At 60.4% G+C, this 55,054-nt stretch carries 57 protein-coding genes and 1 pseudogene (1 of these 58 cut by a window edge); 26 read left to right on the top strand and 32 right to left on the bottom strand.

Going from position 1 to position 55,054, the window contains the following annotated elements; translation table 11 throughout:
* Window positions 1-57 precede the first annotated feature (57 nt).
* From HAT86_RS17095 to HAT86_RS05235, 12 genes are all read right to left on the bottom strand, one after another.
* Window positions 58-189 (bottom strand): AbaSI family restriction endonuclease, encoded by a 132-nt coding sequence (locus tag HAT86_RS17095; RefSeq protein WP_408015001.1) that lies wholly within the window; start codon window positions 187-189, stop codon window positions 58-60.
* 81 nt (window positions 190-270) lie between these two features.
* Window positions 271-441 (bottom strand): hypothetical protein, encoded by a 171-nt coding sequence (locus HAT86_RS05185; RefSeq protein ID WP_167194122.1) that lies wholly within the window; start codon window positions 439-441, stop codon window positions 271-273.
* Between the two features lie 142 nt (window positions 442-583).
* Window positions 584-1,630 (bottom strand): CNNM domain-containing protein, encoded by a 1,047-nt coding sequence (locus HAT86_RS05190; RefSeq protein WP_167194124.1) that lies wholly within the window; start codon window positions 1,628-1,630, stop codon window positions 584-586.
* A gap of 170 nt (window positions 1,631-1,800) precedes the next feature.
* Entirely contained in the window at window positions 1,801-2,313 is a 513-nt protein-coding gene (gene rimM, locus HAT86_RS05195) for a ribosome maturation factor RimM (protein WP_167194126.1), read from the bottom strand.
* Window positions 2,310-2,453, bottom strand: a complete 144-nt coding sequence (locus HAT86_RS05200; protein ID WP_167194127.1) for a hypothetical protein — start codon at window positions 2,451-2,453, stop codon at window positions 2,310-2,312. The genes rimM and HAT86_RS05200 overlap by 4 nt, the downstream gene beginning before the upstream one ends.
* A 4-nt stretch (window positions 2,454-2,457) precedes the next feature.
* On the bottom strand, window positions 2,458-3,087 hold the full coding sequence (bluB, locus tag HAT86_RS05205; protein WP_167194129.1) for a 5,6-dimethylbenzimidazole synthase: 630 nt from the start codon (window positions 3,085-3,087) through the stop codon (window positions 2,458-2,460).
* A gap of 20 nt (window positions 3,088-3,107) precedes the next feature.
* Window positions 3,108-3,488, bottom strand: coding sequence for a 30S ribosomal protein S16 (gene rpsP / locus HAT86_RS05210; RefSeq protein ID WP_167194131.1), 381 nt, complete (start codon window positions 3,486-3,488; stop codon window positions 3,108-3,110).
* Window positions 3,489-3,536: 48 nt separating this feature from the next.
* Window positions 3,537-3,836: a chorismate mutase gene (locus HAT86_RS05215; RefSeq protein WP_167194133.1), complete on the bottom strand. Its 300-nt coding sequence runs from the start codon at window positions 3,834-3,836 to the stop codon at window positions 3,537-3,539.
* A complete protein-coding gene (locus tag HAT86_RS05220; RefSeq protein ID WP_167194135.1) occupies window positions 3,829-4,434 on the bottom strand; it encodes a GNAT family N-acetyltransferase in 606 nt (201 codons plus the stop codon). The genes HAT86_RS05215 and HAT86_RS05220 overlap by 8 nt, the downstream gene beginning before the upstream one ends.
* Entirely contained in the window at window positions 4,434-4,997 is a 564-nt protein-coding gene (locus tag HAT86_RS05225) for a GNAT family N-acetyltransferase (RefSeq protein WP_167194138.1), read from the bottom strand. Before HAT86_RS05225 ends, HAT86_RS05220 begins: the two co-directional genes overlap by 1 nt.
* A gap of 7 nt (window positions 4,998-5,004) precedes the next feature.
* Window positions 5,005-6,498 carry a signal recognition particle protein gene (gene ffh, locus HAT86_RS05230; protein WP_167194140.1) on the bottom strand — a complete coding sequence of 498 codons (1,494 nt, stop codon included), beginning with the start codon at window positions 6,496-6,498 and terminating at the stop codon, window positions 5,005-5,007.
* A 371-nt stretch (window positions 6,499-6,869) separates the two neighbouring features.
* Window positions 6,870-7,460: an FMN-dependent NADH-azoreductase gene (locus HAT86_RS05235; protein ID WP_167194142.1), complete on the bottom strand. Its 591-nt coding sequence runs from the start codon at window positions 7,458-7,460 to the stop codon at window positions 6,870-6,872.
* Between the two features lie 115 nt (window positions 7,461-7,575).
* Here HAT86_RS05235 and HAT86_RS05240 point away from each other — a divergent pair.
* Window positions 7,576-8,462, top strand: a pseudogene (locus tag HAT86_RS05240) (LysR family transcriptional regulator).
* Window positions 8,463-8,488: 26 nt separating this feature from the next.
* On the opposite strand, the gene HAT86_RS05245 reads toward HAT86_RS05240, so the two are convergent.
* Window positions 8,489-8,842 carry an ArsR/SmtB family transcription factor gene (locus HAT86_RS05245; RefSeq protein WP_167194144.1) on the bottom strand — a complete coding sequence of 118 codons (354 nt, stop codon included), beginning with the start codon at window positions 8,840-8,842 and terminating at the stop codon, window positions 8,489-8,491.
* 231 nt (window positions 8,843-9,073) lie between these two features.
* On the opposite strand from HAT86_RS05245, the gene HAT86_RS05250 reads away from it, so the two are divergent.
* From HAT86_RS05250 to HAT86_RS05270, 5 genes are all read left to right on the top strand, one after another.
* Window positions 9,074-9,448, top strand: a complete 375-nt coding sequence (locus HAT86_RS05250; protein ID WP_167194146.1) for an AtpZ/AtpI family protein — start codon at window positions 9,074-9,076, stop codon at window positions 9,446-9,448.
* Window positions 9,429-10,208, top strand: coding sequence for a F0F1 ATP synthase subunit A (locus tag HAT86_RS05255; protein ID WP_167194148.1), 780 nt, complete (start codon window positions 9,429-9,431; stop codon window positions 10,206-10,208). Before HAT86_RS05250 ends, HAT86_RS05255 begins: the two co-directional genes overlap by 20 nt.
* A 58-nt stretch (window positions 10,209-10,266) precedes the next feature.
* Window positions 10,267-10,503, top strand: a complete 237-nt coding sequence (locus HAT86_RS05260) for a F0F1 ATP synthase subunit C (protein WP_038066250.1) — start codon at window positions 10,267-10,269, stop codon at window positions 10,501-10,503.
* 87 nt (window positions 10,504-10,590) lie between these two features.
* A complete protein-coding gene (locus tag HAT86_RS05265; RefSeq protein WP_167194150.1) occupies window positions 10,591-11,124 on the top strand; it encodes a F0F1 ATP synthase subunit B' in 534 nt (177 codons plus the stop codon).
* Between the two features lie 5 nt (window positions 11,125-11,129).
* Window positions 11,130-11,693 (top strand): F0F1 ATP synthase subunit B, encoded by a 564-nt coding sequence (locus tag HAT86_RS05270; protein WP_167194152.1) that lies wholly within the window; start codon window positions 11,130-11,132, stop codon window positions 11,691-11,693.
* Between the two features lie 146 nt (window positions 11,694-11,839).
* On the opposite strand, the gene HAT86_RS05275 is transcribed toward HAT86_RS05270, so the two are convergent.
* The 4 genes from HAT86_RS05275 to HAT86_RS05290 form a co-directional block, all read right to left on the bottom strand.
* On the bottom strand, window positions 11,840-12,529 hold the full coding sequence (locus HAT86_RS05275) for a LysM peptidoglycan-binding domain-containing protein (protein WP_167194154.1): 690 nt from the start codon (window positions 12,527-12,529) through the stop codon (window positions 11,840-11,842).
* A gap of 181 nt (window positions 12,530-12,710) precedes the next feature.
* Window positions 12,711-13,985 (bottom strand): bifunctional folylpolyglutamate synthase/dihydrofolate synthase, encoded by a 1,275-nt coding sequence (locus HAT86_RS05280; protein ID WP_167194156.1) that lies wholly within the window; start codon window positions 13,983-13,985, stop codon window positions 12,711-12,713.
* On the bottom strand, window positions 13,982-14,932 hold the full coding sequence (gene accD, locus HAT86_RS05285) for an acetyl-CoA carboxylase, carboxyltransferase subunit beta (RefSeq protein WP_167194158.1): 951 nt from the start codon (window positions 14,930-14,932) through the stop codon (window positions 13,982-13,984). Before accD ends, HAT86_RS05280 begins: the two co-directional genes overlap by 4 nt.
* A 60-nt stretch (window positions 14,933-14,992) precedes the next feature.
* Window positions 14,993-15,880, bottom strand: a complete 888-nt coding sequence (locus HAT86_RS05290; protein WP_167194160.1) for a CPBP family intramembrane glutamic endopeptidase — start codon at window positions 15,878-15,880, stop codon at window positions 14,993-14,995.
* A gap of 159 nt (window positions 15,881-16,039) precedes the next feature.
* Between HAT86_RS05290 and ilvD the strand changes: the two genes are divergently transcribed.
* Genes ilvD through HAT86_RS05315 form a run of 5 tightly spaced genes read left to right on the top strand, consistent with a single transcriptional unit; the run spans window position 16,040 to window position 20,489 of the window.
* Complete coding sequence (gene ilvD, locus HAT86_RS05295) at window positions 16,040-17,797, top strand: dihydroxy-acid dehydratase (RefSeq protein ID WP_167194162.1); 1,758 nt, start codon at window positions 16,040-16,042, stop codon at window positions 17,795-17,797.
* 46 nt (window positions 17,798-17,843) lie between these two features.
* The gene (locus HAT86_RS05300; protein WP_231125822.1) at window positions 17,844-18,500 is read left to right on the top strand and encodes a hypothetical protein; all 657 of its coding nucleotides are present in this window, start codon (window positions 17,844-17,846) and stop codon (window positions 18,498-18,500) included.
* A 59-nt stretch (window positions 18,501-18,559) separates the two neighbouring features.
* Window positions 18,560-19,333: a DUF6478 family protein gene (locus HAT86_RS05305; protein WP_167194164.1), complete on the top strand. Its 774-nt coding sequence runs from the start codon at window positions 18,560-18,562 to the stop codon at window positions 19,331-19,333.
* Between the two features lie 11 nt (window positions 19,334-19,344).
* Window positions 19,345-19,722, top strand: a complete 378-nt coding sequence (locus HAT86_RS05310) for a hypothetical protein (protein WP_167194166.1) — start codon at window positions 19,345-19,347, stop codon at window positions 19,720-19,722.
* A 56-nt stretch (window positions 19,723-19,778) separates the two neighbouring features.
* Window positions 19,779-20,489: a rhodanese-like domain-containing protein gene (locus HAT86_RS05315; RefSeq protein ID WP_331272504.1), complete on the top strand. Its 711-nt coding sequence runs from the start codon at window positions 19,779-19,781 to the stop codon at window positions 20,487-20,489.
* 158 nt (window positions 20,490-20,647) lie between these two features.
* Here the strand turns inward: HAT86_RS05315 and HAT86_RS05320 are convergent, their stop codons facing one another.
* Together HAT86_RS05320 and mutL are read right to left on the bottom strand one after the other, a co-directional pair.
* Window positions 20,648-21,817 carry a DNA recombination protein RmuC gene (locus tag HAT86_RS05320; RefSeq protein ID WP_167194168.1) on the bottom strand — a complete coding sequence of 390 codons (1,170 nt, stop codon included), beginning with the start codon at window positions 21,815-21,817 and terminating at the stop codon, window positions 20,648-20,650.
* Complete coding sequence (mutL, locus tag HAT86_RS05325) at window positions 21,814-23,667, bottom strand: DNA mismatch repair endonuclease MutL (RefSeq protein ID WP_167194170.1); 1,854 nt, start codon at window positions 23,665-23,667, stop codon at window positions 21,814-21,816. The genes HAT86_RS05320 and mutL overlap by 4 nt, the downstream gene beginning before the upstream one ends.
* A gap of 150 nt (window positions 23,668-23,817) precedes the next feature.
* On the opposite strand from mutL, the gene HAT86_RS05330 reads away from it, so the two are divergent.
* Both HAT86_RS05330 and HAT86_RS05335 read left to right on the top strand, forming a co-directional pair.
* Window positions 23,818-24,717, top strand: a complete 900-nt coding sequence (locus tag HAT86_RS05330) for an MBL fold metallo-hydrolase (protein ID WP_167194172.1) — start codon at window positions 23,818-23,820, stop codon at window positions 24,715-24,717.
* Between the two features lie 27 nt (window positions 24,718-24,744).
* A complete protein-coding gene (locus HAT86_RS05335) occupies window positions 24,745-25,122 on the top strand; it encodes a rhodanese-like domain-containing protein (RefSeq protein ID WP_167194174.1) in 378 nt (125 codons plus the stop codon).
* Between the two features lie 84 nt (window positions 25,123-25,206).
* Here the strand turns inward: HAT86_RS05335 and HAT86_RS05340 are convergent, their stop codons facing one another.
* Both HAT86_RS05340 and HAT86_RS05345 read right to left on the bottom strand, forming a co-directional pair.
* Entirely contained in the window at window positions 25,207-26,538 is a 1,332-nt protein-coding gene (locus HAT86_RS05340; protein ID WP_408015003.1) for an ammonium transporter, read from the bottom strand.
* Between the two features lie 20 nt (window positions 26,539-26,558).
* A complete protein-coding gene (locus HAT86_RS05345; RefSeq protein WP_167194178.1) occupies window positions 26,559-26,897 on the bottom strand; it encodes a P-II family nitrogen regulator in 339 nt (112 codons plus the stop codon).
* A 253-nt stretch (window positions 26,898-27,150) separates the two neighbouring features.
* Between HAT86_RS05345 and HAT86_RS05350 the strand changes: the two genes are divergently transcribed.
* A complete protein-coding gene (locus HAT86_RS05350; RefSeq protein ID WP_167194180.1) occupies window positions 27,151-29,304 on the top strand; it encodes a transglycosylase domain-containing protein in 2,154 nt (717 codons plus the stop codon).
* A 112-nt stretch (window positions 29,305-29,416) separates the two neighbouring features.
* Here the strand turns inward: HAT86_RS05350 and HAT86_RS05355 are convergent, their stop codons facing one another.
* A complete protein-coding gene (locus HAT86_RS05355) occupies window positions 29,417-30,019 on the bottom strand; it encodes an MlaC/ttg2D family ABC transporter substrate-binding protein (RefSeq protein WP_167194182.1) in 603 nt (200 codons plus the stop codon).
* Window positions 30,009-30,842 carry an MlaA family lipoprotein gene (locus HAT86_RS05360; RefSeq protein ID WP_167194184.1) on the bottom strand — a complete coding sequence of 278 codons (834 nt, stop codon included), beginning with the start codon at window positions 30,840-30,842 and terminating at the stop codon, window positions 30,009-30,011. The genes HAT86_RS05355 and HAT86_RS05360 overlap by 11 nt, the downstream gene beginning before the upstream one ends.
* A gap of 254 nt (window positions 30,843-31,096) precedes the next feature.
* On the opposite strand from HAT86_RS05360, the gene HAT86_RS05365 reads away from it, so the two are divergent.
* The 4 genes from HAT86_RS05365 to HAT86_RS05380 are packed head-to-tail and all read left to right on the top strand — an operon-like array spanning window position 31,097 to window position 33,859.
* Window positions 31,097-31,558, top strand: a complete 462-nt coding sequence (locus tag HAT86_RS05365) for a RidA family protein (protein WP_167194186.1) — start codon at window positions 31,097-31,099, stop codon at window positions 31,556-31,558.
* Window positions 31,555-32,322: a glycerophosphodiester phosphodiesterase family protein gene (locus HAT86_RS05370; protein WP_167194188.1), complete on the top strand. Its 768-nt coding sequence runs from the start codon at window positions 31,555-31,557 to the stop codon at window positions 32,320-32,322. The genes HAT86_RS05365 and HAT86_RS05370 overlap by 4 nt, the downstream gene beginning before the upstream one ends.
* Before the next feature lie 50 nt (window positions 32,323-32,372).
* Window positions 32,373-33,560 (top strand): GNAT family N-acetyltransferase, encoded by a 1,188-nt coding sequence (locus HAT86_RS05375; protein ID WP_167194190.1) that lies wholly within the window; start codon window positions 32,373-32,375, stop codon window positions 33,558-33,560.
* Complete coding sequence (locus HAT86_RS05380) at window positions 33,557-33,859, top strand: 4a-hydroxytetrahydrobiopterin dehydratase (protein ID WP_167194192.1); 303 nt, start codon at window positions 33,557-33,559, stop codon at window positions 33,857-33,859. Before HAT86_RS05375 ends, HAT86_RS05380 begins: the two co-directional genes overlap by 4 nt.
* Before the next feature lie 94 nt (window positions 33,860-33,953).
* On the opposite strand, the gene HAT86_RS05385 is transcribed toward HAT86_RS05380, so the two are convergent.
* Entirely contained in the window at window positions 33,954-34,442 is a 489-nt protein-coding gene (locus HAT86_RS05385; RefSeq protein ID WP_167194194.1) for a peroxiredoxin, read from the bottom strand.
* Between the two features lie 91 nt (window positions 34,443-34,533).
* On the opposite strand from HAT86_RS05385, the gene HAT86_RS05390 reads away from it, so the two are divergent.
* The gene (locus HAT86_RS05390) at window positions 34,534-35,745 is read left to right on the top strand and encodes an NAD(P)/FAD-dependent oxidoreductase (RefSeq protein WP_167194196.1); all 1,212 of its coding nucleotides are present in this window, start codon (window positions 34,534-34,536) and stop codon (window positions 35,743-35,745) included.
* Window positions 35,742-36,299, top strand: coding sequence for a 16S rRNA (guanine(966)-N(2))-methyltransferase RsmD (gene rsmD / locus HAT86_RS05395; protein WP_167194198.1), 558 nt, complete (start codon window positions 35,742-35,744; stop codon window positions 36,297-36,299). Before HAT86_RS05390 ends, rsmD begins: the two co-directional genes overlap by 4 nt.
* Window positions 36,300-36,347: 48 nt before the next feature.
* Here rsmD and HAT86_RS05400 read toward each other — a convergent pair whose 3' ends face one another.
* Window positions 36,348-37,562 carry a UbiH/UbiF/VisC/COQ6 family ubiquinone biosynthesis hydroxylase gene (locus HAT86_RS05400; protein ID WP_167194200.1) on the bottom strand — a complete coding sequence of 405 codons (1,215 nt, stop codon included), beginning with the start codon at window positions 37,560-37,562 and terminating at the stop codon, window positions 36,348-36,350.
* Window positions 37,563-37,654: 92 nt separating this feature from the next.
* On the opposite strand from HAT86_RS05400, the gene HAT86_RS05405 reads away from it, so the two are divergent.
* From HAT86_RS05405 to HAT86_RS05420, 4 genes are all read left to right on the top strand, one after another.
* The gene (locus tag HAT86_RS05405) at window positions 37,655-38,989 is read left to right on the top strand and encodes an amidase (protein ID WP_167194202.1); all 1,335 of its coding nucleotides are present in this window, start codon (window positions 37,655-37,657) and stop codon (window positions 38,987-38,989) included.
* Window positions 38,990-39,198: 209 nt separating this feature from the next.
* Window positions 39,199-40,377: an aminotransferase class I/II-fold pyridoxal phosphate-dependent enzyme gene (locus HAT86_RS05410; RefSeq protein ID WP_167194339.1), complete on the top strand. Its 1,179-nt coding sequence runs from the start codon at window positions 39,199-39,201 to the stop codon at window positions 40,375-40,377.
* A gap of 19 nt (window positions 40,378-40,396) precedes the next feature.
* Entirely contained in the window at window positions 40,397-43,348 is a 2,952-nt protein-coding gene (locus tag HAT86_RS05415) for a DNA translocase FtsK (RefSeq protein WP_167194204.1), read from the top strand.
* A 206-nt stretch (window positions 43,349-43,554) separates the two neighbouring features.
* On the top strand, window positions 43,555-44,166 hold the full coding sequence (locus HAT86_RS05420) for a LolA family protein (RefSeq protein ID WP_167194206.1): 612 nt from the start codon (window positions 43,555-43,557) through the stop codon (window positions 44,164-44,166).
* 58 nt (window positions 44,167-44,224) lie between these two features.
* Here HAT86_RS05420 and HAT86_RS05425 read toward each other — a convergent pair whose 3' ends face one another.
* Window positions 44,225-44,830 carry a transglycosylase SLT domain-containing protein gene (locus HAT86_RS05425; protein ID WP_167194208.1) on the bottom strand — a complete coding sequence of 202 codons (606 nt, stop codon included), beginning with the start codon at window positions 44,828-44,830 and terminating at the stop codon, window positions 44,225-44,227.
* A 214-nt stretch (window positions 44,831-45,044) separates the two neighbouring features.
* On the opposite strand from HAT86_RS05425, the gene hspQ reads away from it, so the two are divergent.
* On the top strand, window positions 45,045-45,371 hold the full coding sequence (hspQ, locus tag HAT86_RS05430) for a heat shock protein HspQ (protein WP_167194341.1): 327 nt from the start codon (window positions 45,045-45,047) through the stop codon (window positions 45,369-45,371).
* A gap of 28 nt (window positions 45,372-45,399) precedes the next feature.
* Here the strand turns inward: hspQ and HAT86_RS05435 are convergent, their stop codons facing one another.
* From HAT86_RS05435 to HAT86_RS05445, 3 genes are all read right to left on the bottom strand, one after another.
* The gene (locus tag HAT86_RS05435; RefSeq protein WP_167194210.1) at window positions 45,400-46,977 is read right to left on the bottom strand and encodes a gamma-glutamyltransferase family protein; all 1,578 of its coding nucleotides are present in this window, start codon (window positions 46,975-46,977) and stop codon (window positions 45,400-45,402) included.
* A gap of 210 nt (window positions 46,978-47,187) precedes the next feature.
* Window positions 47,188-47,715, bottom strand: coding sequence for an ATP-binding protein (locus HAT86_RS05440; protein ID WP_231125823.1), 528 nt, complete (start codon window positions 47,713-47,715; stop codon window positions 47,188-47,190).
* Window positions 47,681-48,019, bottom strand: coding sequence for an STAS domain-containing protein (locus tag HAT86_RS05445; RefSeq protein WP_167194212.1), 339 nt, complete (start codon window positions 48,017-48,019; stop codon window positions 47,681-47,683). The genes HAT86_RS05440 and HAT86_RS05445 overlap by 35 nt, the downstream gene beginning before the upstream one ends.
* 93 nt (window positions 48,020-48,112) lie before the next feature.
* Here HAT86_RS05445 and HAT86_RS05450 point away from each other — a divergent pair, with 93 nt between their 5' ends.
* Window positions 48,113-49,285 (top strand): acetyl-CoA C-acyltransferase, encoded by a 1,173-nt coding sequence (locus HAT86_RS05450; protein WP_167194214.1) that lies wholly within the window; start codon window positions 48,113-48,115, stop codon window positions 49,283-49,285.
* Window positions 49,286-49,339: 54 nt separating this feature from the next.
* Here HAT86_RS05450 and HAT86_RS05455 read toward each other — a convergent pair whose 3' ends face one another.
* The 3 genes from HAT86_RS05455 to HAT86_RS05465 all read right to left on the bottom strand — a co-directional run.
* Complete coding sequence (locus HAT86_RS05455) at window positions 49,340-51,787, bottom strand: GcvT family protein (protein WP_167194216.1); 2,448 nt, start codon at window positions 51,785-51,787, stop codon at window positions 49,340-49,342.
* A 115-nt stretch (window positions 51,788-51,902) separates the two neighbouring features.
* Window positions 51,903-52,802, bottom strand: coding sequence for a homocysteine S-methyltransferase family protein (locus HAT86_RS05460; RefSeq protein ID WP_167194218.1), 900 nt, complete (start codon window positions 52,800-52,802; stop codon window positions 51,903-51,905).
* Window positions 52,799-55,054: the 3' portion of a GcvT family protein gene (locus HAT86_RS05465; protein ID WP_167194221.1), read on the bottom strand. The gene runs 207 nt beyond the window's last position; 2,256 of the gene's 2,463 nt are visible here — the last part of the coding sequence; its start codon lies off the right edge, out of view; the stop codon is at window positions 52,799-52,801. The genes HAT86_RS05460 and HAT86_RS05465 overlap by 4 nt, the downstream gene beginning before the upstream one ends.

Genomic DNA, 55,054 nt, shown 5'->3' on the forward strand with positions numbered 1-55,054 from the left:
TATATGCCTCAAAAGCATGGAATCACAAAGCAAGCATCATGGGAATCCTGAATCTGATCAGGGGCGACACGCTCTAAACTCAACTTCTGGATCATTCAGTCTGTGAAAAAGGCGGTTTATAACGTAATGCTCCCATCGCTTGCTCGACAGCTTTGATAGCGACCTCAAAATGTAATCTGATTTACTCAATGGATTCCCTCACTCTTCTTCCCGCATTCACACGATTTACCCTGCCGTAGCAGGAATCGTGAAGCAAGCATGAGTGACCGTTTAGGGTTCGAACCTGCGTTGCGGCGGCGCTGCGCCAAGCCCGATTTCGGGGCGGCCTGAGTATCGGTTTCCAACTTCCCACCTTGGATTGCTCGCTGTGGCGGTGAAGGTCAGCTGTCGGCCCGGCCTGAAGGCGGTGCCATCCAATGCAGGTGCGGAACGAATGTCCATTTTGGGGCTGACAGCCGTCATCTGACACTTTCAATTGGGCATTCTAGTCAAGCCGGGCCGCCTGAGCGGCAGGGAGCAGAGTTTGCAAAACCCGGTACCATTAGGACCCAGGCCGGTGCCCTCCTGCAAGGCCGCAAGGGGATCAAACGCCTGATTTCTCACGCGCGTCACCTCGGCGGATTGCCCGCAACCTTGCGACCCTCTGCAAATCCTCGACCTCATCATTCTCATCGACAATTTCGGTCCCTAGCAACGTTTCTATGACGTCTTCCATGGTCACAAGGCCAGCCGTTCCACCATATTCATCTTCGACAAGTGCAATATGCGCCTCATTCTCCATGAGCAGATCGAACAACGTATCGAGGTCGGTTTTTTCCGGAATACGTTGAATATCGCGCGTGAAGTCCGAAGCGGTCTTGTTCTTCCCATCGCGCAAACCGGCCAGAAAAAGCTCGCGCGTCAGCACGAATCCTTTGACGTCATCGATGTTTTCGCCGGTGACAATATAGCGAGAGACCGGAAACGTGTCTCTGCATCCGACAAAGGCGCTGACAGTTTCATCAGCGCCAAGATGTTCGATGACCGTGCGCGGCGTCATGATTTCGTTAGCGGATATCTCCGACAGTCGAAACAGGTTGGTCACAACGCGCGTTTCATCTTCCTCGACCACTCCGAGACGCTGGCCCGCGGTTGTCAGCGCCGTGATCTCGTGACGCGATACCTCTGCGTGACGCTTACCGCCTGTCAGCAGCCGTGTTATCGCCTGGCTCATCCAGACCAAGGGCAACTGAATGATGATCAGCCAAGGCAGCACCCGAACAGCGAAGGGTGCAAGACCGCGCCAATAGGTTGCGCCAAGGGTCTTGGGAATGATTTCTGACAGGACGAGAATACCGAACGTCAACACTGCAGAGAAGATGCCCACGCCGGCATCATTAAACACGACAGCAGCCTGCGCCCCTGCCCCTGTCGCGCCAACGGTATGTGCGATCGTGTTGAGCGAAAGGATCGCGGAGAGAGGGCGTTCGACATCCGCCCGCAACGCCCTGAGACTTTTGGCAAGTCGCGGCTGTTCCTCCTCGGCGGCTTCGACAAAGGATGGCGTGATCGATAACAGGACCGCTTCGAGGATGGAGCAAAGAAACGACACCCCGATCGCCAAGAGCACAAAGATAATCAGCAAGGTCATCACGGTGTCTTTCGTTTTCTCGGTTCAATACTGATCAACTATAGCACGCTGCGCCCCATTCCAAGGACCGCTCCGGGCTGAAAGCCGTGATCGGACCTTTCCACTCGGAAAACTTGCCCCCAGACCTCAAGCTTGCCGCCGCACGGGCATCTTGCGTCAGGTGCAGAACACTAGAACAAGCCTTCGGGCGGATCGGCTACGATCCGCCCCGAGGCCAGATCGACCGTTGGAACGGCGTCGCGTGTGAATGGCAGCAGCACCGTGGCTTTCAACGCAGGCCCGTGGATTTCCAGCAAATCGCCGGCCCCGTGGTTCAGCACGGCCTTGACGCGACCCAATGGCGCGCCGCCGGTGTCGAACACCTCCAGCCCGATCAGATCCGCGTGATAAAACTCGTCATCCGGCAGGCTGGGCAGACGGTCCCGCTCGGCGTATAGGCGCACACCGCGCAAGGCGTCGGCCTGCTCCTTGGTGGCCACGCCCGATAGCCGGGCCACCAATGCCCCCTTGGCGGGTTGCCCGCTCAGCGTGATCTCGAAGCTCAGTGCGCGGTCCTCGCTTTCCAGTGGGCCATAGGCGGCGATATCCTCGGGCGTGGCTGTGAAACTTTTCAACCGCACCTCGCCTTTCACACCGAATGACCCGGAAATCGCCCCAAGGCAAATACGGCTGTCGTCGCTCATTGTGGTTCTCCTTGGCAAAGACCGTCGGCCAATGTGCCGCCTGCCGCTGTGCAGCGATCAAGCTGCTGATACCGTTCAAAGAATATACCGGCCAAAAAGACAACCGCCAGCAAGATCAGGGTGCGAATGGGCCGAAACATCAAGCTACCTCGTTTCAAGGGGCAAATGCCCGCGCCGTACTTCCCAGCCTTCGTGTTCCAGTTCGGGCGCGTCGTTATCGGCCTCGGGCCAGCCAACACAAAGGTACCCAACAAGCTGCCACGTGTCCGGCACATCCAGATCATGCGATAACTGCGCAGGATCAAGGATCGAAACCCAACCCACACCCAAACCGTGGGCGCGGGCCATCAGCCAAAACTGAGTGATTGCCCCGACCACCGAATATCGGCGCATTTCGGGCATGGTTCCAGCGCCCAGACCGGCCCCTTTTTCGGTGCTTTCATCGCAGAAAATGGCCAGGTGAACTGGCGCGATTTCCATGCCGGACAGCTTGAGGCGGCTATATAGCTGCGCGCGCTCTCCTTCATAGCCGCCAAGGGCCTGATCGTTTGCTTTAGTAAAATTGTCCAGCGCAGCGGCGCGGGCCTTGGGGCTGTTGACCCGGATCACGCGCCAAGGCTCGCTTAGCCCCACTGACGGGGCCAGCAAAAAAGTGTCGAGGCACGCGCGCAGCACGGCCTCGTCCACCGGGTCGGGGCGGAAGCGGCGCACATCGCGCCGCCACCGCATCAACTCGATCAGGTCGGTCTGGAAATCTGATGAAAACCGCGACATGGCCGACCTCGTTTGCCAGCTTATTCTTCGCTGGCGGCCTCTGCTGCGGGGGCAGCGGCAGCTTCAGCAGCTTTCGCGGCTTTCTCTTCGGCGCGTTCTTGGGCTTTCTTGCCGGGTGTGCCTTTTTTCAGGTTGGCGCGCTCTTTCTTGGGGATGGCACCGGCGGCTTCCAGCATGCGGCTGATCCGGTCGGTCGGCTGTGCGCCGTGATCCAACCAGTGCTGAACACGCTCCATGTTCATCTTGACGCGATCTTCGCTGTCTTTCGGCAAAAGCGGGTTGTAGGTGCCCAGCTTTTCGATGAAGCGGCCGTCACGCGGCATGCGCGAGTCGGTTGCGACGATGCGGTAAAACGGGCGCTTTTTGCTGCCGCCGCGGGCGAGACGAATTTTCATGGCCATGGGGGTATCTCCTTTGAATGGCGAGAGTTTGGCAGGGCAAGGCCCACCTTACGATTGATGCTTTCGGTGGTGCTGAATAACTTCAGCGATGATGAAGTTCAGAAACTTCTTGGCGAACTCAGGGTCCAGATCGGCCTGTGCTGCCAATTCTTCAAGCCGTGCGATCTGCGCGGCTTCGCGCGCCGGATCGGACGGGGGAAGGTCGTGATGGGCCTTCAACTGGCCCACGGATTGGGTGTGCTTGAACCGCTCACCCAAGGTATACACAAGGATCGCGTCCAGCCGGTCGATGCTTTCGCGGTGCTCTTTGAGCAACTGGGCGGCGCGCAGGGTGGCTTGATCAGTCAATGGCAAACCCTTTCGGCTTAAACAGCGGATCGCAATAATGATTGATCTCCAACTCGATCCCGTCATTCAACTGTCCGGATTTCAGTGTGTCCGGCGACGGATGACGATATACTGCGTCGTTGCCGTCGATGGTTGCGGCGTCACGATCCTTGACCGCCCCCAGACGTTCGGCCAGACGGATCGAGTCAAGGTTCTTGGGGTCGATATAGCTGACCGCGCCGTCCCATCCGAGATCCTCGTAGAAATAGCGCCGAGCGGCATGGGTCGCCTCAAGCGCATAGCCATGGCCGGCCTTGTCGGGCCAGATGATCCAAGCCAGTTCCCGTTCGGGCCACGCCGCGGGAAACCAGCCACCGGCCATGCCATAGGTTTCTTGGGTCTGCTTGTCATGGATCATCCACATGCCGTAACCGCGAATGTTCCAATGGCCGATCTCGGCGGCATAAAGCATCCATGCTTCGTAAGCGTTCAGCGGCCCGCCCATAAAGCGTGACCGATAAGACGAAAACGTGGCCTTGAAATCGGGGTAATCCCCGGCCTCGGGGCCGCGCAGCACAAGACGCCGGGTTTCGATGGTGGGTATCCGTGTTGCAGGCATCAGGCGTAAGCCTCCACCGATCCGTCATCGTCGCGGCCTTCGGCCATGTCGGGGCCGGGGTGCCGATACAGCAAGTCACGCCCCATATGCAGGTTGTCATATTCACGTTCGAACCACGCCCCTAACCGTTCGGCCAGCGCGATAGACCGCAGGTTGCCCGGCACGATGTTCGAGGTCAGGGTGGTGAACCCAAGGTCGTCATAGGCATAGCGGCGCACGCGTTGCGCGGCCTCATGGGCAATGCTGCGCCCCTCGAACCCGTTGAACACGACCCAACCGATTTCCGGCTCGGGCCAGCCTTCGGGGTTCCAGATGCCGCAGATCCCGGCAGTTTCGCCGCTGTCTTTCATCTCGATCGCAAAATACCCGTAGCCGTGAATGTGCCAATGGCCCACATTCAGCGCAAACCAGCGCCATGCCTCGCCCCGGTTGGGCGCGGCGCCGAATCCGGCGGCGCGGTCCTGATCCAGCAAAAAGGCGATCATCGGCTCGATGTCGCGCGCCTCGGGGCTGCGCAGGATCAAGCGGCTGGTTTCAAGGGTGGGGGCGTTGGTCAACGGCATGTGGGTGTCACTTCTTCTTGCCGAAACCGCTTAGGCCGGGGGGCAGGCCACCGCCACCACCTAGCCCGGGCAATCCGCCGCCCATTTGCTTGGCGGCCTGTTCTAGCGCCTTGGGGTCCATGCCTTGCATGTCCTCGGGGCTGGGGCCGCCTTTGCCGAACATACCTTTCATGGCCTGTTTCAGCATCCCGCCTTTGCCCATCTTGCCCATCTTCTTCATCATGTCGCCCATTTGGCGCTGCATCTTCAGAAGTTTGTTCAATTCCGACACTTCCAGCCCGGCGCCCTTGGCGATCCGTTTTTTTCGGCTGGCTTGCAGCAGCTTGGGGTTAGCGCGTTCTTTTTTCGTCATCGACTGGATCAACGCGATCTGGCGGGTGATGATCTTGTCGTCGATCCCGGCACCTTCCATCTGCTTGGCCATCTTGCCCATGCCGGGCATCATGCCCATGAAGCCTTCCATGCCGCCCATTTTCTGCATCTGTTCCAGCTGCATCTTGAGGTCGTTCATATTGAACTGACCCTTCTGGAAGCGCTTCATCATACGCTCGGCCTGCTCGGCCTCCAGCGTGTCTTGCGCCTTTTCCACAAGGCTGACGATGTCGCCCATGCCCAGAATGCGGCCTGCGATCCGCTCGGGCTCGAAGGTTTCGATGGCGTCCATTTTTTCGCCAAGGCCGACGAAACGGATGGGCTTGCCGGTGACCGAGCGCATCGACAATGCGGCACCGCCGCGCCCGTCGCCGTCCATCCGGGTCAGGACAACGCCGGTGACGCCGATCTTGTCGTCAAACTCTTCGGCGACATTGACCGCGTCTTGGCCGGTCAGACCATCTACCACCAGCAGCGTTTCACGGGGGTTGGCCACATCGCGCACGGCGGCGGCCTGCGCGATCAATTCCTGATCAATGTGCAACCGGCCCGCAGTATCTAGCATGTAAACGTCATAGCCGCCAAGGCTGGCCTGCGTCTTGGCGCGTTTGGCAATCGCCACGGGGTCTTCGCCCTTGACGATGGGCAGGGTATCGACGCCGATCTGCTTGCCCAAAATCTCAAGCTGTTCCATGGCCGCCGGGCGGTTGACGTCCAGCGATGCCATCAGCACGCGCTTGCCCTCGCGTTCGTGCAGGCGCTTGGCCAGCTTCGCGGTGGTCGTCGTTTTACCTGAGCCTTGAAGCCCGACCATCAGGATGGGGGCGGGCGGATTGTCGATCTTCAGCGCGCCGGGGTCGCCTTCGCCGCTGAGGGTTTCGACCAGCGCATCATGCACGATCTTGACGACCTGCTGGCCCGGTGTGACCGATTTTGTCACCGCTTGACCTGTGGCCTTATCCTGAACCTTCTTAATAAAGGCCCGCGCCACCGGCAGCGATACGTCCGCTTCCAGCAGGGCAACACGCACCTCGCGCAGCGCGGCTTTGACATCGTCCTCGGACAGCGCGCCCTGTTTGGTCAGGCGGTCCAGAACACCAGACAGGCGGTCTGATAGATTTTCAAACATGCCAAGCGCTCCTTGTGCTCGCCCGTTGCGTTACGGCCCAAGGTAAGTAGGGCCTGCCCAAATGCCAATCTCCCCCGTGGGCGAAACTCGCTGACGGGGGGCGATCCCGGCCTGTGGCCATGGGACCGGAAGCGTGACAGACTTCCGGAGGTTTTCGAAGGCATTACTGCGCATGCGGGGCAGAGTCAACATGCGCTGGTATAGGCGCGGTCAACGGCGGGGCTTTGGTGGTGCGAAGATCCTGCCCGGCGGCCATTTAGCGCTTTCTGGCGTCAAACGGCCTCCGTGAGAATGCAACGCCCCGACTGATCTGACACATGTATCAGGCGAGGCCCGCATTCCCACCACGCCAGACCAAGACGGGCTTGGCGTTATGCCGCCAGTGTCAATTCTTCGATCTGGCCCGAGGCTTTGGCAAGGCTGGTTTCAGCATCCAGCGCCATCTGATCGGCCGCCACCAGCGTCACGTCGGTCATGCCAACAAAACCCAGGATGTGGCGCATATACGTGCTGGCAAAGTCGATCTCGGAGCCGGCGCCGGTGCCGCCAGAGGCCATCGCAAGGATGACGCGTTTGCCGTGGATCAGGCCTTCGGGACCGTTTTCCGTATAGCGGAAGGTTACACCGGCCCGCGCCACATGGTCGATCCATGCCTTGAGCGCGGCGGGCGGTGCAAAGTTGTAGACAGGCAAGCCGATGACGAGGGTGTCGGCTTGGGTAACCTCGTTTATCAGTGCATCGGACAGAGCCAGCTCCGCCGCCTGTTCTGGGCTGCGCTGATCGGCGGGTGTGAAGTTGGCGGCAATCCAGGCATCGGTCAGTTGTGGAACCGGGGTTTTTGCCAGATCGCGGCGGATCACCTGTGCTTCGGGCCAGCGGCTGACAATTTTCGATGTCAGATCGCGTGTGACCGAATCGGACAGGCGCGGGGATGCGTCAAGGTGCAGGATCGTGTTGGTCATGGAAGTCTCCGTGATGGGTAAACTGGACTCTCCAATTACTTCGTGCCTTTTCAAACGCAACCCGACGTGGGAAACATCAGGTGTTTAGATTTGCACAGAAGGTGGGCGGCCTGTCATGGATAACTGGGATGAAATTCGCACGGCTTTCAATGTCGCACGTGTGGGCACCGTCAGCGGTGCCGCCGATGTTCTGGGCGTGCACCACGCCACTGTGATCCGCCATATCGACGCGCTAGAGGATCGCTTGGGCGTCAAGCTGTTTCAACGCCATGCCCGCGGCTACACCCCGACCGAGGCCGGTCAGGATCTTTTGCGGGTGGCGCAGGCTACGGATGATCAGTTTGCACAGCTTGCAGGCCGCATCAAAGGCCGTGGCAATGATGTGACCGGCGAGTTGGTTGTGACATCGCTTGGCGGGCTCAGCCATTTGCTGGTGCCGGTCGTCGCGGAGTTTCAGGCCGGGTATCCGGATCTGGTGGTGCGCTACCTGACCGGCAATCGCCTGTTTCGTCTGGAATACGGCGAGGCGCATGTGGCGGTTCGCGCAGGTGCGGTGCCCGATCAACCGGATAACGTCGTGCAGCCGTTTTATCAGCAGAAATTCACCCTGTTCGCCAGCGATGGATACGTTGCGCGGCATGGCCTGGCCTGCCAAAAGACGAGGCCGATCTGGCGAACCATGTCTTTGGTGGGGCCGACGACCCCGATTCGCGGGCGCCATTTGATCAATGGATGCACCAGACCATTCCGGCCGGGCGGATCATCTTTCGCAGTGGCGACGTGCACGCGCAGCGCCGGGCGATTTTCGAAGGGGCCGGGATCGGGTTCATGTCGCGCCTTCAGGCCCGCGAACTGGGTGGCCTGACCGAAGTTCTGGCTCCGCGCGACGAATGGTCGGCGCCGCTGTGGCTGGTCACCCATATGGATTTGCACCGCACGACCAAAGTGCAGGCGTTCTTGACCTTTCTGAAAGAGCGCGCCGGACAGTGGGACGATACATAGGTAGACGTGACCGCAATGCCGCCCGCTCACCCGCCCTTGCGGTCGGTCTCGCCCTTATCCGCGCCAAGCTCGATCTCGAGAAAGCGTTCGAACGCGTCCAGATTGACCGCTTCGAATTGACCAAAGCTTTGCATCCAGATGCGGGCATCGCGCAGGGCGTTCGGTTCCAGCCTGCACCATTTTACCCGCCCGCGACGTTCTTGGCTGACAAGCCCTGCACGGGTCAGGATGCCAAGGTGCTTGGAAATCGCCGCCAGTGACATCTCGAACGGGGCGGCGACATCGGTGACCGCCATGTCGTCTTCCAGCAGCATCGACAGGATGCGCCGCCGCGTCGGATCGGCCAAGGCGTGGAATACGGTATCAAGTGGGTCGGCCATGCCCGCCATAAACCCTGCGCGCCTTTGTTCGTCAACCGTTTGGTTGAATATGCGAATATGCCTGTTTCTGCCTGCCATAGGCCTGCGGCACAAAGTGATCGGCGGCATTGGTTTTGGATAAATCGTTTCTCAACAATGCTTTAACCCTTGCCTCGCTTGCCTGTAAGCGCGCTTGACTCGGGGGGCTCTCGCGCTTAGCAAAGGCGCAACTGTTCCAAGGGGGGCAAGCCGGTGACAGATCCCGATCAACGCGAGCGCATGGCGCAGCTTGAGAAGCGGATCGCGGCCTTCAAGAAGAAGGACGAAGCCAAGCCCCACATGGAAGAACATTACAGTCAGGCGCATTTGGCTTGGCGGATGGTGATTGAACTTGTGGCCGGTCTTTTGATCGGTTTCGGCATAGGGTACGGGCTGGATCGCCTGTTTGGGACGCTCCCGATTTTCCTTGTGTTGTTCACATTGCTGGGTCTGGCGGCGGGCGTCAAAACGATGATGCGCAGCGCGGCGGAAATCCAGCGCGATAAAGTGGCCGAAGAGGCCGAGAGGACAGCGCCCAAAGACACGGGCGGCGAGAAGAGGACGAAAGATGGCGACGGAAGCGAATAGCGACGAGGGCGGTCTGGTTTTCCACCCGATGGATCAGTTCATCATCAAGCCGCTGTTTGGTGATGGCCCGGTGGGCATGTTCACGATCACCAATTCCACTTTGTGGATGGCGCTCAGCGTGATCGCAATCATCGCGCTGATGGTGCTGGGCACCTCGGGGCGCTCGACTATTCCGGGGCGTATCCAGTCGATCGGTGAATTGGCCTATGGGTTCGTCTATAAGATGGTCGAAGACGTGGCCGGCAAGGATGCCGTCGGGTTCTTCCCCTATGTCATGACCTTGTTCATGTTCATCGTGTTCGCCAACTTCCTTGGCCTTCTGCCCGCAGCCTTCACGCCCACCAGCCACATCGCCGTCACTGCCGTTCTGGCACTTCTGGTGTTCGTGACTGTGACCGTGGTCGGCTTCGTCAAGCACGGTCTTGGCTTTCTGGGTCTTTTCTGGGTCAGCAGCGCGCCACTGCCGCTGCGTCCGGTGCTGGCCCTGATCGAGATTATCTCGTACTTCGTGCGCCCGGTCAGCCACTCCATTCGTTTGATGGGCAACATGATGGCCGGTCACGCGGTGATCAAAGTGTTCGCGGCCTTCGCGCCCATGATCTTGCTGTCCACAGGCCTTGGCCTGCTGGTTACCCCGCTGTCCGTCATCGCCATTGCGGCGATCTACGGGCTGGAAATTCTCGTGGCCTTCATTCAGGCCTACGTGTTCACCATTCTGACCTGCGTTTACCTCAAGGACGCGCTGCACCCGGCACACTGATCCGGGTCAGGTCTGGATAGACAATCTATAGCCAATTCCAACGTAAGGAGACATCGAAATGGAAGGCGATATCGTACAAATGGGCGCATACATCGGCGCAGGTCTGGCATGCATGGGCATGGGCGGCTCGGCGATCGGTGTGGGCAACGTGGCAGGCAACTTCCTGTCGGGCGCACTGCGTAACCCCTCGGCCGCTGCTGGCCAAACCGCGACCCTGTTCATCGGCATCGCATTTGCAGAAGCACTGGGCATCTTCTCGTTCCTGGTTGCCTTGCTGCTGATGTTTGCCGTCTAAGCCTACGGAAACTGATCCTTACGGTCGGACGGGGCAGCGTTGATGCCACCCCGTCCGGTGTAACCGGACGTTCCCAAGGAGGACGACATGGCAAGCGAAACGCAAAACGCCGCTGACGCCGCCGCATCCGCGCCCGGCATGCCACAGCTGGATTTCTCGACCTTCGGGAACCAGATTTTCTGGCTCATGGTCACGCTCGTCGTGATCTACTTCGTCCTGTCGCGCATCGCGCTGCCGCGCATCGCGGCTGTTCTGGCCGAGCGTCAGGGGACGATCACAAACGACCTCTCCGCTGCTGAAGACCTCAAGGTCAAGGCTGGCGAAGCCGAGGAAGCTTATAACAAGGCTTTGGCTGATGCCCGCGCCGAGGCGCAAACCATCATTGCCGAGGCCAAGGCCGAAATTCAGACTGATCTTGATGAAGCAATGGCCAAGGCCGACGCCGAGATTGCCGCCAAGCTGGCCGAAAGCGAAAGCAAAATCGCCGAAATCCGCGAAGGGGCCATGGAAAGCGTCAAGGACGTGGCCAAGGATACGGCCAAGGAACTCGTTGCAGCGATGGGTGGCAAAGCGGATGCACGCTCGGTCACGGCGGCTGTCAACGCACGAATGAAGGGATAAGGGACATGCGGACATTTGCAACGGCAACGCTCGTCGCGCTGATGGCGGCAGGTCCGGCGCTGGCCGCCTCTGGCCCGTTCTTTTCGTTGAACAATACCGACTTTGTCGTGCTGCTGGCCTTTCTGCTGTTTATCGGCATTTTGCTCTATTTCAAGGTGCCAACGCTGATTTCGGGCATGTTGGACAAGCGCGCCGAGGGCATCAAATCCGAACTGGATGAGGCCCGCGCCCTGCGTGAAGAAGCACAGACCCTTCTGGCCAGCTATGAGCGCAAGCAGAAAGAGGTTCAGGAGCAGGCAGACCGCATCATTGCGCATGCCAAATCCGAGGCCAACGAAGCTGCTGATCAGGCCAAGGAAGACATCAAGGCGTCGATAAAACGTCGCTTGAAGGCCGCCGAGGATCAAATTGCATCGGCCGAATCCAGTGCGATCCGTGAAGTGCGCGACGAAGCTGTACGCATCGCGATTGGCGCTGCAAAGGATGTTGTGGCCAAGAATATGACCGCGACAGACGGGAACAAGCTGATCGACGAGGCTATTTCAGAAGTTGACGCGAAACTGCACTGACGCCGGGCAAATCAGCGACAGACAAATTCGAAACCGGGCTTGGAAACAGGCCCGGTTTTGTCGTCATCGCACGTTACCAAGCTGAAAAAGAAAGGGGGCCGTTGAACCGGCCCCTCATTTCCCACCTGCCGCGTAACTTGAAAAATCTAAAGCGTGGGTATGACCAGCCGCTGACCAATCGCCAGAGTGGGACCATTGGTAAAACTGTCAGAGTTGGCCCCGATGATTTGTGACCTGTGCGCAGTGCTGCCGTAAAATCTGTAGGAAATTGACGGCAAGGTATCTCCGGGTTGAACCGTGTAGGTGACTGGATTTGACAGGGCCTGTGCCGTTGTGGCCGGTGCGCCCAATGCCCCGACCAGCGATGCGATATCCAGCGATCCGTCGCGCACCAGTCGCGGGGCGGGCGACGGGCCTTCGCCGGTGATCGTGCCCTTGACCAGCGCCGCAATATAGGCGGGCGACTGGCCTTGCTGCATCGCCCCGGCGATCAGTTTTTCCAAGTCCACGTTATTATGCGCGGGCGTTGAATACGCGGTCCTGTTCGCAGTCGGCCTTTGGCCTGTCCGCGCCGCTGTGACCGTTTGCGACGCCTCTGGCGGGTCAACACGGGGCAAGCCATCTGTATTGCGGCGGACCTCTTGCGCTTTAGGATCGGTCACGTCCGCAGCAGGGGCCGGATCGGTATTGGCCAGTTTGGGGGCGTCAGATTGGGCTGGCGTGGAGTTTCGCGGCTCCTGTGCGGCCACCGCGCGCGGCTGGTTGTCTTTTTGCACAAGGATCAGACCCAGCGTCACGGCGAGAAATCCGCCCGCAATGGCCACAATGCGGATCATCGGCTTTTTCTGCAGCGGGTTGATGCCGCCGCCCCGGTCCTACGTGTCATTTGTTTATCCCCGACGTGCCGTGAGCGTGCCGCGCAAGCGGGCCCCGACAGTGTGATCTTCGCAAGATATACGCGAATCGCTACGAATCGGTCAATATGCAGTGATTCTTATCTGTGTCTTTGGCCGAGTGTCAGCCGTTTTCGCGCAAAATCGATCCGGCCAGATATAACGAGCCACAGATCAGAATGCGGGCATGGGGATCATTGTCCGAGATGGTTTGCACAGCGCTCAACACGCTGTCGGCCGTGGTTGCCTGCAAACCGACAAGCTGGGATTGGCGGGCGGTTTCCGCTGCGGGCAGGGTGTTGGCCTCTCCGGGGATTGACACGGCGGTCAGGCTGTCGGCATGGGCGGCCAAGGGCGACAGATAGCCGGTGATATCCTTGGTGTTCAGCATCCCGCACACAAGATGCGTTGGCCGTTTGGGCAGGATGGCCAGATGACGGGCCAGCGCCTGACCGGCGGCGGCATTGTGGCCGCCATCAAGCCACAGTTCCGCGTCGGGGGCGGAATCAATCAACGGCCCGTGTTGCAGGCGCTGCATTCGCGCAGGCCATTGCGCCTGAGTGACGGCGGCGTTGAAAGTGTCTTCGCCAAGGTTCAGCGCCCGCAGTGTCGCCAGCGCCGCGCCTGCGTTTTCGATCTGGTGCGCGCCGGGCAGGTTGGGTAGCGGTAAATCCAGCAATCCGGTTTCATCCTGAAACACCAGCCTTCCGCGTTCTTCGAACACATGCCAATGCTGGCCCTGCGCAATCAGCGGTGCCCCAAGGGTTGCGGCGCGCGCCTCGATCACCTCAAGCGCATCATCGGGCTGAGGGCCGACGATACAGGGAACCCCGCGCTTGATGATCCCGGCCTTTTCGCCCGCGATCTTGGCCAGCGTATCGCCCAGAAATTGTTCGTGGTCGATCGACACAGGCGTGATCACAGTCAGGGCCGGGGTTGCCACGACATTGGTCGCATCCAGCCGCCCACCAAGGCCCACCTCTAGTAGGGTATAATCGGCCTCAACCCGGCTCATGGCCAGCAGGGCCGCGCAGGTTGTGATCTCGAAATAAGTGATGTTTTCGCCGTTATTGGCGGCATAACATTCGTCCAGAACCGCCGTCAGGTCATCTTCGGAAATCAGATCGCCAGCCAGACGGATACGTTCATGAAATCGCGCCAGATGCGGCGAGGTATAGGCGTGCGCGCGCAGGCCGACCCCCTCCAACCCGGCGCGGATCATCGCAAGGGTCGATCCCTTGCCGTTCGTCCCGGCGATATGGATGACCGGTGGCAAACGATCCTGCGGATTGCCCAAGGCGTCCAGCAGACGCCAGACACGATCAAGGGTCAAATCAATGATCTTGGGGTGAAGCGACATCATCCGGTCAAGGATGATGTCGGATGTTGCGCTGCTCATGCTTTGTCGGCCGGCTCTTCAGCCGTATCCGGCTGTTTCGCTTCGGGGGCGTCTTCGGTTGCAGGCTCGGGCGCGGGAAGATCGCCCCGCACGGCCGGTGGTTCGTCCAAAAGCATGCGAATGATGGTGATCAACTCGTCTCGCATCTTGGTGCGTGGTGTGACGCGGTCCAGCATCCCGTGATCCAGCAGGTATTCGGCGCGCTGGAACCCTTCGGGCAGTTTTTCGCGAATGGTCTGTTCGATCACCCGTGGCCCGGCGAAACAAATCAGGGCGTTCGGCTCGGCGATATGCACATCCCCCAGCATCGCATATGACGCGGTGACCCCGCCCGTGGTTGGATGGGTCAGAACAACGATATAGGGCAGCCCCGCTTCTTTCAGCATTTGCACGGCAACGGTGGTGCGCGGCATTTGCATCAGGCTCAGGATGCCCTCTTGCATCCGAGCGCCGCCTGCGGCGGAGAACAAAACCAGCGGGCGGTTTAGTTTTACCGCTTCTTCGGCGGCCGCGATGATCGCATTGCCGACATACATGCCCATTGACCCGCCCATAAAGCTGAAGTCCTGCGCGGCGGCGACAATCGGGGTGCGGCCCATTTCGCCGGTGGCCACCAGCATCGCCTCTTTCTCGCCGGTTGATTTCTGCGCGGCGCGCATCCGGTCGGGATATTTCTTTTGGTCACGGAAGTGCAAAGGGTCCACCGTGGGGGCGGGCACGTCGATTTCCGAGAACATGCCGCCGTCAAACAAGGCGTTGAACCGTGCGCGCGGCGTAATCGCCATATGATGTCCGCAATTGGTGCAGACGTTCAGATTGTCGCTCAGCTCTCGGTGAAACAGCATCGTGCCGCAGTCGTCGCATTTGGACCACAGGTTTTCGGGCATCTCGCGGCGCGAGAAGATCGAGTTGATGCGCGGGCGCACATAGTTGGTGATCCAGTTCATGGCGCGTGACCCTTTGTTGCGGTTTGCGTTCCAGATAAGGGGCTGCGCAAAGAAATGCAATCAGCGGCGCAAGGCTACGCGCGCCGCCAGCCAGCCACAGCCCAGCATCATCAAGTCTGCGGGAAACCATGCCCACACCCCGTCGGAATCCTGTAATGAAAACGGGTAAACATACAGCGCCAGCCCATCAAAATATCCCTTGGGCGCCGCGATCAGAATGGCGTTCAGGTTATTGACGAAATGCAAGGCGATGGCCGGGGCCAAGGTGCCGCTGCGGGCTGTCAAATCTGACGCGGCCAGCCCAAAACAGGCGGCCCAGATCACCACAAGCCATGTGTTGTCGCCATGTGCGGACGGGTCCAGATGCAACAAAGCGAACAGGGCAGAGGGCGCGCCCATCCAGATCAGGGGATGCCTGAAGCGTGCGGCCAGTTGGCTTTGGAGGTAGCCGCGAAAGGCCAGTTCTTCGGCGGTGGTTTGCACCAGCACTGCCAGCATCCCGACCGGCAAAAACAACAGCCAAAGTCCAAAAGGCAGGTTCGGGACAGGGCGCAAGGCATTGCCCGTCGGCAGGAAAACTACAACCAGCAGCAAAATTATCAGGGCTGCCGCAACGCGCCTGAACTGTCGCACTGCCGGGCCAAGCGGCCCCAAAAGACTGCCAAGCGTGCGCCGGTGCACAACGCTTAGCGTCACCGCAAGCGCCATAACCAGCAGGCCAAAAATAAACAGGTTGATCAAGACCGATACAGGCGTCGTGCCGGTTTGCAGTGCAGGCGAGAGCGCCTGCCACGCGGATGGCCCGATAAGCGATTGTAACAAAGCCGAAAAGCCGGAACTGAGAACCAGAAACAGAACGATTGTCAAAATCACCCCGGCCAGCAACCGCACGGGATGGGCGCTGGACCGGGCAGGGGCGATCAATTTGTCATGCGGCGCGTATCTCATGCGCTTACGCTAGTGGATTGCCGCGCTGTGCGGAATACCCCGACGGCGCGACCGGCCCAAAAGGTTTCGGTCCGGCATGTCGGCTGCGGCAACACGAGGCTCTTGTTCCTTGTTGCGCTGTCACTTAAACCCGGATGCAACACTCACGGGGAGGCCCTTATGACCAAGTTCGACAAATCCAAATTGCCCAGTCGCTACGTAACCGAAGGCCCAGAACGCGCGCCGCACCGGTCCTACTATTATGCCATGGGCATGACCGAGGCCGAGATTCATCAGCCTCTGGTCGGCGTCGCGACCTGCTGGAACGAGGCCGCGCCTTGCAACATCGCCCTCAGCCGTCAGGCGCAGGCCGTCAAGGGCGGCGTCAAAGAGGCGCATGGCACACCCCGTGAATTCACCACGATCACCGTGACCGATGGTATTGCAATGGGCCATGAGGGGATGCGCTCTTCACTGGCCAGCCGCGAGGCGATTGCCGACACCGTGGAACTGACGATGCGCGGCCACTGCTATGACGCGCTTGTCGGTCTGGCGGGCTGTGACAAATCCCTGCCCGGCATGATGATGGCCATGGTGCGGCTGAATGTGCCGTCCGTGTTCATTTATGGTGGCTCTATCCTGCCCGGCAAAGCCCCGCAGATTGAAGAGATTCCCGAGGAATTCCGCACCCGTGACCTGACTGTTCAGGACATGTTCGAAGCGGTCGGCTGGCACCAGAACAAACAGATGTCGGACAGGGCGCTTGACGCGCTTGAACGCGTGGCTTGCCCGTCGGCGGGCGCGTGTGGTGGTCAGTTCACCGCGAATACTATGGCCTGTGTCTCCGAGGCGATTGGCCTTGCGCTGATGAACAGCTCGGGCATGCCTGCCCCCTATGAATCGCGTGACCAGTATGCCGAAGCTTCGGGCCGCGCGGTCATGGACCTTCTTGAAAAAAACATCCGCGCCCGTGATGTGGTGACCCGGCAAAGCCTTGAGAACGCGGCGCGCGTCGTGGCCTGCACCGGCGGGTCCACCAATGCGGGCCTGCACCTGCCTGCCATCGCGCATGAGGCCGGGATCGAGTTCTATCTTGAGGATGTTTGCGAGATTTTCCGCGATACCCCCTATTTCGTCGATCTGAAACCCGGCGGGCAATATGTGGCCAAGGATCTCTATGATGCAGGCGGCATTCCCGTTGTGATGAAGGAACTGCGCAAGGCCGGCCTGATCCACGAGGATTGCATGACCGCCACGGGCCGTTCCATCGGTGAAGAGCTGGACCTGATCGACCGTGAGGCTGACGGCCGCGTGATCTATCCGATCGACAAACCGCTGACGAAAACCGGCGGTGTGGTCGGGCTCAAGGGCAATCTTGCCCCGCAGGGTGCCATCGTGAAGGTCGCCGGGATCGCCCCCGAACATCAGGTGTTCACCGGCCCGGCCCGCGTGTTCGAATGTGAAGAAGACGCCTTCAAGGCGGTCAAGGCGCGCGGCTATGAAGAGGGCGAGGTGATCGTCATCCGCAACGAAGGCCCGGCAGGCGGCCCCGGCATGCGCGAAATGCTGGCCACGACCGCTGCGCTTTCGGGGCAGGGCATGGGCAAAAAGGTAGCGTTGATCACCGATGGCCGGTTTTCCGGCGCGACCCGTGGGTTCTGCGTGGGCCATGTCGGCCCCGAGGCAGCCCACGGTGGCCCAATTGCGCTGATCGAAACTGGCGATGTTGTCACCATTGATGCCATCAAAGGCGAATTGAGCGTTGATTTGTCGGATGAGGAATTGGCCAAGCGCAACGAAAACTGGAAAGGTCCGCGTGACACGATTTACGCCACCGGCGCCATCTGGAAATTCGCGCAACTGGTTGGCGAAACCTACAAGGGCGCGGTTACGCATCCGGGCGGCAAGGCCGAGCGCCATGTATATATGGACCTGTAAGCGCAGGGCCTTGGTTCGGCGCGTGTTGCGCCGAACCGCCGTTGTAATGAGTGTGTTGGCGGTGGCCGGGTGTGTGGACCTATCAGGTGCCACGCGCGGTGCGCCCGACAGTGCAGATCAAACTTTGGATCAGATCAGCCTTTACAATGACGAGGTCGTGGTCACTGCGCCGCGCGGCTATTGCTTGGACGCGACACAGATCAAGCGCGGCACCTTCGGGGCCTTTATTCCCATAGGCAGTTGCGAAAGCCTGACCGGGCAGGCCGGGATCCCGGTTGAGCCGGGGTTGATCACGGTGTCCGTACTGCCGCGCCAAAGCGACCGTGCGATGCCGAGCGCGTCTGACATCGCCGCTTCGATGCCCGGCGATGAACCCTTGCAGACAATCGACGGCGATGGCCTGTCGATCGTGCATTTCGCCTCCGGCGGCGCGCGGGCCTTGCCGGGGGGCGATTCGCGTTATTGGCGTGGCGGCATGGTGATCAACGGGCATCTTATGGGCCTTGCCGTTTATGGCCCGCAAGACAGCCCGCTGGCCGACCAGCAAGGCTTGCGCCTGCTTATGGATCTGGCCGAAGAGCTGCGCCGCCGCAGCCCGCAGTTGGATGCAGAGGTGACCTCGGCCACGCGGAATGGGTCAGAGCGGGGCATTGGGACCGGGGTCAAACGGCTACTGGGTGGATTGTTTCCAAATTCGGGTTAATGCTATGGAAGGGGAACACAGGCACGATAGGCCGACCCTTGGGGCAGGATGGAGCGCACATGATCAAACTGCGCAGTTCTCTATTGGACTGGATCGTGCATCGGCGTGGGCTGCGTCGCTGGCGGCGCGCGGCGCGTGGCGCTGCAACCATGCCGCTGTCACAGCTGCGCACTGAACGCGCCCGCGCCCGGCAATTGCGTCATTTTCTCAATGATCTGATCTCGGTCGCCGATAATCGTCTGGCCTTGCCGATGATCGGATCAAACGCCTTTCCCAAACCGCATGGCACGGATTGGTCTTGGCGCCCGAAACTGTGGCGCGAACCGCTGGATGTGCCGGGTATGTCCTCGGTTGAAAGCAAATCCCGCTTGGGCAACGAGATCACCTTGTTTCACGACTGCCAGCAATCGGAACTGACCCTGCGCCAGTTGCGCAACAATCGCGAGGCTGATCTGGCCCCTTATGGCCTGCGCATGGATGTGTTTCGCTTTGACGGGTCTTTCCTGTCGCTGTTGCTGGATTTGCCGTCCGAGGCCGTGCAGAGGCTGCAGCGGCGTCACCTGATCCGCATGCACACGATCATCGAGATGGAAAAACCGCTGGAAATCTTTGTGCGCCTGAACATCAAGCACGGGCCGAATGCCGAACAGATTGTGCGCGAACTGCCCCTGCACGAAGATGATGTCTTGGTCGAGTTTGATCTGGCTTATTCCAACCTCAATGAAAAACGAATTGAACGGGCGTGGGTGGATTTGATCTTTGAAAACCCGGAAATGAGCCAACTTGTTTTGCGCGATCTGACCTTCTGCCGCCATCCGCGCGCCGATCTTTAAGGGAGTCTGTTATGAGTGATCTGACCCTGACCAAAACCCGGCTGTTCCAAGGCGTGTGGGAAGGTGTGCTGACCCGCGAAGGCAGCGGCAATTACCAGCCCGAGATCGAGGTGACCCACCTGCAAACCGCGCTTTCCGGGGTCGAGGTCAAGGAAAAGCCCGAGCAAGACGGCTGGATCATCCGCGTGCCTATTCCGGCTGAATTGATCGCGGACGGGGTGCAAACCTTTCTGATCCACGACAAGAAAACCGGCGACACGCTCAACAGCTTTGCCCTGCTGTCGGGCGACGCGCTTAGCTATGATATCCGCGCTGAAATGACCCTTCTGCGCGAAGAACTTGATATGCTCAAACGCGCCTTCCGGCGGCATTGTCTGGAGACGATGTAAGGCCTGCCACAGTCCCGGATTGAGAGCGCGGGCCCCCTGCCGCCCGGTGACGTGCTGTGGCGCTGCTCCACGATTGTTTCGATGTTTTGGATATTGGACAGTATTTCAAGCCTCGACATATGCGTGTCTTCGAATTTAAGCTCGCCCGTATACAAAAAACGGGAGGTATCATGAAACAACTCTTTGCAGCCGTGTTTATCACGAGCGTTTCTTTTTCGCAGGTTTCAGCCGAGGAGCTGGATGTGCGGATCAATGGCGAGATCGGAAGTGTCACGGTTGAAACTGTCGACGGCCCGGTGGAAATCATGCGCAATCAGGATCCTGATGCGACAATCGACCCGAAATATGCGAAAACTTCGCGGAATTGCCCGCCTTTCTGCGTTCAGCCGATCGAAGTTGCACCGGGCGTCACCACTGTTGGTGAGATTGAGGTTCTGGAACTCGCAGAAAAAGGTATCAAGCTGATTGATGGCAGAACCTTGGATTGGCACCTTGATGGCACAATACCAAGTGCAATCAACATGCCTTACACGGAAATGGCCAGCCGTCTGGACGAAATCGGCTGCACTGGCGGCGCGGGCAACTGGGATTGCACCAACGCCGAAGAGGTGCTTTTGTTCTGCAATGGCCCGTGGTGTGGCCAATCCCCCATGGCGATCAAGGCAATGCTGCGCGAAGGCTACCCGCCCGAGAAAATCTATTACTATCGTGGCGGGATGCAGGCGTGGCACAGCCTTGGCCTGACGGTTGTCGAAGGCCAGATGTAATCAACGCTAAAGAGAATTTGGCGCTTACATGCTTTCATTTCGATAGGTCGTCATAAAACAGCGCAACAAAGAAAAAGGCCCGGCAGCCAATGTGCCGGGCCTTTTGGTTGCATATTCGGTGGATGTCAGATCGGCTCATGTCGGGCTTGCGCCCGCGATCACCCCTCTTTGGGCAGCGACACGATGGCGGTTTCGGTGTCGGGGGCCAGTTCCTCGAAATCGAAATTATCCAGCCGCCGGGCACGTTTGCCCGCCTTGTCGGCGGAAATCTTGATGTCGCTGATATCCTTGGCCGCCTGATTGAAATGCCGATCAAGGTTTTCCACCCGTGTGCCCAGACGATCCACATCAGCGAATAACAGGCCCAGTTCCCGCCGGATCGCGCCGGCCTGTTCACGCATACGGGCGTCTTTCAGGATGGCGCGCATGGTGTTCAGCGTGGCCATGCAGGTGGTCGGCGACACGATCCAGACCCGCGCCGTAAACCCGTCGCGCACCAGTTCGGGGAAGTTAGCGTGCAATTCGGCGTAAACCGCTTCGGACGGCAGGAACATCAGCGCGCCATCGGCGGTTTCGCCATCCAGAATGTATTTCTCGCTGATATCCTTGATGTGCTTGCGCACCGATGCCCGCAGGAACTTGGCCGCCTCGTTCAACTCCCAATCGGTGTTGGCGCGGCGCAGCGCCTCGTAAGCCTCAAGCGGGAACTTGCTGTCGACGCAGATCGGCCCCGGCGGGTTGGGCAGGTGAATCAGGCAATCGGCGCGCCGCCCGTTCGACAGCGTCGCCTGCAAGGTGTAGCTGTCCGAGGGCAGCGCCTTGGAGACGATATCGGTTAGCTGGATTTCGCCAAAGGCCCCACGCGTTTGTTTGTTGCTTAGGATGTCTTGCAACGACAGCACATCGCCCGACAATTTCGTGATGTTGTCTTGGGCCTTGTCGATGGCGGTCAGCCGCTGCTGCAACTCGCCAAGCGACTGCGCCGTGCGCCGGGCTGAGCCTTGCAGATTTTCGGTCATTTGTCCTGACACTTGTGAAAGCCGCTTTTCCATCAATTGCAGCATGTTGGACTGTGCTGCGGCTTGCGCCTCGGACACATGGTTCAGCCCGCCCGCCAATTGATGCTGCCCGTCACTGAGCGATTGCACGCTTTGCCCCAACTGGCTGACTTGTTGCGCCAGTGGTTCCGTCATCCGGGCCGATCGCCCGGCGGCACGCACCGCCATGATCAGCAAAACAAAGACCAACAGCAAAAGGCCCGCGCCAATCAGCGCGGCCGTCACCAGCGGGTCGGATAAGGAATAACTGCTTTCGCCAATCTGGATCATGTGCGTCCGAACAGCCGTTCGATATCGGCCAGCTTGAGGTCTACATAAGTGGGCCGCCCGTGGTTGCACTGGCCCGAATGCGGGGTCGCTTCCATTTCGCGCAGCAGCGCGTTCATTTCATCGGCCTGCAACCGCCGCCCCGTCCGCACCGAGCCGTGACAGGCCACCCGGCTTAGGATTGCGTCGATCCGCGCTTTGACGGTGGTGCTGTCGCCCTGATCAGTCAGTTCGTCAACAATGTCCAGCACCATCGCACGAGCATCGCACTGGCCTAGAATGGCGGGCGTTTCGCGCACCGCGACGGCTCCGCCGCCGAAGGGTTCGATCACCAGCCCAAGCCGCGCCAGATCATCGGCAAGTTCCAACAGGCGGGCGGCGTCGCCTTCGGACAGGTCCACGATTTCGGGGATCAGCAGCGCCTGCGCGGCCACGCCGTTTTCCGCCATCTGGCGTTTGAGCTTTTCGTAAACCAGCCGCTCATGCGCGGCATGGGCATCGACGATCACCATGCCGTCGCGGGTTTGCGCCACGATGTAATTTTCGTGCAGATGCGCTTTGGCCGCGCCAAGCGGCAGGTCTTGCGGCGCGGTCTTGTCTGGCTCTGGCGTGCCAGCCTCGGCCATGGGTTCCACCCGCGCGCTGTAATCGCTGGCCATCTCGGCAAAGCCCGGCGCTTGCGCTTGATAAGATGCGGCGCGCGCCTGTGCCGAGGGCCGGTCCATCTGATACACCGGGGCCGGGCCTGCCGTCTGTGGCCGCATCGCGCCAAGGGTCGCCCCCGCCACCGTGGTTGAGGCGCGGTGCCCGGCCTCGGCAAGCGCATGGCGCAGCCCCGACACGATCAACCCGCGCGCCAACCCCGGATCGCGGAACCGCACCTCGGATTTTGCCGGGTGCACGTTGACGTCCACCAGCATCGGATCACAGTCGATGAACAGCGCCGCCGCCGGGTGCCTGTCGCGGCTGAGCACATCCATATAGGCGGCTCGCAGTGCGCCAATCATCATCTTGTCGCGCACAGGGCGACCGTTGACGAACAGGTATTGCGCCACGGCCGATCCGCGTGAATAGGTGGGCAAGGCGGCGTATCCCGTCATCCGCAGCCCCTCGCGCTCGGCGTCGATTTTCAGCGCGTTGTCGGCAAAGTCCGTCCCCAGAATGCGCGCGAGCCGCCCGTGCAGCGCGTCGAACATATCGCCTGTTTCGGCATCGGCGCGGAAGGTCACGCGCCCGTCGCCGCCATCCGACACATCGCGCAGCGTGAAGGCAACGAACGGCTCGGCCATGGCCAGCCGTTTGACGATATCGGTGATGGCCTGCGTTTCGGCCCGGTCGGTGCGCATGAATTTCAGCCGCGCGGGTGTGGCAAAAAATAAATCGCGCAGGGTGACGGTGGTGCCGCCGTTCAGCGCCGCGGGCTTAACCTTGGCCATCTGGCCGCCGCTGACGCTGATCTCGGCCCCGTCATGGCCCGCCGCGCGCGAGGTGATGGTCAGCCGCCCCACCGCGCCAAGGCTGGGCAAGGCCTCGCCGCGAAAGCCGAAGGTATGGATGTTCAGCAGATCCGATCCGTCGATCTTCGAGGTTGCGTGACGTGACAAGGCCAGTGGCAAATCGCCGGGCGAAATTCCGCAGCCGTCATCGGTGACGCGGATCAGGGTCTTGCCGCCTTGTGCATAAGCCACCTCAACCCGCCGCGCGCCCGCATCCAACGCGTTTTCCACCAGTTCCTTGACCGCTGACGCCGGACGTTCCACAACTTCTCCTGCAGCGATCCGATTGATCGCCGCATCGTCAAGTTGCCGGATCACCGGGGCAGTCTGGCTTATCTTGGGGCTGTGATTGTTCATGCCCCAATACCTAGCATGGCTTGCGCCGATTCTGCCAGATCGGGATTGCCCCCGCCGGGCCGGTAAAAAAAGAAATGCAGCGCATGCGGGTTGGAACGACATTATATTCCATTATCTGAATGCAAGTGACCATTAAAAAAGGGGACACCCATGTTCAACCGCACCAGCCCTTCGACCGGGGCGCAGTCACCAACGGTGACAGGCTTTCATGATCCGGCCACTGGATCGATTCAGTATGTGGCCGTTGATCCAACCACGAAGAAAGCCGCGCTGATTGACGTTGTGCTTGATTTCGACCCGGCCTCGGGGCGCACCTCGACCGATAGCGCGCAGGCCGTTTTGGACTTCGTGCAACAGCAGGGTCTGACGGTGGAATGGATTCTCGATACTCACCCTCATGCCGATCATATGATGGCCTCGGCATGGCTCAAGGATCAACTGGGCGCGCCTGCGGCCATCGGTGCCAAGGTGCGCGACATCGCCAAACTGTGGGAGGGGTTTTATAACACCCCCGGCGTCTTTGATCCGGACCGCGATTTCGACCGCCTGTTCGAAGACGGTGACACGTTCAAACTGGGCAATCTGGAGGTGCGCGTGATGCTGTCGCCCGGTCACACGCTGGGGTCGATCACCTATGTGGTGGGCGATGATGCGGCGTTTGTGCATGACACGCTGATGCATGTCGATGTCGGCACCTCGCGCGCTGATTTCCCCGGCGGCTCGTCAAGCGAGCTGTATGACAGCTTGCAAGCCATTCTGGCCTTGCCTGATGACACCCGCCTGTTCATCGGCCATGACTATCCCCCCGTAAATGACCGCCAAGATCCCGCGTGGGAGGCAACAGTGGCCCAGCATCAGGCTGACAATCCGCATGTGGTCGGCGGGGCCAGCCGTGACGCGTTCATGAAAATCCGCGATACCCGCGATGCGACGCTGGGGCTGCCCGACCGGATACTTTTCGCGCTTCAGGTCAACCTGCGCGGCGGGCGCTTGCCCGAAGCCGAAAGCGACGGCAGCAGCTACTTCAAGATCCCCGCCAACAAATTCTGATTCCATAACAGGACAAAAGGAAACGCGATGAAAACCGAAACCATCGGCACTGCCGAATTTCAAACTTGGACTGTCGAAGAGGTGGCCGAGGCATGGGCCAAGAACGATGTCGTGTTGATCGACGTGCGCACGCCACAGGAATACATGTTCGAACATGTGGAAGGCGCGTTGTTGCTGCCCATGCCGTTTTTCAATGCCCATAAATTGCCGGGTCAAACGGATAAGCCGATTATATTCCATTGCGGTTCGGGCGTTCGCTCGGAAAAGGTGGCGCGCACCGCGATCGAGGCCGGACTTGATAAGATCGCCCATATGGAGGGAGGCTTTGCCGCGTGGAAGGCGGCGCAAAAGCCGTATATCGGCACAAACATGGCCACCGGCGCACCATCGCATGTGAATGACTGACGCGGTTCGACCAGTCGTAAAACATGAAAAAGCCCGGGCGTTTTGCCCGGGCTTTCTCGTCTGTTCGCTCGAAGTGACCAAGTCTTACGACTTCGAGAACTCCGGGTAGGCTTCCATGCCAAGTTCGGACACGTCGAGGCCGTTCATCTCTTCCTCTTCGCCTACGCGGATGCCCACGACGGCCTTGAGGATGAACCAGACGATCAGGCTGGCCACGAAGGTAAAGACACCGTAGGCGATGATCCCCATCAACTGCGTCGCGATGTTGGCGTCGCTGTTGTAGAAGACCACGGCGATGGTGCCCCAGATGCCCGCAAACAGGTGCACCGGGATGGCGCCGACCACGTCGTCGATCTTGAACTTGTCCAGCATCGGCACAGTCAGCACGACGATGATACCGCCCACAGCCCCGATCCACAGCGATCCGAACAAGGTGGGAGCCAGCGGCTCGGCGGTGATCGACACCAGACCAGCCAATGCGCCGTTCAGCACCATGGTCAGGTCGGGTTTCTTATACATCACCTGCGTCAGGATCAACGCGGTCACCGCACCGGCCGCGGCGGCCATGTTGGTGTTGGCGAAGATGCGGCTTACGTCCGACACGTCACCCACGGTGCCCATGGCAAGCTGCGAGCCGCCATTGAAGCCGAACCAGCCCAGCCACAGGATGAACGTGCCCAGCGTGGCCAGTGCGAGGTTCGAACCGGGGATCGGGTTGACCTTGCCGTCTTTGCCGTACTTGCCCAGACGTGGGCCCAGCACGATGGCACCAGCCAAAGCAGCCCAGCCACCAACCGAGTGCACAACCGTCGAGCCGGCGAAGTCCGAGAACCCGGCCTCGGACAGCCAGCCGCCACCCCACTGCCAAGACCCCGAGATCGGATACATGACACCGGTCAGCACCACGACAAAGGCCAGAAACGGCCACAGTTTGATCCGCTCGGCCAGCGCGCCCGACACGATTGAGGCGGTCGCGGCGACAAACACCAACTGGAAGAAGAAGTCCGACCCGATTGAGGCATACCCAAGATCCGCGTCAGCGGCAGATACGCCCACCGCGTCCAGAACAGTTTGACCGCCAATGGCGAAGTAGCCGTTAAAATCACCGGGATACATGGTGTTGAAGCCGATCAGCCAATACATGATCGCGGCGATGGAATAGAGTGCGATGTTCTTGGTCATCTGCATGGTCACGTTCTTTGACCGCACCAGCCCGCCTTCCAGCATGGCAAAGCCTGCGGCCATGAAGAACACAAGGAAACCCGCCATGCAGAACAGCAGGGTTGTCATGATATAGGGGCCGATCTCGTCAAAGCCGGGCGCGGCGGCCTCGGCCTCTTGCGCAAGGCCAAGCTGCGGCAGGGCAATCAGCGCGCCGGCGGCCAAAGCGGTTTTCGTAAAGCGATTCATGGTCATTATCCTTTCCCCCGCGCGTTTCAAAGCGCGTCTTCGTTGGTTTCGCCGGTGCGCACGCGCATGGCCTGTTGGATGTCGAGAACGAAGATCTTGCCGTCGCCGATCTTGCCGGTGCGGGCCGTGTTGGTGATGGTTTCCACCACCTGATCGGCCATCGACGCCGAAACGGCGATTTCAAGTTTCACCTTGGGCACGAAGTTCACGGCGTATTCCGCGCCGCGATAGATTTCCGTGTGCCCCGACTGAGAGCCGAAGCCCTTGATTTCTGTCACCATCATCCCGCGCACACCGATTTCGGTCAGCGCTTCGCGGACCTCTTCCAGTTTGAACGGTTTGATTGTCGCAATGATGAGTTTCACTGGCGTCCCTTTCGGTTTTGTCACCCTGTGCGGTTTGCACCTGCAGCAAAGTCAGTGACGCCCGAGTCTGAAAGGTTTTCAGCGTTAAAAAGGGTCAGTTTTCAGCCCTTAGCGCATAAAAATTAATCATATACCGTTGTTAGATTAAAAAATAGGCGTTTAAATAAGTGCCGGCAAAGTATTTGCGGGGGTCAACTTTTGTCGCGCGGCATTATACACTAGCCAAAATCAAAGGGTCCCGGGCAGGACAAGCATGAGCAATTCAGGCCGTAAAAAAAACCGCCTTGTCGCGGAGAAACGCTATTCCGCGTCAAAGCCGAAAAAGAAACCGGCCAAGGCCAAACCAGCGCGCCGCAAGGCGACGGCGCGCAAGGCCCCCGCACGCAAGGGGCTTTTGTCCTTGCCGATGCGGCTTGTGCGGTGGGTGTTGCGCCTGATCTGGAACATCACTTGGCGCATCGGTGCTGTGGTTGCCCTGATCGTTGGTGTGGCCGTGGTGTATACCTATACCACCTTGCCGCCTGTCGGCGATCTGCTTGATGGTCGCTCGCGCGGGTCTGTCACGCTGCTGGATCGCAATGGCGATGTGTATGCGTGGCGCGGTGATCAGTTTGGTGGTGTCGTGACGGCGGACACGGTCAGCCCGGCCTTGAAAAATGCGGTGGTCGCGACCGAAGACAAACGCTTTTACTACCATCCTGGTGTTGATCCTATTGGGATTGCCAGCGCGGTGCGCATCAACCTGCGCGAAGGTAGGGGGCCTTTGCAGGGGCACGGCGGCTCGACCATCACGCAACAAACGGCCAAACTGCTGTGCCTTGGCGTGGAATACGACAAGGCAAAGTGGGAGACTGAGGCCGAATACGTGGCCGATTGCCGCCGCACCTCGTTGTCGCGCAAGGTCAAAGAGGCGGTGTTCGCCCTTGCCATGGAGGCCAAGTATTCCAAGGATGAAATCCTGTCGGTTTATCTGAACCGCGCCTATCTTGGCGGCGGCGCTTATGGGGCCGAGGCTGCGGCGCAACGCTATTTCGGCAAGGGCGCGTCCAAGCTGAACGTGGCCGAGGGGGCGATGCTGGCCGGGCTGCTCACCGCGCCGTCCACGCTGGCCCCCACGGCCAACCTTGCACGGTCGCAAAACCGGGCCAGCGTCGTGGTGCGCCTGATGCAAGATCAAGGCTATATTTCGTCAACCGATGCGGCGGCGGCGCTTGCCCAACCGGCGGAACTGTCCGAGGCGGCGGAAAAGCAGGCAGGTGGCTATTTTGCGGATTGGGTCATGGCCTCGGGGCCGGAGTTCTTCACACGCGACACAACAGAAGACGTGATCATCAAGACCACACTGGATCAGCGGATGCAGAAGGCCGCTGAAGACGCGCTGCAATATGTTTTTGAGAACAAGGTGCGCGAAGGGTCCAAGGCGCAAGCGGCCATCGTGGTCATGTCGGCGGATGGCGCAGTGCGTGCCATGGTGGGGGGGCGCAAGATCAAGGTGCGCGGGGCCTTCAACCGTGCAACGCAGGCCAAGCGGCAAACCGGCTCGGCGTTCAAACCCTTTGTTTACGCAACCGCGTTGGAACTGGGGTATTCGCATGATTCAACTGTTGTCGACGAACCGTTTTGCCTTGATGTGCCGGGGTCGGGGCAGTGGTGCCCGGAAAATTACACGCGCAAGCATTACGGCCGCGTGACCCTGACCCAAGCTTTGAAGGACTCGCTTAATATTCCGGCGGTGAAGGTGTCGGAAAGTGTTGGGCGCGATCTGGTGCGTAAGGTGGCCAGCGACTTCGGCATCGAAAGCGATTTGGCTGCGGGTCCGGCGCTGGCACTTGGTGCATCCGAATCCACTCTGATCGAGATGACAGGGGCTTATGCCGGTATTCTGAACGGTGGCTCGTCGGTCACGCCCTATGGCCTCAAGGAATTGCGCCTGTTGGGCGAAAATACGCCGCTGATGGGAACCGGCGGCGGAATCGGGGAAAGGGTGATTCAGGAGCCAGCGGCGCGCGAGCTGACGTATATGATGCACCAGGTGGTGCATGGCGGCACCGGCAGCCGCGCCAAGCTGCCTGACCGCGAAGCGGCGGGGAAAACCGGCACGACACAGGCCGCCCGCGATGCATGGTTTCTGGGCTTTACCGCCGACTATGTGGCGGGAGTCTGGATGGGCTATGATGACAACACGCCCCTGTCGGGCGTCACCGGGGGCGGCTTGCCCGCCGAGATATGGCACGAAACCATGGTTCGTGTGCATGATGGGCTTGAGCCTCGACAGCTTCCGATGTTGCGGCCGGCTCCGAAATCTACGCAACGTTCTGATCAACCCGGCACGGTCCCCCGCCAGCCTCGCGATCAGGGTAACCCGATCGAAAATATCCTGCGCGGCATTCTGGGTATCGGAAACTGAGTGGCGCCTCTGGAGGGGGCGGAAACTTTAAAAGTTACCGGTCCGATTTCTTTTAAAGAAATCGGTGCTGGTGCCCTTGGATGCGCAGCTTTCTGAAGTGTGAATCAGTTGATCAGCCAGCTTGGCGCAGGTCTTGTATCAGCGCGTCGATATTGCCTTGGCGGCGGTCCAGCATGGCACCGATCTCGGTGCGTTCTGACAGGCGCAGACTGACGCCTTCGATCACCATATCGAAAAACAGATCGCGCCCCGATCGGTCAGAGACAAGAAATAGAACGTCAAACGGCGCCTCGCCGCGCAGATACACTGTGGATCTGACCTCGTGCCAGGATTTGACTGGCCTTACGTCCTTCACCTCAATTTTGCCGCCTGCGAATTCATTGAACCGTTTGCCGTATTTTCGGGCGATGTATCCTTTGAACGCCTCGGTAAAAGCGCGCATCTGTGCCGAGCTGGCACGCCGCGAATCTGCACCAAGCGTCGATTGCGCGATGATGTTCACATCGGCGTAGCGGCTGAAAATCTGTTCGAAATCGCGGATCATAGATCCGACAGGTTTGCCCGAGGCGATCACACGGTTGATGTCGTGGACGACCTTGTCGACCAAGGCTTTGGCAGTTGCGTTTGTCAGGGCCAAAGCAGGCTGCGCTGCGAAAACAGTCGTTGCCGCAACACCAGTTGCCATAAAATGACGTCTTGAAAGGTTACTCATCATAAGGATCCTCGTATGGAACGCTGTCAGGGTCAACGCCGTATGGGTCATCATAAGGATCCAGATAGGCCCCGCTGCCCCCGTTATCACCGCCCAGTTTGAACCGCCGATTCTGCAAGTAAAGCGACCGCGCCTGCGCATAGCTGTCAGCGCTTTCATAAAGAATTGAGTCGATCGTGTCCGAATAGCGTCCGCGATCGCTGAGGCGTGCGGATACAGACGCAGCAGTCCCATAATAATTCTCAGGGGAATCAAGCGTATAGGATAGCGGGTTGGTGAATAGGTCTACCACCTTGCCCGCGGTCGCGCGTTCCGTGGCTGGGCCAAGCACAGGCAGTTCGATATAAGCCCCCTCGCGCACGCCCCAGACGTACAGCGTCTCACCAAAATCGGCGTCTGTCGCTTTGGGCATTCCCATTTCGGTCGCCGGGTCAAAGAACCCGCCCAGACCCACGGTCGAGTTCACGAGAAATCGGTATGTATCCGCAGTCGCACCTTTGCCGTTGCCTTGCAGAATATTGTTCACGATTGCGCCGGGCAATGACAGGTTGAAGGCAAACCGACCGATCACTGTTTCGATGTCATCGGGCAAGAAGTTGCTGTATCCGCGCCCGGCAGGTCGGATGACGGCCTTGTCCAGCGAACGGTTGAATTCGTGGAACTTGCGGTTTTGCGTTTCATATGGGTCAAAAGGTTGCTGGGGTGCATGGCCCGGCCCGGGGCTGGCGCAGGCGCTTACCAGAACCAAAAGACCCATCGCCAGACAGGCACGGGGTATGACAGCGATTTTTTGACGGATAGCAGACAATTGACCAACCAGATTCATACAATTTTCAAACAAGTCATAGACTATCATAGCCACCTGCTCAGCAGTAGGGGGCAGAGGACTGGTATTTGTGGCAGAATGGCGACAGGGTGCAAGGATTGTTGATCAAAAAATGTGATCCTGTGCTGTTGCCCTGCGTCGTCCCAGCCATTTGGGACGTTATAAGAGCTTTTATCATCCTGATATTTTCGATTTCCTTTGCGTGCGCCTCGGGCTAGCGTCGGCGTGATTTCAAAATGACGGGGCGTTGTGACATGGGACAATTCGAAAACAAGCTTGCGCAGATGGGTATCACGCTGCCAGAGGCCCCCGCACCGGCGGGCAACTACGTGCCGTATGTGCAGGTTGGGGACATTCTTTACGTGTCCGGGCAGATTTCAAAAGGCGATGACGGTTTGATTGTCGGCAAACTTGGCGATGACATGCAAACATCGGCCGGGGCCGAGGCGGCCAAAATCTGTGCGGTTGCCCTTTTGGCGCAGGTCAAAGCCGCATGCGGCGGTGATTTGGATCGGTTGCAGCGGGTTGTCAAACTGACCGGGTTCGTCAATTCCACGGCCGACTATACTGAGCAGCCGCAGGTGATCAACGGGGCGTCTGATTTCTTGGGCGAAGCCTTGGGCGAAGCTGGCAAGCACTCACGCTCTGCGGTGTCGGCGGCGGCGCTGCCGTTTGGGGTGGCCGTTGAAATAGACGGCATTTTTCAGATCAAATGAGCCAGCTTCCCGCCGCTTTCCATCGTCTGCCTTTGGCGCATCGGGCGCTGCATGACGTCCATGCAGGACGCCCGGAAAATTCCCGTGCGGCGATCGAAGCGGCGATTGCCGCAGGGTATGGTATCGAGATTGATTTGCAACTGTCCCGTGACGGGCATGCCATGGTTTTTCACGACTATGACCTTGGCCGCCTGACCGACCAAAAAGGCCCGATTCAGCAGCGCAGCGCCGAAGACCTAATGCAGATCGATTTGCGCGGCGGACAAGAGGGTATTCCGACATTTGCCGAAGTTTTGCGCATCGTCGGTGGGCGAACGCCGCTTTTGGTCGAGCTCAAAGACCAGCACGGCCAGATGGGGCAGGCCGATGGGCGGCTGGAACGTGCCGTGGCGCAGGATCTGCAGGGCTATGGCGGGCCGCTGGCGCTGATGTCGTTCAACCCGTATTCTGTGGCGGCCCTGCGCGATCTGGTTCCGATGGTCCCACGCGGCCTGACGACATGCGCGTTCACCGAGAAAGACTGGCCGCTGTTGAAGGCTGACCGGCGTGAAGCCTTGCGAGATATACCGGATTACAACAGCACAGGTGCATCGTTTATCAGCCATGCTTTCAAAGACTTGAGTGCCGACCGCGTGGCCGCATTGCGCGGGTCGGGGGCTTTGGTCTTGTGTTGGACGATCCGGTCGCGGCAGGCCGAGCGTGACGCACGCCAATTTGCCGACAACATCACCTTTGAGGGCTATCTGCCCGATATTCCATCTTGATCCGCGCGCCCATGGCCACAGATTGGGTTTGAGGCCGGGGAACCGTTGACATGAATGATCACGACATCAAGGTCAGTATCCACGACAGCCTGTCGCAGATTGATGCGACGGAGTGGGATGCATGCGCCTGTCCAGAGGCGTCTGAAGGCGGCCGCCCGGAAGACCCGTTTACCACGTATCGCTTTCTCAAGGCACTGGAAGACAGCCGTTCCGTCGGCGTGGGCACGGGGTGGCAACCCTACTACATCCGCGCCGAATTGGACGGGCAAGCCATTGCCTTTGCACCGCTGTTCCTGAAATCGCACAGTCAGGGCGAATATATTTTCGATCACAATTGGGCCCATGCCTATGAACGGGCCGGGGGGCGGTATTACCCCAAACTGCAAATTGCCGTGCCATTTACGCCGGTCACCGGGCGGCGGTTTTTGACCCGGCCGGGATTTGACGATTTGGGCCGGGCGGCCTTAGTGCAAGGGGCCATTCAAGTTGCAGAAAACAATAGGCTGTCTTCCCTGCATGCCACGTTTTGCAATGAGACGGAAAGCAAGGCCGGCGACAGCCTTGGCTTGATGACCCGCCGCACCCAGCAATATCATTGGGTGAATCGCGAATATCAAAGCTTTGATGATTTTTTGGCTGACCTGAGTTCGCGCAAGCGTAAATCCATCCGAAAAGAGCGTCGCACAGCGCAGGACTTTGGCGGCCAAATCACGCAGTTTACCGGTGATCAGATCAAGCCCCACCATTGGGATGCGATGTGGCGCTTTTATCAGGATACCGGCGCCCGAAAATGGGGCACGCCCTACCTGACGCGGGCGTTCTTTGATCATGTTCACACCGATTTGCGTGATGATGTCCTGTTGGTGTTCGCCGAACGCGACGGGGTGCCGGTGGCGGGGGCGATGAACCTGATCGGACGCTCGGCGCTTTATGGCCGATATTGGGGTTGCAGCGAACACCACCCCTGCCTGCATTTTGAGCTATGTTATTATCAGGCAATGGATTTTTCGATTGCCCATGGCTTGCAACGGATCGAGGCTGGCGCGCAGGGAGAACACAAACTTGCCCGCGGCTATATGCCCGCCCCTACGCATTCGTTGCACTGGATGGCCGATCCGGGCTTTAGCGAGGCGGTCGGGCACTATCTGGAGGCCGAACGCGCCGCAGTTGAGGAGGACATTGAAATTCTGACAAGTTACGGACCGTTCAAAAACACCAAAGTGGAGGATCACCAATGACCGAAAAACTTAGCGAAACCGCGCGAACCACCACGCTTGACCCCTTGCTCGAAGAGGGCTGGACGTTGGACGAAAACCGCGATGCGATCATGAAAACTTTCAAGTTCAAGGACTTCACCGAGGCGTTCGGGTTTATGACACGGGCCGCGATATGGGCGGAAAAGTGGAACCATCACCCGGAATGGTCAAATGTCTACAACACGGTGAATGTGACGCTGACCACCCATGACGTGGACGGTCTGAGTGCGCTTGATGTCAAGTTGGCCCGCAAATTCGATGGCTTGGCCGGCGAGGGCTGAGCATGGTGCAAACCGCACGGTTTGGATGCGGCTTTTCTTGAAATTCAAAACCGGCGGCCCGTATGAGCCGCCGGTTTTTTTAGGGTCGTAAAAATCACATCGCGGCCAGCAAGGCCTCGCCCGCGGACACATCGCATGCGCCGGGGTTTTCTTCTTCGTGCAGCAGGCTGATCTTGCCATCCTCAACCAGCATTGCATAGCGCTTGGACCGCGCCATCAGGCCCACCGGGGGCGCGGTGAAATCCATGCCGACCGCCTTTGTGAAACTTGACTCGGGATCGCCCAGCAAGGTGATGCCTGCCGCTGTTGCGCCGGTGGCTTCGCCCCAGGCCCCCATGACGAAGGGATCGTTGACAGAGATGCAAATCACCTCGTCCACGCCTTTGGCGTCGAACTGATCCTTGTTGCGCGTAAAGCTTGGCATATGGGCGGAATGGCAGGTGGGGGTATACGCGCCGGGCACAGCGAAAATCACGACCTTGCGGCCCTTTGTTTTGTCCGCAAGCTTGACCTCTTCGGGGCCGTCTGCGCCCATCTGAAGAAGTGTTGCATCGGGAAGTGTGTCGCCTTTGGAAATGGTCATTGTCGCTCCCTGTCTATCAATTGCGTTTCCGGTAAGGGTAGATATAGGCTCAGCGCTGCGGCGTGACCATGCATAAGCAGGAGATTTCATAATGGCCGGTATCGTTGTGATCGGGGCAGGGCAGGCCGGGGCGTCCTTTGTGGCGAAACTGCGCAGCCTTGGATACAAGGGCAAAATCACCCTGATCGGCGAAGAGCCGGTGCCCCCCTATCAGCGGCCGCCCCTGTCCAAGAAATATCTGTTGGGCGAGATGGAACTGGAGCGCTTGTATCTGCGCCCCGAAAGCTATTACGCCGAGAACGGGATTGATCTGCACCTGAACGAGACTGTCACAGCCATTGACGGCGCTGACAAGGTGGTCATCGCGGGCGGGCAGCAGATTGCCTATGATGATCTGGTGCTGACCACGGGATCCGTGCCGCGCCGCTTGCCGGGGTCCGTCGGGGGCGCGCTGCAGGGCGTTTACGTGGTGCGCGACTTGAAAGACGTGGACAGCATGGCGCCCGAGTTCCAAGAGGGGCGCCATGTGCTGATCGTCGGCGGCGGCTATATCGGGCTTGAGGCGGCGGCGGTGGCCGCCAGCCGGGGCCTGAAGGTGACGCTGGTAGAAATGGCCGATCGTATTCTGCAACGGGTGGCGGCCAAGGAAACCTCGGATTATTTCCGGGCGCTGCATGGCAAGCATGGTGTCGATATCCGCGAGGGTGTGGGCCTTGAAACCCTGACGGGTGAGGGCCGGGTGAGCGGCGCAAGGCTGAGCGATGGTAGCACGCTGGAGGTGGATTTCGTAATCGTCGGGGTTGGTATCACCCCGGCCACCTCGCTGGCCGAGGCGGCAGGGCTGGAGATTGAAAACGGGATCAAGGTGGATGAACAGGGCCGCACCAGCGACAGCCATATCTGGGCGGCGGGCGATTGTGCGTCTTTTCCGTGGAATGGGCAGCGGCATAGGCTGGAAAGCGTGCCCAATGCCATCGATATGGCCGAATGCGTGGCCGAAAACATCATGGGCCCGGGCAAGACCTATGTGCCGCAGCCGTGGTTCTGGTCGGATCAGTATAATGTGAAACTACAAATCGCCGGGCTGAATGCGGGCTATGACCGGATCGTCACGCGTCCGGGCGAGGGGGCAGGGCATGTTTCGTTCTGGTATTACAAGGGCGATAGGTTGCTGGCCGTGGACGCGATGAACGAACCGCGCGCCTACATGGTGGGCAAGCGCCTGATCGACGCGGGCAAAACCGCCGATCCGGATGTGGTGGCCGACCCTGAAAGCGACTTGAAGGCGCTGTTGCGCGCGTGAGGATTATCGGAGGCGAATTTCGGGGCCGCAGGCTGGCCAGTGTCGGCAAGGGCGATGCGGGGGCGCATTTACGACCGACGGCTGACCGGGTGCGCGAAAGCTTGTTCAACATGTTGGCCGGTGGCTTTGGTGACCAGTGCCGCGGCGCGGTGGTGCTGGATATATTCGCAGGCACCGGCGCGCTGGGGCTTGAGGCGCTGTCGCGCGGTGCGCAAAGCGCCACATTCGTCGAAAACGGGCGCGTGGCGCTGCGCCTGTTGCGGGAAAATATCGCGATTTGCCGGGCCGAGGCCTGCGCCCGCGTGGTGCAGCGTGATGCCCGCAAGCTGGGCGTGTGCCCCGGCGATGCGGCGACGCTGGTGTTTCTGGATCCACCCTATGGCAAACAGATGGGCGAGTCGGCCCTGACCGCCGCGCTGTCGGGTGGCTGGATCGCCAAAGGCGCGCTGATCGTCTGGGAGGAAAGCGCCGAGGTCACTGTGCCCGAGGCCCTGCACCTGCTAGACGCGCGCCGCTATGGCGACACCACGATCCGGATTTTCGAACACGCCTGACATCGCGCGTCGCGCTCTTGCGTGCGCGTCTCGCTGTGTGTCCACGCCTTATCGTTTCATCAAGTCAGGCAAGTCGCCGGTCAGGCCCGCTGCCTCGCGGATAAAACCGCGGCGCAGTTTTGGGATGGCATTGATGGCCCCCATGCCCAGATCACGGCCCAGCCGCAGAAGCGGGTTATCATTTGAAAACAGCTTGTTGGTCAGATCCGTGACCACGGCCAGTGTCGCCGTATCGAAGCGACGCCACTGCTGATAGCGCGCCAGAACATCGGGTGCGCTGATATCCTCGCCGCGCTGGCGGGCCTCGTTCAGCACTTGGGTCAGGGCGGCCACATCGCGCAGACCGGCATTCAACCCCTGACCCGCGATCGGGTGCATGCCGTGCGCGGCATCGCCGATCAAAGCCACGCGCTCGGCCACGAAACTGTTGGCCAGCGTCAGGTTCAACGGGTAGGTGAAGCGCTTGCCCTTTAGTTTGATCTGGCCCAAGAAATCACCGAAACGCGGGCGCAGCACCTGCATGAAATCCGCGTCCGACAGCGCGGCGAAGCGGGCTGCGGTGGCATCTGATTCGCTCCAGACGATCGAGCTGACATTGCCGGGCAGGGGCAGAATGGCCAGCGGGCCGGGCGGCATGAAAAATTGATGCGCGACGCCGTGATGGGGCAGTTCATGTTCGATGGCGGCAACCAGTGCGGTTTGGCCGTAGCCCCAACCGGTGCGCTGAATGCCCGCGCGCTGTGCCGTGCCCGAGGCGCGCCCGTCACTGCCGACCAGCAGCCGCGCCGCCAGCGTCTTGCCCGAGGCAAGCGTGACACGCACACCCTGCGCATCTACCTGTTGCCCGGTGACGGTGTCGCGGATCTGGGTGATGCCGGGCGTCTCTTGCATTGCGTCCAAAAAGGCGCGGCGCAGATAGCGATCTTCCAGCATGTAGCCCATCGGGCCTTCTTCGATCTCGGCATGGTCGAAATGCATAAAAAACGGCGAGGGGCCTTCGCCTGCGCGCCCGTCGCTGACCTTGATGTCCAGCATTGGTTGGCTGTGATCGGCCACCCTGTTCCAGATGCCGATGGCGCGCAACAGTCGCACCGAAGACAAGGCCAGGGCATAGGCTCGCCCGTCAAACGCCGCGTTTTTGCGCGCGGTTTGGGGCAGGCTGTCAACGACCGTTACGGTGAAGCCTGATTGTGCAAGAGCAAGCGCCAAGGCAGGGCCGTTCAGCCCGCCGCCGACGATTAGAATATCGCTGTCATGTTCCATTGCTTTTAGTATGGCGCATCGCATGGGATTGTCCATGCGCCGCGCTGCCGCTACCGTCGCCTGCGACAAGGTTTCACAAAAGGCAGGGTAACATGAGCGATTGGCACAGCATGAGCGCGGCGGAATTGGGGCGCGGGATCGGGCAGGGTGCGATAGACCCGGTGGATTTGGCGGACAGTTTTCTGAGTGCGATAGACGCCCATCCCGACCGTGACAGGATTTACACCGTGGTGACTGCTGAACGCGCCCGCGCCGAGGCGCGCGCCGCGTCAGGGCGCGCGAAAGCCGGGCAGCGCTTTGGCCCATTGGATGGCGTGCCGATCAGTTGGAAAGACCTGTTTGACAGCGCGGGTGTGGCGACAGAGGCGGGCAGCAAGCTGTTGCAGGGGCGGGTGCCTGCGCGCGACGCTTGGGTTTTGCGCAACGCGACGATGGCGGGCATGGTGTGCCTTGGCAAAACGCATATGAGCGAGTTGGCCTTTTCCGGGCTGGGCCTGAACCCGATGACGGCGACGCCGCCCAATGTGAATGATCCGGGTGCGGTGCCCGGTGGATCAAGCTCGGGCGCGGCGGCCAGCGTGGCTTTTGGGCTGGCGGCCTGTGGAATTGGCAGTGATACGGGTGGATCGGTGCGTATTCCGGCGGCGTGGAACGATTTGGTCGGGCTGAAAACGACCGCCGGGCGTATCTCGTTGGAAGGCGCAGTGCCTTTGGCGGCCAAGTTCGACACGATTGGCCCGCTGACGCGCAGTGTTGAGGATGCGGCGCTGATGCTTGCAGTTTTGGAAGGCCGCGCGCGCGCCGCTGATCTGCGCGGGGCCAGCCTGAAAGGCGTGCGTCTGGCGGCCCTGCAAACCGTGGTGCTGGACGATATTCGCGACAGGCCGCTGTCAGCATATGAGCAGGCCGTCGCGGCCTTGCGCGATGCAGGGTCCGTTGTGGACAAGATCGACTCTCCGGAAATCGCCGAAGCGATGCCGATGTCGGCTGTCCTTTACACGGGCGAAGCCTATGGCCTGTGGCGCGATGAGATCGAAGCGGCGCCCGACAAGATGTTCGCGCCGATTCTGGAGCGGTTCCGGGGTGGCAAAGACGTGAGCGCGGCCGATTACGTGGCGGCATGGCACAAGCTGGAGGCACTGCGCGTGGATTGGAACAGCCGGGTTGCGGGCTATGATGCCGTGATCATGCCGACCGCGCCCAACATGCCGCCCGATGCCGAAAGGCTGATGCATGACAACGACTATTACGTGACCGAGAACCTTTTGACCCTGCGCAACACCCGTGTCGGCAACCTGATGGGCTTGCCCGCCGTGACATTGCCAACGGGTGTGCCAAGCTGCGGTCTTATGCTGTGCGGGCAGCCGATGGCAGAAGAGCGCCTGCTGCGGTTGAGTAAGGCGGCGGAGGATGTTTTGCGTGGCTGAAGGTGCTTAGGGGGCGCTGCCCCCGTCGCGCAAAGCGCGACTCCCCCGGAGTATTTTTGGAACAATGAAGGGCGGGGCGGGCGAGGGCCGCTCTGCGAAAATGTCACAATCTGCATGTCAAGTCTTTGGTTTTGCTGGACGCAAGCCGGGGGCTTGGGTAGATTCAAGAAAAACGGGGCACAATGACCCCGAACCTTGAGGCAGTATTGATGTTTCCCGAGCGGTTTTCGAACCTACCGGCCTATGCGTTTCCGCGCCTGCGGAGCTTGTTGGACGCCCATGCGCCCGGCGGCGAGGTGCTGCACATGACGATAGGCGAGCCCAAACATGCCTTTCCGGCGTGGGTGTCGGATGTGGTGGCGGAACATGCCGCCGAGTTCGGGCGTTATCCTGCCAACGAAGGCACCATCGGATTGCGCCAGTCGATCTGCGACTGGATCGCGCGGCGCTATGACGTGACGCTGGAGCCTGAGCGCCATGTGATGGCCCTGAACGGCACGCGCGAGGGGCTTTATAACGCCATGATGGCGCTGTGCCCCGAGCAAAAGAATGGCCAGCGCCCTGTGGTGCTGCTTCCGAACCCGTTTTATCAGGTTTACATGGTGGCGGCCCTGAGCGTGGGGGCCGAGCCGGTGTTTTTGCCCGCCACGCGCGCGACCGGGCATTTGCCCGATTTCAGCGCGGTGCCCGAGGATGTGTTGGCGCGCACGGCGGTGGTGTATCTGTGCTCACCGTCCAATCCGCAGGGCGCGGTGGCCAGTGCCGCATATTGGCGCGATTTGATTGGGCTGGCCGAGCGGTATGATTTCCGCATTTTGGCTGATGAGTGTTATTCTGAGATTTACCGCAGCGCCCCGCCGGCGGGTGCCATGGAGGTGGCGCATGGCATGGGGGCGGACCCCGAACGGGTGGTCATTTTCCACAGCCTGTCGAAACGGTCGAACCTGCCGGGCTTGCGCAGCGGGTTTGTGGCGGGTGGGCCCGAGTGCCTGAGCCGTATCAAGCTGTTGCGCAGCTATGCTGGTGCGCCGTTGCCGTTGCCGTTGCAGCATGCGGCGCAAAAGGTTTGGGCCGATGAGGCGCATGTGGTGGAAAACCGCCGCCTTTATGCAGAAAAATATGCGCTGGCCGATGAAATTTTGGGTGATGTGCCGGGCTATGACAGCCCGGAGGCCGGGTTTTTCCTGTGGTTGCCTGTCGAGGATGGCGAGGCCGCCGCGCTACGCCTGTGGCGCGAAACCGGCGTTCGGGTTCTGCCCGGCGCGTATTTGAGCAAAGAGGTCGGGGGCGACGCCCCCGGCAAAGGATATATCAGGGTCGCCATGGTGGCCCCAAAAGAAGAGATGGCACGCGGCCTGACACGGCTGCGCGACTGTCTGTACGACTGAATTGAGGACGAGGGACAAGATGGCATATCAGACACGCGGGCGCGATCCGTTGCTTGACAGCACCATGGCCGAGGCGATCGAAAAGCGCGGCAAGGAGTTGCTGGGCCTTGCCCTGTTGCTGCTGGGTGCGATGGCGGCGGCGATGATTGCCTCGTATCACCCCGACGATCCAAGCTGGATGTCGGCCACGGATGCGCCGGTACAAAACTGGATGGGGCGTTTGGGTGCCTCGATTGCGTCGCCTTTGTTCATGATCGTTGGGTGGGGCGCGTGGGGCCTTGCGATTGTTCTGGGCTCGTGGGGCCTGAGGCTGGCGCTGCATCGCGGAGAGGACCGCGCCGTGGGTCGCTTGATCTTTGCGCCGATCTGGGTGGCGCTTTTGTCGCTCTATGCATCGTCGCTGACGCCGGGTGAGACATGGGCTGCAACCCATAGTTTCGGTCTGGGCGGGCTTTTTGGTGATACCGTGCTGGGCACGCTGTTGGGCATTTTGCCGATGGGGGCCAGTTTTGGGCTGAAGCTGTTGTCGATTGTTCTGGGGCTTGGCGTCTTCGCGCTCGGGGCGTTTGTGTTGGGCTTTACCCGGTTTGAATTGCTGCGGACGGGGCGGTTCTTGCTGGTCGGTCTGATCATGACTTATGCTTGGATCATGGCCTTGATGGGCCGTGGGGCCAAGGGGGCGGTCGGTGCCGCGCATGTTATGCAGGCCAAGGTTTCTGAGACCCGCGCACGCCGCGCGGCAGACAGGGCCGAGGCCGAAGAGTTGATCCGCGCCGAGGCCGCGGTGCCGGCGCAGCCGGTGGTGCAGCGCAGCGCGGCGATGGCCGAACCGCAGGTCAGTGCGACGGCGCATGTGGCCAGCGCCGCGCCGGAGCAGGCCGAGAAGCCGGGTGCCTTACGTATGATCATGCCCTCACTGATGCGCCGCCCCGAGCCTGAGCCCGAGCCGGAACTTGTGGAAAGCTACGGCCCCGAGGGCGATGTGGAAGCGCCGGGCGATGACCGTATTCGCGCCAAGATTACTGAAGTGATCAAGAATCGCGTGCGCCAGAACCCCGCAATCCGGGTGGAGTCCGTCGCGCCGTTGACCAAGGGGCGCGGGCGGGGGCCCGACCCGCTGATCCTGAACACCAGCCCGCCGCGCGCCGCAGATTTACCGGCCGAGCCGCCACTGACGGCCGTGCAGGCCGCGGTTATGCCGCAAGAACCGCCCCTGACCGCGGCAGAGCCATCCCAGCCGATGCGGCCCGAAGCACAGCCGGTTCACGCCTATCAGCCGCAGCCCGAGCAGCCGGAAATGCAGGTGCCGCCGCAGCCTGCCCCGGCACAGCCGCGCATTCCTGTGGCCGAGCCGAAAAAGGTGGTCCAGCACACGCCGCGCAAGGCATCACAGCCGTCGTCACGGGCCATGGCCGAAGCGCAGCCCGCCCTGCAATTCGAAGACAGCATGCAGACTGAATATGAATTGCCGCCGCTTAGCTTGTTGAACAATCCAGCCAACATCGTGCGCCATCATCTGAGCGATGATGCGCTGGAGGAAAACGCCCGGATGTTGGAAAACGTGTTGGACGATTACGGGGTCAAAGGCGAGATCGTCAGCGTGCGCCCCGGCCCGGTTGTCACCATGTACGAGCTTGAGCCCGCGCCGGGCCTCAAGGCCAGCCGGGTGATCGGTTTGGCGGATGATATCGCTCGCTCGATGAGTGCGTTGTCGGCGCGTGTCAGCACCGTGCCCGGACGCAGTGTGATCGGGATCGAACTGCCCAATGACAACCGAGAAATGGTCAGCTTCCGCGAGATCCTGTCCAGCCGTGATTACGGTGACGGCAACCAGAAATTGCCGTTGGCCTTGGGTAAGGATATCGGCGGTGATCCGGTGGTGCAAAACCTTGCCAAGATGCCGCATTTGCTGATCGCGGGGACGACAGGCTCGGGCAAGTCGGTGGCGATCAACACCATGATCCTGAGCTTGCTGTACAAGCTGACCCCGGACGAATGCCGCTTGATCATGATCGACCCCAAGATGCTGGAACTGTCGGTTTATGACGGCATTCCGCACTTGTTGTCGCCGGTTGTGACCGACCCGAAAAAGGCGGTTGTGGCCCTGAAATGGGTCGTGGCCGAGATGGAAGAACGCTATCGCAAGATGTCCAAGATGGGCGTGCGCAATATCGACGGATATAATGGCCGGGTCGCAGATGCGCTGAGCAAGGGCGAGATGTTCAGCCGAACGGTGCAGACCGGGTTTGACGATGAAACCGGCGAACCTGTCTTTGAGACCGAGGAATTCGCGCCCGAGAAGATGCCCTATATCGTGGTGATCGTTGATGAGATGGCCGACCTGATGATGGTGGCGGGCAAAGAGATTGAGGCCTGCATTCAGCGTCTGGCACAGATGGCACGGGCCAGCGGCATTCACCTTATCATGGCCACGCAGCGCCCGTCGGTGGATGTGATCACCGGCACGATCAAGGCCAACTTCCCCACCCGGATCAGTTTTCAGGTGACCTCCAAAATCGATAGCCGCACCATTCTGGGCGAGATGGGGGCCGAGCAACTGCTGGGTATGGGCGACATGCTTTATATGGCCGGGGGCGGCAAGATTACCCGCTGTCACGGGCCATTTGTCAGCGATGAGGAGGTTGAAGAGGTGGTTAACAACCTCAAGGCCTATGGCCCGCCCGATTACGTGGGCGGGGTGCAGGATGGCCCGGATGATGACAAAGCCAACAACATCGACGCTGTTCTGGGCTTGTCCACAGGGGGCAATACCGATGGGGAGGACGCCCTGTATGATCAGGCCGTGGCCATTGTGATCAAGGATCGCAAATGCAGCACCTCCTACATTCAGCGCAAGCTGGCGATCGGCTATAACAAGGCCGCGCGACTGGTGGAGCAGATGGAAGACGAAGGCGTTGTCAGCGCGGCCAATCACGTGGGCAAACGCGAAATTCTGGTGCCTGAGCAATAGGCGCGGCGATACCTGCGCTGGTCTTGGCTGCTGCCAAGGGAGCGGGGGCCATCTTCGCGGATGGCGATATCTGGCTGATCTTGATGTCGGGGCTTGATCCGGACAGGTGCCGCCCTGATATCTGGTTGAACCGCGCTTGTTATTGCATATCAGGTCAGGTCCGCGTCACGGTTGTGACGACCTGATCCTGAAAGGAGCCCGACGGTATGAAACTTTTCCCTTTGATGATTGCGGCGGTGGCCTGCGTGGTCACTGCCTTGCCTGCGGCGGCTGACAAGTTGTCGCTGAGCCAGATATCATCCTACTTTAACGGGTTCCGCACCGCACAGGGCGAATTCACCCAGATCAATGATGACGGCACGATCAGCACAGGGCGGCTTTTCATCAAGCGCCCGGGGCGCGTGCGGTTTGAATATGATCCGCCTGAGGGAACCCTTGTTGTGGCCGATGGCGATACGGTGGGCATCGTGGACCCGAAATCGAACACCGGCCCCGAAGGCTATCCGCTGCACCGCACGCCGCTGAAAATCATTCTGGCCAACAAGGTCGATTTGAGCCGCGAGCGCATGGTCACTGGCCATGCCAGCGATGGCAAGACGACCACGATTCGCGCCCACGATCCTAAGAACCCGGAATACGGCAGTATCGAACTGGTCTTTACCGACGATCCGGTCGAGTTGCGTCAATGGGTGATCAACGATGATGGCGGCAGCCAGACAACGGTGGTTCTGGGGGATTTGAAAACTGGTATGCGACTGGCCAATGATCGGTTTGTCATTCCAGGAATCGGCACCGGCCCCAAGCATAACGATCGCTGACCGGCGACACGTCCTGGAAGGATGCGGGCGGGCTTGTTAAATGGCCCGCCCGTCTGCGTTAAAATAGTCCGAAGCCGCGCCCGTTGCAGGATTGTAGTTGGGCTTGATACATGCGGGCACGTTCGTCCACTTTGGCGGATACCCGCAACAGCCAGGGCTTGCCGTTGTAGCTGCCGCGCGAAAACCCGGTGCGGCCTTCGTGATAGGCCAGATACTGATTGCGCGTGTCACTCAGCGAAATGCCAAGCCGCTCGTTCGATTTGGCCATGTACCACCCCATGAAATCGGTGGCATCGCGGATATCGTTGCGGCGTGCAGCAAAGCGGCGGGTTTCCTGTTTGTATTCATCCCACGTTCCATCGAGGGCCTGACTATAGCCATAGGCCGAGCTTTGCCGGCCCATCGGGATCACGCCCAAGACATAGCGAAACGGCGTTCGGGCATCACCAATGAAACTGCTTTCTTGATGGATTGTGGCCATCTGCACATGCACCGGCACGCCCCACCGGCGTTCCGTGGCGTTGAAGGCCCGTTTGTAATGTGGCCGCTCGGCCAAGATGGCGCAGGCATTATCCAGATTGCTGGGGGGCGGGCCGCTGCGCCCGCCGACGCCACAAGATGCGACCAGCAACAGAATCATGATTGCGCGAAGGGGTCTGCTCATCTGCCTCTCGCTTTCTTTTATTTGTTTTTGTGCAAGTCTAACCCAAATGACCGCGCGGGGGAATCCACAATTGCACGATTTGCGCGATGGGCACGCAGCCGGATTGCGTGACTGTTGTGACAAGGTTCACAGACTGTTTCTTTGGTTTTTGGTCCCAGTGTTGGACAAACAGCCCTTGAAACCATTAAGCTGCGCGGATAGGGGCTGCATCATGATGTTGAAGACACGTGCGAAGTATCATTTGGGACAGATCGTCCGGCACCGCAAACATCCGTTTCGCGGCGTCGTATTTGATGTTGATCCGGAATTCTCGAATACAGAAGAATGGTACCATTCGATTCCCGAAGATAGCCGTCCGGCGCGCGAACAGCCCTACTATCATCTTCTGGCCGAAAACGACCAAAGCTACTACGTGGCTTATGTGTCGGAGCAAAACCTTGTTGCAGACTACTCCGGCGAGCCTGTGGACCACCCGGATATTCCCGATCTGTTCGGCCCGTTCGAAGATGGCCATTACCCGCTGCATTTCCAACTGAACTGATAACGCGGCGGGCTGACAGCCTTGGCCGTCAGTAACCGAGCGCACAGCCGTCTTTACGCGGATCGCTTGCCCCCTCCAATACGCCGTCCGGCCGTATCAGGATGGCCTGAGCACCGCCGATTGGCTGGTCTGGAATGGTAATGGTGTGGCCCATATCCGCCAGATCGGCGCGCACAGTTTCGCAATAGCCACGTTCGATTTTCAGCGCTCCCGCGTCCGCAAAGGCGCGGGGCGCGTCGATGGCCGTTTGCGGGTCCATCCCGAAATCGCGCATATTTGAGACAAACCGCGCGTGCCCGTTGGGCTGATAGGCGCCGCCCATAACGCCGAAGGGCATGATGACCCGTCCGTTTTCACGCAACATTCCGGGGATGATCGTGTGCATTGGCCGTTTGCCCCCCGCCATTTCGTTGGGGTGGCCCGGTGTCAGGCTGAATCCAGCGCCACGGTTTTGTAGCAGGATGCCGAATTTTTCTGACGCGATGCCTGACCCAAAGCCATGGAAAATTGAATAGATCAGCGACACGGCCATGCGGTCGCGGTCGACCACGGTGATATAGACGGTATCGCGATGGACGGCCTCGGCCACTGGGGCCGGGTCGGGCATGGCGTTTTGCGGGTCGATCAGCGCGGCCAGTTTCGCGGCGGTTTCCGGTGCCAGCATATGATCCAGACGCGCGGTGTGATCGGGATCGGCCAGCAGCCGGTTGCGCGTGTCGTAGGCCAGTTTTGCTGCCTCGGCCTCTATATGGGCGCGTTGGCTGCCATCCGGGTCCATCCGGGCGATATCGAAATGCGACAGGATGTTGAGCATCAGGATGGCGGTGGCCCCCTGCCCGTTGGGCGGGTGTTCCACCAGATCGACACCCTGATAGGTGCCCGAAATCGGCGTGGTGTCATCACTGCTGGCGGCGGCAAAGTCATCGCCGGTGTGAACGCCGCCAAGCGTGGTCAGTGCGGCCAGAATATCATCGGCCACCTCGCCTGTGTAAAAGGCATCGCGCCCGTCGCGGGCGATGCGGCGCAGCACCTCGGCCTGACCGGGCGAGCGGAAGATTTCCCCAGTGGTCAGCGGCTTGCCGTTGTTTGAGTAATGCTCAACAGCGTGACCCTGCAAGGTTTTCCCGGCTGTTGGCCAATCCAACGCGACGCGCGGGGCCACGGGAACGCCGGTTTCGGCATAGTGGATGGCCGGGGCCAGCAAAGCATCCAGACCCAGTTTGCCGTGATCGGCGCTGAGGCGGCAAAACGCGTCTATGGCGCAGGGAATGGTCACCGCGTCGGGCGTGTTCAGCGGCACGGTGCTGTGCCCGCGCGCGCGCAGATCAGCGGCGCTGGCCGCCGCCGGGGCGCGCCCCGACCCGTTGAGCGCCTGAATGTCATCGCTACCCGGAGGGGTGAACAGGACGAAACAATCCCCGCCGATTCCGGTCATTTGCGGTTCGCAAATGCCAAGAAGGACCGCGCCTGCGATGGCGGCATCCATCGCATTCCCGCCACGTTCGAGAATGTCGATTGCGGTTTTTGCGGCCAAGGGGTGCGACGTGGCACACATGCCGTTTGTCGCAAAGGTTGCAGAACGTCCGGGATGGTGAAAATCGCGCATTGTACCCTCAGGCTGATTTCATTGCGCACAGCCTAGAAGCACAAAGGTGATTTGCCAATGAGGCAGGGTCAAAACCTCGGCGCTGCGCACTGGTTGGGGGCTGTTGAACGCAACGCCGAGGGAAGCTTTTTGCAGCTACACCTTTGTTATGACGCTGTATTCAGGCGTGATTGGGCACAAATTGGGGCAATATCGTGTTTTCGGTCAGGATCAGCCGGGTTTTGGAGGGGCCGTCAGGTCGAATTCCAGTTGCAGCCGGTTCTCTTGATCGGTGCGCCGGTAATGCAAGGCCGTGGTTAGATCGTGGATCAGGAACCAGCCAAACCCACCCTCGGGCAGGGAAGCGCAGGGCACATCGGTGTTGGGCGCGCGCCCTTCGGGAAGTTTTTGCCCCGGCAGCGGGCACCCCTGATCGCGCAGTATGACGCATAGACGCTCTGGCGTCATGCGCGCCGTCAGTGTGACGGGGCCGGGGGGCTGACCTGCATAGGCATGTTCGGCAATGTTGTTCAGTGTTTCGGCCAATACCAGTTCCACAGTGCTGCGCCAGTCTGCGGCCAAGCCAAGCGTGTCCAATTTAGACAAGGCTTGTCGCAAGACAGGGGGCACATCGGTGGCCGCACCTGAAAAGTGCAGGGTAAAGCCGGGAAAGGGGCGGGACGTGGCCACGGTTTGCGGTGGGTCCATACGGCGCGCGCGCCGCTTAGCCAGCGGCACGGGACGCCAGATCAGAGACATGAGCGTAAATCCTGAAGACCGAATCCATGCGTGTCAGGCGAAACACCTTGGCGACATCGGGTGTCAGCCCGGCAAGATCAATTTTTTTGCCGCTGGGCAGTTGTTTTTTTGAGGCGACAATCGCGCCTAGCCCGCTGGAATCGACAAAGCTGACATTGGACAGATCAAGCACGATATGATCAGGGCCGGTTTCTGTGGCCTCGCGCATACTGTCCTTGAATTGAATCGCCACCGCGGCATCGATTCGGGGTAGGTTTACGGTGATGATCTTGATGTCGTCGGTTTGGGTTTGTTGCAAAGGCATAGTGCACTCCCGCCATAAGTAGTAATACGGCCAAGGCTAGACCGTATTCCTTACCATTCGGTATTCACGCACAGGAATTCAGGAGGGTGAAGCATGAAAGACGTTGTGATCGCGGGCGCGGCGCGCACCCCTATGGGGGGATTTCAGGGGGATTTCGACGATGTCGATGCATCGGTCTTGGGTGGTGCTGCCATTCGGGCCGCGCTGGCAGGCGCGGGGGCGCAGACCGTGGACGAGGTTTTGATGGGCTGCGTTCTGCCCGCAGGCCAAGGACAAGCCCCGGCGCGGCAGGCCGGATTTGCCGGGGGCTTGGGCGAAGAGGTGCCTGCCACCACTTTGAACAAAATGTGCGGCTCGGGCATGAAGGCGGCGATGATAGCGTTTGACCAGATCGCGTTGGGCCATGCGGATACGATGATTGCCGGTGGCATGGAAAGCATGTCGAACGCGCCATACCTGCTGCCCAAAATGCGGGGTGGGGCGCGGATCGGACATGCTCAGGTGGTTGACCACATGTTTCTGGACGGTCTGGAAGATGCCTATGACAAGGGTCGCCTGATGGGCACCTTTGCCGAGGATTGCGCCGAAAAATATCAGTTCACTCGCGAGGCGCAGGACGATTATGCCATAGGGTCACTTGAAGGGGCATTGGCGGCGCAGAAATCTGGCGCGTTCGACGACGAGATTGCGCCAGTGACGATGTCCACCCGCAAGGGCGAGGTCACGATTTCCGAAGACGAGCAGCCCGCCAAGGCGCGGCCCGACAAGATCCCACAGCTCAAGCCTGCGTTTCGTAAGGATGGCACGGTCACGGCGGCAAACTCCAGCTCGATCAGCGATGGCGCGGCGGCGTTGGTGTTGGCGTCGCGCGAGGCGGCACAAGCGGAAGGGCTAAACATACGTGCTCGTATTGTTGGTCATGCAAGCCATGCTCAGGCACCGGGATGGTTCACCACCGCGCCGGTGCCGGCCGCGCAAAAGCTGCTGGAGCGGATCGGGTGGAGCAAAGACGACGTGGACCTTTGGGAGGTGAACGAGGCCTTTGCCGTGGTTCCGATGGCTTTCATGCACGAAATGGGCCTGCCGCGTGACAAGGTGAACGTCCATGGCGGGGCCTGTGCGCTTGGGCATCCCATTGGCGCCAGTGGCGCGCGGATCATGGTGACGCTGCTGAACGCGCTTGAAACGCGCGGGCTGAAACGGGGCGTCGCGGCGATCTGTATTGGCGGCGGCGAAGGCACGGCGATTGCGATCGAACGGGTCTAAGGTTTGATCCGGCCCGGCGGTAAGGCAAATGCCTGCCGCCGGGCTTGCCGCGTGTCAGGCTTTCATGCGTGTGCTGGTTGGGTCGTAAAGCGGTTTCAGGCTGCACTCGGCCGGCACACGCGTGCCGGCCACATCTATTTCATAGCTGGACGCCAGAACCTGTTGTGCCGTTTCCCCGGCGCAGGGCACATAGCCCATGCCGATGGCCCCGCCCAGATGGTGGCCATAGTTGCCAGACGACAGATACCCAACGATCTGACCGTCGCGCAGCACGGGTTCGTTGTGATAGAGCAGCGGTTCAGGGTCGGTCAGGCGGAATTGCACCATGCGAGTTTGCAGCCCTTCGTCGCGCTTGCGCTGCACCGCATCGCGACCGATGAAATCGGGTTTGGATTTTGACACGGCAAAGCCAAGCCCGGCCTCAAGCACATGATCTTCGCAGGTGATGTCGTGGCCGAAATGTCGGAAGCCCTTTTCGATCCGGCACGAATCCATTGCATGCAGGCCGCAGAGTTTCAGACCGTGATCGGCCCCGGCCTCGATCAGGGTCTCGAACACATGCGCGGCCATATCGGCGCTGACATAGATCTCCCATCCCAGTTCGCCCACGTAAGACACACGATGCGCGCGGGCCAGCCCCATGCCAATCTCGATCTGGTGTGCCATGCCGAACGGATGGGCGGCACTACCGAAATCATTGGGCGAGACCGCGTGCATCAAATCGCGCGCCTTTGGCCCCATCACCGCCAGAACGCCCTCGGAGGTGGTGACATCGGTGATCACCACCATTCGGCCCCGTATGTGTCGACGCAGCCATGTTTCATCCGCCAGCCGGGTGGCGGCGGGGGTGACAACCAGATAGGCGGTTTCCGACAGGCGGGACACGGTGACATCGGCCTCGACCCCGCCGCGCGGGTTAAGGAATTGGGTATAGACGATCTTGCCCGCAGGCACCGACATATCCGCCCCGCAGACATGGTTCAGGAACGCCTCGGCCTCGGGGCCTTCGACGCGCAGCTTGCCAAAAGACGACATGTCATAGAGGCCCACGCCAGTGCGAATTGCGGCATGTTCAGCGGCGGCGTTCGGGAACCAGTTCTGACGCCCCCATGAATAGGCATAGGCGCGGTCTTGGCCGGGATTGGCAAACCAGTTGGCGCGTTCCCATCCGGCCATTTCCCCCATGACGGCGCCGTGATCCAGCAGATGAGTATGCAACGGGCTGCGCCGCACGCCGCGCGCAGTGGCCTTTTGCCGGTAGGGGAAGTGATCGGCGTAAAGCAGGCCCAGAGTTTCGGTGGACCGCTGCGCCAGATAGCTGCGATTGCCCTGAAAGGGCTGCATGCGCGCGATATCCACGTCGCCCAGATCGAAAGGTTTTGCACCGTCCTCCATCCATTGCGCCAGCGCCATGCCCGCGCCGCCCGCCGATTGGATGCCAATGGAATTGAACCCGGCGGCGACCCAGACATTGTCCATCTCGGGGCACTGGCCCAGATGATAGGCGTCATCGGGGGTGAAGGATTCAGGCCCGTTGAAGAAGGTGTGAATCCCCGCCGTGCCCAGCATCGGCATACGGTTAACAGCCCATTCCAGGATCGGCTCAAAATGATCGAAATCCTCGGGCAGTTGATCAAACTCGAAGTCTTCGGGGATGCCCGAAAGCGCCCAGGGTTTCGAGACCGGCTCGAATGCGCCCAGCATCATCTTGCCGGCGTCTTCCTTGTAATAGGCGCATTCGTCGGGCACGCGCAGCACGGGCAGGGGGCCAAGCCCGTCAATCGGTTCGGACACGATGTAGAAATGCTCGCAGGCTTGCAGCGGCACGTTGGTGCCCAGCATTTCGCCCACCTCGCGGCCCCACATGCCAGCGCAGTTCACCACATGCTCAGCCGTGATATGGCCTGATGTGCCATCTTCGGCCTGCCAATCGACGCCGGTAATGCGGCGGCCCTGACGGGCCACGCTGGTGGCGCGGGTGCGTTCGCGGATCACCGCGCCGCGCTGTCGCGCGCCTTTGGCCAGGGCTAGGGCGATGTTGGCCGGATCGCCTTGGCCGTCCTTGTCGAGATAGACCGCACCTGTCACGCCTTGGGTGTTCAGATGGGGGTATTTCGCCTGCACGTCTGTCGGGCTGATTTCCTGAACATCGACGCCGAACGCGCGGGCCATCGCGGCCTGACGGTAAATCTCTTCGCGCCGTTCGTCGGTCAGGGCCACAGTGATCGAGCCGACGCGTTTGAAGCCGGTGGCGACGCCGGTTTCCTGTTCAAGCGTCCCGTAGAGTTCTTGTGAATACTTGGCCAGCTTGGTCATGTTCGCGGTGGCGCGCAGCTGCGCAATCAGCCCCGCGGCATGCCATGTGGTGCCGGAGGTGAGTTGTTTTCGTTCCAGCAGCACGACATCGTGCCAGCCCAGTTTGGTGAGGTGATAAGCGACAGAGCATCCGATGACGCCGCCGCCGATGATGACGACGCGGGCATGCGTGGGTAGGGTGGTCATAAGCGGGCCTTGTGGTGCGAGTGACGGTTGGGATCGAACGCGGATGCGTCCGACCGGCTGGGGGGCGCTGCCCCCCAGACCCCCCGGGATATTTTGAAACAGAAGAAGGCAGGGGTCATGTGATGGTGTGTCCGGCGGCGCGCAGGTGGTGGGCCAGGTCTGCGATGTGATCTGGGCCGACTTCACAGCAGCCGCCGACGATGGTGGCGCCTCGGGCTACCCAGCCCATGGCAAAATCGGCGTAGGCTGTGGGGGACAGATCGGCGCGGGCCGCGAGCGCATCGACGGTGGGGGCGTCTTGCAGGAAGCCTTCGGTGATTGCCGTGAAGCCATTGGCATACGCCCCGAATGGCCGCCCGAAGGGTTTCAGGATGTCAAGCGCGGCGGCCACGGCTTCGGGGCGGGAACAATTGATCAACACGGCCTCGGGCTGGAAGCGATCAAGCAGGGGGGCGATTTGGGCCAAAGCCTCGCCCGAGCGCAGGCGCGTGCCTTTATCGTCCTGCACGGTGAGCGCCAGCCAGATCGGTAGATTTGCGGCGCTGGCCGCGCGTAGCGCGCCTTCGGCCTGATCGACCGACGCCATGGTTTCCAAAAGCAACAGGTCGACACCATTTTCCTTGAGCAATTGCACAGGCTGGGCGTAAAGCTGTTCGGCCTTGTCCGGCGGTGGGCAGATGTCGGGGCGGTAGGATTGCACCAGTGGTCCGAGCGCCCCGGCGACGCGTCCGTATCCGCGGGCATCGCGGGCGGCCTTTGCGGTGGATACGGCCTTGGCCATCAACTTGGCCATTTGGCCCTGAAGCCCGGCGCGTTGCAGGCGGTCTTGCAGAACCGCATAGCTGTTGGTTGTGGCCACGGTTGCCCCGGCCTGAAAATAGGCGTTGTGCACCTGTTGCAGCAGGTCAGGGTGGTCGATCATGGCTTGGGTGGACCACAACGGCGTTGGCGCGTCGCCTGCACGGGTGACCAGTTCCTGGCCGATGGCCCCGTCAAGCAAGGTGATATCTGTCATGCGCGTAATCTTTCATTGTTAGGATCCCACAGCGGGCCATCGGGTTGCACGGTCGCGCGGTGGTGTTGCCCGTAGATTTCGATCTCAAGCACCGTGCCGGGCGTCGCCAGATCAGCCCGGACCATACCAAGGGCGACGGAGGCCCCGATGCGGTAGCCCCATGCGCCAGAAGTGGTTTCGCCGACGATTTGGCCCTCATGCCACAGGTTTGACATATGGGGCGCGTCGGCCTCGCCCGCGTCGACAATCAGCGATACGAAGCGTATGGTCGGGCCTGCCTTTTTCTCGGCCAGAAGGGCCTGTTTGCCGGGGAAGTCCTGTGGTTTCTCAAGGTTTACGAAGCGGTCCAGCCCGGCCTCAAACATGGTGTAGTCGGTGGACAGGTCGCCCTTCCACGCGCGATAGGCCTTTTCGATGCGCAAGGCATTCAGGGCATGCATGCCAAAGGGTTTTAGCCCGTGCTTTTGGCCCGCGTTCCATACGGCGTCGAATACTTGGGCCGTGTCGGTGGTTTTCGTGTGTATCTCCCATCCAAGCTCGCCCGCGAAGGACACCCGGACGAGCAGTGCCTGACAGCCCGCGATCTGTGTGGTCTGATGGGTCAGCCATGGCAGGTGGAGGTCAGCATCGCATATGCCACCAAGCACCGCGCGTGATTTGGGGCCCGCCAGAATTTGCGTTGAATAGTCGGCGGTGCAATCGGCAAGCGCAACGCCTTCGACCCCTTGCAAGGCGTTCGATAGCAGTTCGAAATCATGCCACTGGGCTGCGGCGGCGGTGATCAGGGTCATCTGATCTTCGCTGTGCCGGATCACCGACATTTCTGTCAGAAGCCGACCACGCGGATCAGCGAAATAGATCAGTCCGATGCGGCCGACCCGTGGAACCGCGCCGGTGATTTGGCCTGTCAGCCAGTCGGCGGCGTTTGGCCCTTCGAGCGTGAAACGTGAAAACCCCGGCAGATCGAGAATGCCGCAGGCGTCGCGCACGGCCTCGCATTCTTGGCGAATGCGGGCCTGCCACGGGCCGGTGCGCGCCCATGTCTGAGTGGCCTGTTCCGAGGTGTCATCGCCGGGGTGGGCAAACCAGTTGGCCCGTTCCCAGCCGTTATAGGCCCCCATGACGCCGCCCATGTCCTTGATCCGGTCATGCACGGGGCTGAGTTTCTTGCCACGTCCGGCAGGCCATTCATGCCATGGGAAATGCATGGCGTATTCATGGCCATAAACTTCCATGCCCTTGGCGATGCAATAATCGCGGTCGGTGTAATCGGTGTAGCGGCGCGGGTCGGTTGCCCACATATCCCACTCCGGCGCGCCTTGAGTTAGCCATTCGGCAAGCACTTTGCCCGCGCCGCCGCCTTGCGCGATCCCGAAGGTAAACACGCAAGCCTCAAACGCGTTGGGCACGCCGGGTATGGGGCCCAGCAGGGGCATTCCGTCGGGGGCATAGGGGATCGGGCCGTTGATCACCTTGTTGATCCCGGCGCTGCCCAAGAGCGGCACACGGGCCATCGCATCTTCGACATGCCAGTCCAGCCTGTCCAGATCGTCTGGATACAGCTGAAAGCTGAAATCATCGGGCATCGGGTCGTCGGGCTGCACCCAATGGGCGCGACAATTGCGTTCATAGGGACCAAGGTTGAGCCCGTGTTTTTCCTGCCGCAGGTAATACGAGCTGTCGACATCGCGCAGCAGTGGCAGCTTGTGCCCTGTGTCTTTGGTCCAGGCTTCGATCTCGGGGATTTCGTCGGTTAAAAGATATTGGTGGCTCATCACCATCATCGGCACGGTGCGCCCGCCGAAGGGTTTGAACCATTCGCCCACGCGTTGGGCATAATAGCCCGCGGCATTGACCACGTAATCGCAGCGGATGTCGCCCTTGTCGGTGTGACCGATCCATTCGCCGTCCTGGCGGTCGACCCCTGTAGCAGGGCAGAACCGCAGGATGGTTGCGCCCATATCGCGGGCCCCCTTGGCCAGCGCCTGCGTAACTTGCGAAGGGTCGATATCGCCATCGTTGGGATCGTAAAGACCGCCCTGCAAATCATGGGTTTCGACAAATGGATAGCGGGCCTTGATGTCGTCGAGAGACAGGATTTCAAGATCCATACCCTGATGACGGCCCATGCTGCAGGCGCGTTCAAATTCCTGCATCCGCTCGCGCGAATGGGCCAGCCGGATCGAGCCTGTCTGGTGGTAGTTCATCGGGTAATCAACCTCGGCACCGAGGCGGGCATACAGCTCGGTCGA

Origin of the sequence: Roseovarius gahaiensis (assembly GCF_011601345.1) — a bacterium.
Classification (GTDB): Bacteria; Pseudomonadota; Alphaproteobacteria; order Rhodobacterales; family Rhodobacteraceae; genus Roseovarius; species Roseovarius gahaiensis.

What these genes read in the sequence shown, in the direction of transcription:
- HAT86_RS05185 (WP_167194122.1), bottom strand. Translation starts at nt 441, where the DNA reads ATGGACATTCGTTCCGCACCTGCATTGGATGGCACCGCCTTCAGGCCG.
- HAT86_RS05190 (WP_167194124.1), bottom strand. Translation starts at nt 1,630, where the DNA reads ATGACCTTGCTGATTATCTTTGTGCTCTTGGCGATCGGGGTGTCGTTT.
- rimM (WP_167194126.1), bottom strand. Translation starts at nt 2,313, where the DNA reads ATGAGCGACGACAGCCGTATTTGCCTTGGGGCGATTTCCGGGTCATTC.
- HAT86_RS05200 (WP_167194127.1), bottom strand. Translation starts at nt 2,453, where the DNA reads ATGTTTCGGCCCATTCGCACCCTGATCTTGCTGGCGGTTGTCTTTTTG.
- bluB (WP_167194129.1), bottom strand. Translation starts at nt 3,087, where the DNA reads ATGTCGCGGTTTTCATCAGATTTCCAGACCGACCTGATCGAGTTGATG.
- rpsP (WP_167194131.1), bottom strand. Translation starts at nt 3,488, where the DNA reads ATGGCCATGAAAATTCGTCTCGCCCGCGGCGGCAGCAAAAAGCGCCCG.
- HAT86_RS05220 (WP_167194135.1), bottom strand. Translation starts at nt 4,434, where the DNA reads ATGCCTGCAACACGGATACCCACCATCGAAACCCGGCGTCTTGTGCTG.
- HAT86_RS05225 (WP_167194138.1), bottom strand. Translation starts at nt 4,997, where the DNA reads ATGCCGTTGACCAACGCCCCCACCCTTGAAACCAGCCGCTTGATCCTG.
- ffh (WP_167194140.1), bottom strand. Translation starts at nt 6,498, where the DNA reads ATGTTTGAAAATCTATCAGACCGCCTGTCTGGTGTTCTGGACCGCCTG.
- HAT86_RS05235 (WP_167194142.1), bottom strand. Translation starts at nt 7,460, where the DNA reads ATGACCAACACGATCCTGCACCTTGACGCATCCCCGCGCCTGTCCGAT.
- HAT86_RS05245 (WP_167194144.1), bottom strand. Translation starts at nt 8,842, where the DNA reads ATGGCCGACCCACTTGATACCGTATTCCACGCCTTGGCCGATCCGACG.
- HAT86_RS05255 (WP_167194148.1), top strand. Translation starts at nt 9,429, where the DNA reads ATGGCGACGGAAGCGAATAGCGACGAGGGCGGTCTGGTTTTCCACCCG.
- HAT86_RS05260 (WP_038066250.1), top strand. Translation starts at nt 10,267, where the DNA reads ATGGAAGGCGATATCGTACAAATGGGCGCATACATCGGCGCAGGTCTG.
- HAT86_RS05265 (WP_167194150.1), top strand. Translation starts at nt 10,591, where the DNA reads ATGGCAAGCGAAACGCAAAACGCCGCTGACGCCGCCGCATCCGCGCCC.
- HAT86_RS05270 (WP_167194152.1), top strand. Translation starts at nt 11,130, where the DNA reads ATGCGGACATTTGCAACGGCAACGCTCGTCGCGCTGATGGCGGCAGGT.
- HAT86_RS05275 (WP_167194154.1), bottom strand. Translation starts at nt 12,529, where the DNA reads ATGATCCGCATTGTGGCCATTGCGGGCGGATTTCTCGCCGTGACGCTG.
- HAT86_RS05280 (WP_167194156.1), bottom strand. Translation starts at nt 13,985, where the DNA reads ATGAGCAGCGCAACATCCGACATCATCCTTGACCGGATGATGTCGCTT.
- accD (WP_167194158.1), bottom strand. Translation starts at nt 14,932, where the DNA reads ATGAACTGGATCACCAACTATGTGCGCCCGCGCATCAACTCGATCTTC.
- HAT86_RS05290 (WP_167194160.1), bottom strand. Translation starts at nt 15,880, where the DNA reads ATGAGATACGCGCCGCATGACAAATTGATCGCCCCTGCCCGGTCCAGC.
- ilvD (WP_167194162.1), top strand. Translation starts at nt 16,040, where the DNA reads ATGACCAAGTTCGACAAATCCAAATTGCCCAGTCGCTACGTAACCGAA.
- HAT86_RS05300 (WP_231125822.1), top strand. Translation starts at nt 17,844, where the DNA reads ATGAGTGTGTTGGCGGTGGCCGGGTGTGTGGACCTATCAGGTGCCACG.
- HAT86_RS05305 (WP_167194164.1), top strand. Translation starts at nt 18,560, where the DNA reads ATGATCAAACTGCGCAGTTCTCTATTGGACTGGATCGTGCATCGGCGT.
- HAT86_RS05310 (WP_167194166.1), top strand. Translation starts at nt 19,345, where the DNA reads ATGAGTGATCTGACCCTGACCAAAACCCGGCTGTTCCAAGGCGTGTGG.
- HAT86_RS05320 (WP_167194168.1), bottom strand. Translation starts at nt 21,817, where the DNA reads ATGATCCAGATTGGCGAAAGCAGTTATTCCTTATCCGACCCGCTGGTG.
- mutL (WP_167194170.1), bottom strand. Translation starts at nt 23,667, where the DNA reads ATGAACAATCACAGCCCCAAGATAAGCCAGACTGCCCCGGTGATCCGG.
- HAT86_RS05330 (WP_167194172.1), top strand. Translation starts at nt 23,818, where the DNA reads ATGTTCAACCGCACCAGCCCTTCGACCGGGGCGCAGTCACCAACGGTG.
- HAT86_RS05335 (WP_167194174.1), top strand. Translation starts at nt 24,745, where the DNA reads ATGAAAACCGAAACCATCGGCACTGCCGAATTTCAAACTTGGACTGTC.
- HAT86_RS05340 (WP_408015003.1), bottom strand. Translation starts at nt 26,538, where the DNA reads ATGACCATGAATCGCTTTACGAAAACCGCTTTGGCCGCCGGCGCGCTG.
- HAT86_RS05350 (WP_167194180.1), top strand. Translation starts at nt 27,151, where the DNA reads ATGAGCAATTCAGGCCGTAAAAAAAACCGCCTTGTCGCGGAGAAACGC.
- HAT86_RS05355 (WP_167194182.1), bottom strand. Translation starts at nt 30,019, where the DNA reads ATGATGAGTAACCTTTCAAGACGTCATTTTATGGCAACTGGTGTTGCG.
- HAT86_RS05360 (WP_167194184.1), bottom strand. Translation starts at nt 30,842, where the DNA reads ATGAATCTGGTTGGTCAATTGTCTGCTATCCGTCAAAAAATCGCTGTC.
- HAT86_RS05365 (WP_167194186.1), top strand. Translation starts at nt 31,097, where the DNA reads ATGGGACAATTCGAAAACAAGCTTGCGCAGATGGGTATCACGCTGCCA.
- HAT86_RS05370 (WP_167194188.1), top strand. Translation starts at nt 31,555, where the DNA reads ATGAGCCAGCTTCCCGCCGCTTTCCATCGTCTGCCTTTGGCGCATCGG.
- HAT86_RS05375 (WP_167194190.1), top strand. Translation starts at nt 32,373, where the DNA reads ATGAATGATCACGACATCAAGGTCAGTATCCACGACAGCCTGTCGCAG.
- HAT86_RS05380 (WP_167194192.1), top strand. Translation starts at nt 33,557, where the DNA reads ATGACCGAAAAACTTAGCGAAACCGCGCGAACCACCACGCTTGACCCC.
- HAT86_RS05385 (WP_167194194.1), bottom strand. Translation starts at nt 34,442, where the DNA reads ATGACCATTTCCAAAGGCGACACACTTCCCGATGCAACACTTCTTCAG.
- HAT86_RS05390 (WP_167194196.1), top strand. Translation starts at nt 34,534, where the DNA reads ATGGCCGGTATCGTTGTGATCGGGGCAGGGCAGGCCGGGGCGTCCTTT.
- HAT86_RS05400 (WP_167194200.1), bottom strand. Translation starts at nt 37,562, where the DNA reads ATGGAACATGACAGCGATATTCTAATCGTCGGCGGCGGGCTGAACGGC.
- HAT86_RS05405 (WP_167194202.1), top strand. Translation starts at nt 37,655, where the DNA reads ATGAGCGATTGGCACAGCATGAGCGCGGCGGAATTGGGGCGCGGGATC.
- HAT86_RS05410 (WP_167194339.1), top strand. Translation starts at nt 39,199, where the DNA reads ATGTTTCCCGAGCGGTTTTCGAACCTACCGGCCTATGCGTTTCCGCGC.
- HAT86_RS05415 (WP_167194204.1), top strand. Translation starts at nt 40,397, where the DNA reads ATGGCATATCAGACACGCGGGCGCGATCCGTTGCTTGACAGCACCATG.
- HAT86_RS05420 (WP_167194206.1), top strand. Translation starts at nt 43,555, where the DNA reads ATGAAACTTTTCCCTTTGATGATTGCGGCGGTGGCCTGCGTGGTCACT.
- HAT86_RS05425 (WP_167194208.1), bottom strand. Translation starts at nt 44,830, where the DNA reads ATGAGCAGACCCCTTCGCGCAATCATGATTCTGTTGCTGGTCGCATCT.
- hspQ (WP_167194341.1), top strand. Translation starts at nt 45,045, where the DNA reads ATGTTGAAGACACGTGCGAAGTATCATTTGGGACAGATCGTCCGGCAC.
- HAT86_RS05435 (WP_167194210.1), bottom strand. Translation starts at nt 46,977, where the DNA reads ATGCGCGATTTTCACCATCCCGGACGTTCTGCAACCTTTGCGACAAAC.
- HAT86_RS05440 (WP_231125823.1), bottom strand. Translation starts at nt 47,715, where the DNA reads ATGTCTCTGATCTGGCGTCCCGTGCCGCTGGCTAAGCGGCGCGCGCGC.
- HAT86_RS05445 (WP_167194212.1), bottom strand. Translation starts at nt 48,019, where the DNA reads ATGCCTTTGCAACAAACCCAAACCGACGACATCAAGATCATCACCGTA.
- HAT86_RS05450 (WP_167194214.1), top strand. Translation starts at nt 48,113, where the DNA reads ATGAAAGACGTTGTGATCGCGGGCGCGGCGCGCACCCCTATGGGGGGA.
- HAT86_RS05455 (WP_167194216.1), bottom strand. Translation starts at nt 51,787, where the DNA reads ATGACCACCCTACCCACGCATGCCCGCGTCGTCATCATCGGCGGCGGC.
- HAT86_RS05460 (WP_167194218.1), bottom strand. Translation starts at nt 52,802, where the DNA reads ATGACAGATATCACCTTGCTTGACGGGGCCATCGGCCAGGAACTGGTC.